At 68.0% G+C, this 57,671-nt stretch carries 48 protein-coding genes (1 of these 48 running past the window's edge); 28 read left to right on the top strand and 20 right to left on the bottom strand.

Going from position 1 to position 57,671, the window contains the following annotated elements:
* The 5 genes from DID96_RS20725 to grpE all read right to left on the bottom strand — a co-directional run.
* Nucleotides 1-125, bottom strand: the 5' portion of a protein-coding gene (locus DID96_RS20725; RefSeq protein ID WP_124601138.1) for a chorismate-binding protein. Its footprint begins 1,765 nt before the window's first position; only the first 125 of its 1,890 coding nucleotides appear in the window; it begins with the start codon at nucleotides 123-125; its stop codon lies beyond the left edge, outside the window.
* A 4-nt stretch (nucleotides 126-129) separates the two neighbouring features.
* Nucleotides 130-1,263, bottom strand: coding sequence for a molecular chaperone DnaJ (gene dnaJ / locus DID96_RS20720; protein ID WP_124601137.1), 1,134 nt, complete (start codon nucleotides 1,261-1,263; stop codon nucleotides 130-132).
* A gap of 254 nt (nucleotides 1,264-1,517) precedes the next feature.
* Nucleotides 1,518-3,467, bottom strand: a complete 1,950-nt coding sequence (gene dnaK / locus DID96_RS20715) for a molecular chaperone DnaK (protein ID WP_124601136.1) — start codon at nucleotides 3,465-3,467, stop codon at nucleotides 1,518-1,520.
* 146 nt (nucleotides 3,468-3,613) lie between these two features.
* Complete coding sequence (locus DID96_RS20710) at nucleotides 3,614-4,015, bottom strand: thioredoxin family protein (RefSeq protein WP_124601135.1); 402 nt, start codon at nucleotides 4,013-4,015, stop codon at nucleotides 3,614-3,616.
* 10 nt (nucleotides 4,016-4,025) lie between these two features.
* Complete coding sequence (gene grpE / locus DID96_RS20705; protein WP_124601134.1) at nucleotides 4,026-4,571, bottom strand: nucleotide exchange factor GrpE; 546 nt, start codon at nucleotides 4,569-4,571, stop codon at nucleotides 4,026-4,028.
* 353 nt (nucleotides 4,572-4,924) lie between these two features.
* Here grpE and DID96_RS38380 point away from each other — a divergent pair, with 353 nt between their 5' ends.
* The gene (locus DID96_RS38380) at nucleotides 4,925-5,086 is read left to right on the top strand and encodes a hypothetical protein (protein ID WP_185732313.1); all 162 of its coding nucleotides are present in this window, start codon (nucleotides 4,925-4,927) and stop codon (nucleotides 5,084-5,086) included.
* Here DID96_RS38380 and DID96_RS20695 read toward each other — a convergent pair.
* The 3 genes from DID96_RS20695 to hrcA form a co-directional block, all read right to left on the bottom strand.
* Complete coding sequence (locus DID96_RS20695) at nucleotides 5,058-5,465, bottom strand: RNA-binding S4 domain-containing protein (protein ID WP_124601132.1); 408 nt, start codon at nucleotides 5,463-5,465, stop codon at nucleotides 5,058-5,060. The genes DID96_RS38380 and DID96_RS20695 overlap by 29 nt on opposite strands.
* A gap of 4 nt (nucleotides 5,466-5,469) precedes the next feature.
* Nucleotides 5,470-6,534 (bottom strand): ferrochelatase, encoded by a 1,065-nt coding sequence (hemH, locus tag DID96_RS20690; protein ID WP_124601131.1) that lies wholly within the window; start codon nucleotides 6,532-6,534, stop codon nucleotides 5,470-5,472.
* 155 nt (nucleotides 6,535-6,689) lie between these two features.
* Entirely contained in the window at nucleotides 6,690-7,712 is a 1,023-nt protein-coding gene (gene hrcA / locus DID96_RS20685; protein WP_124601130.1) for a heat-inducible transcriptional repressor HrcA, read from the bottom strand.
* 127 nt (nucleotides 7,713-7,839) lie between these two features.
* On the opposite strand from hrcA, the gene DID96_RS20680 reads away from it, so the two are divergent.
* Nucleotides 7,840-8,748, top strand: a complete 909-nt coding sequence (locus DID96_RS20680) for an NAD kinase (protein WP_124601129.1) — start codon at nucleotides 7,840-7,842, stop codon at nucleotides 8,746-8,748.
* Between the two features lie 19 nt (nucleotides 8,749-8,767).
* Nucleotides 8,768-10,417: a DNA repair protein RecN gene (gene recN, locus DID96_RS20675; protein ID WP_124601128.1), complete on the top strand. Its 1,650-nt coding sequence runs from the start codon at nucleotides 8,768-8,770 to the stop codon at nucleotides 10,415-10,417.
* A 138-nt stretch (nucleotides 10,418-10,555) separates the two neighbouring features.
* On the opposite strand, the gene glnE is transcribed toward recN, so the two are convergent.
* Nucleotides 10,556-13,360 carry a bifunctional [glutamate--ammonia ligase]-adenylyl-L-tyrosine phosphorylase/[glutamate--ammonia-ligase] adenylyltransferase gene (glnE, locus tag DID96_RS20670; RefSeq protein WP_124601127.1) on the bottom strand — a complete coding sequence of 935 codons (2,805 nt, stop codon included), beginning with the start codon at nucleotides 13,358-13,360 and terminating at the stop codon, nucleotides 10,556-10,558.
* 124 nt (nucleotides 13,361-13,484) lie between these two features.
* Between glnE and DID96_RS20665 the strand changes: the two genes are divergently transcribed.
* From DID96_RS20665 to DID96_RS20635, 7 genes are all read left to right on the top strand, one after another.
* Entirely contained in the window at nucleotides 13,485-17,684 is a 4,200-nt protein-coding gene (locus DID96_RS20665; RefSeq protein WP_124601126.1) for a YhdP family protein, read from the top strand.
* 43 nt (nucleotides 17,685-17,727) lie between these two features.
* The gene (locus DID96_RS20660) at nucleotides 17,728-18,555 is read left to right on the top strand and encodes a carbon-nitrogen hydrolase family protein (RefSeq protein WP_124601125.1); all 828 of its coding nucleotides are present in this window, start codon (nucleotides 17,728-17,730) and stop codon (nucleotides 18,553-18,555) included.
* A gap of 111 nt (nucleotides 18,556-18,666) precedes the next feature.
* Nucleotides 18,667-20,133 (top strand): metalloprotease TldD, encoded by a 1,467-nt coding sequence (gene tldD / locus DID96_RS20655; protein ID WP_124601124.1) that lies wholly within the window; start codon nucleotides 18,667-18,669, stop codon nucleotides 20,131-20,133.
* Between the two features lie 205 nt (nucleotides 20,134-20,338).
* Complete coding sequence (locus tag DID96_RS38995; protein ID WP_260463964.1) at nucleotides 20,339-20,464, top strand: hypothetical protein; 126 nt, start codon at nucleotides 20,339-20,341, stop codon at nucleotides 20,462-20,464.
* Between the two features lie 32 nt (nucleotides 20,465-20,496).
* Complete coding sequence (gene aroG / locus DID96_RS20645) at nucleotides 20,497-21,570, top strand: 3-deoxy-7-phosphoheptulonate synthase AroG (protein ID WP_124601123.1); 1,074 nt, start codon at nucleotides 20,497-20,499, stop codon at nucleotides 21,568-21,570.
* A gap of 124 nt (nucleotides 21,571-21,694) precedes the next feature.
* Nucleotides 21,695-21,964 carry a type II toxin-antitoxin system Phd/YefM family antitoxin gene (locus DID96_RS20640; protein WP_124601122.1) on the top strand — a complete coding sequence of 90 codons (270 nt, stop codon included), beginning with the start codon at nucleotides 21,695-21,697 and terminating at the stop codon, nucleotides 21,962-21,964.
* Nucleotides 21,961-22,350 carry a type II toxin-antitoxin system VapC family toxin gene (locus tag DID96_RS20635; protein ID WP_124601121.1) on the top strand — a complete coding sequence of 130 codons (390 nt, stop codon included), beginning with the start codon at nucleotides 21,961-21,963 and terminating at the stop codon, nucleotides 22,348-22,350. The genes DID96_RS20640 and DID96_RS20635 overlap by 4 nt, the downstream gene beginning before the upstream one ends.
* Before the next feature lie 139 nt (nucleotides 22,351-22,489).
* On the opposite strand, the gene hmpA is transcribed toward DID96_RS20635, so the two are convergent.
* Entirely contained in the window at nucleotides 22,490-23,698 is a 1,209-nt protein-coding gene (gene hmpA, locus DID96_RS20630; RefSeq protein ID WP_124601120.1) for an NO-inducible flavohemoprotein, read from the bottom strand.
* A 130-nt stretch (nucleotides 23,699-23,828) separates the two neighbouring features.
* Entirely contained in the window at nucleotides 23,829-24,380 is a 552-nt protein-coding gene (locus DID96_RS20625) for a cob(I)yrinic acid a,c-diamide adenosyltransferase (RefSeq protein ID WP_124601119.1), read from the bottom strand.
* A 263-nt stretch (nucleotides 24,381-24,643) separates the two neighbouring features.
* Between DID96_RS20625 and DID96_RS20620 the strand changes: the two genes are divergently transcribed.
* The 6 genes from DID96_RS20620 (at nucleotide 24,644) to proC (ending at nucleotide 31,834) form a co-directional block, all read left to right on the top strand.
* Nucleotides 24,644-26,080, top strand: a complete 1,437-nt coding sequence (locus DID96_RS20620) for an FAD-binding oxidoreductase (protein ID WP_124601118.1) — start codon at nucleotides 24,644-24,646, stop codon at nucleotides 26,078-26,080.
* Between the two features lie 86 nt (nucleotides 26,081-26,166).
* Nucleotides 26,167-27,657 carry an FAD-linked oxidase C-terminal domain-containing protein gene (locus DID96_RS20615; protein ID WP_124601117.1) on the top strand — a complete coding sequence of 497 codons (1,491 nt, stop codon included), beginning with the start codon at nucleotides 26,167-26,169 and terminating at the stop codon, nucleotides 27,655-27,657.
* A 160-nt stretch (nucleotides 27,658-27,817) separates the two neighbouring features.
* The gene (gene glcE, locus DID96_RS20610; RefSeq protein ID WP_124601116.1) at nucleotides 27,818-28,906 is read left to right on the top strand and encodes a glycolate oxidase subunit GlcE; all 1,089 of its coding nucleotides are present in this window, start codon (nucleotides 27,818-27,820) and stop codon (nucleotides 28,904-28,906) included.
* Between the two features lie 7 nt (nucleotides 28,907-28,913).
* Complete coding sequence (glcF, locus tag DID96_RS20605) at nucleotides 28,914-30,140, top strand: glycolate oxidase subunit GlcF (protein ID WP_124601115.1); 1,227 nt, start codon at nucleotides 28,914-28,916, stop codon at nucleotides 30,138-30,140.
* A 160-nt stretch (nucleotides 30,141-30,300) separates the two neighbouring features.
* The gene (locus tag DID96_RS20600; RefSeq protein WP_124601114.1) at nucleotides 30,301-30,999 is read left to right on the top strand and encodes a YggS family pyridoxal phosphate-dependent enzyme; all 699 of its coding nucleotides are present in this window, start codon (nucleotides 30,301-30,303) and stop codon (nucleotides 30,997-30,999) included.
* Between the two features lie 22 nt (nucleotides 31,000-31,021).
* Nucleotides 31,022-31,834, top strand: a complete 813-nt coding sequence (gene proC, locus DID96_RS20595) for a pyrroline-5-carboxylate reductase (RefSeq protein WP_124601113.1) — start codon at nucleotides 31,022-31,024, stop codon at nucleotides 31,832-31,834.
* Between the two features lie 7 nt (nucleotides 31,835-31,841).
* Here the strand turns inward: proC and ubiA are convergent, their stop codons facing one another.
* The 5 genes from ubiA to recG form a co-directional block, all read right to left on the bottom strand.
* Entirely contained in the window at nucleotides 31,842-32,705 is an 864-nt protein-coding gene (gene ubiA / locus DID96_RS20590; RefSeq protein WP_124601112.1) for a 4-hydroxybenzoate octaprenyltransferase, read from the bottom strand.
* 86 nt (nucleotides 32,706-32,791) lie between these two features.
* Nucleotides 32,792-32,956, bottom strand: coding sequence for a hypothetical protein (locus DID96_RS38375; RefSeq protein ID WP_185732312.1), 165 nt, complete (start codon nucleotides 32,954-32,956; stop codon nucleotides 32,792-32,794).
* Nucleotides 32,957-33,057: 101 nt separating this feature from the next.
* The gene (katG, locus tag DID96_RS20585; RefSeq protein WP_124601111.1) at nucleotides 33,058-35,244 is read right to left on the bottom strand and encodes a catalase/peroxidase HPI; all 2,187 of its coding nucleotides are present in this window, start codon (nucleotides 35,242-35,244) and stop codon (nucleotides 33,058-33,060) included.
* Nucleotides 35,245-35,865: 621 nt separating this feature from the next.
* Nucleotides 35,866-36,825, bottom strand: a complete 960-nt coding sequence (locus DID96_RS20580) for a LysR substrate-binding domain-containing protein (RefSeq protein ID WP_124601110.1) — start codon at nucleotides 36,823-36,825, stop codon at nucleotides 35,866-35,868.
* Between the two features lie 147 nt (nucleotides 36,826-36,972).
* Complete coding sequence (gene recG / locus DID96_RS20575) at nucleotides 36,973-39,375, bottom strand: ATP-dependent DNA helicase RecG (RefSeq protein WP_124601109.1); 2,403 nt, start codon at nucleotides 39,373-39,375, stop codon at nucleotides 36,973-36,975.
* Between the two features lie 161 nt (nucleotides 39,376-39,536).
* Between recG and queA the strand changes: the two genes are divergently transcribed.
* The 5 genes from queA (at nucleotide 39,537) to secF (ending at nucleotide 45,636) form a co-directional block, all read left to right on the top strand.
* On the top strand, nucleotides 39,537-40,595 hold the full coding sequence (gene queA / locus DID96_RS20570) for a tRNA preQ1(34) S-adenosylmethionine ribosyltransferase-isomerase QueA (protein WP_124601108.1): 1,059 nt from the start codon (nucleotides 39,537-39,539) through the stop codon (nucleotides 40,593-40,595).
* A 176-nt stretch (nucleotides 40,596-40,771) separates the two neighbouring features.
* A complete protein-coding gene (gene tgt / locus DID96_RS20565) occupies nucleotides 40,772-41,974 on the top strand; it encodes a tRNA guanosine(34) transglycosylase Tgt (RefSeq protein ID WP_124601107.1) in 1,203 nt (400 codons plus the stop codon).
* 246 nt (nucleotides 41,975-42,220) lie between these two features.
* Nucleotides 42,221-42,547 carry a preprotein translocase subunit YajC gene (gene yajC, locus DID96_RS20560; RefSeq protein ID WP_124601106.1) on the top strand — a complete coding sequence of 109 codons (327 nt, stop codon included), beginning with the start codon at nucleotides 42,221-42,223 and terminating at the stop codon, nucleotides 42,545-42,547.
* A gap of 106 nt (nucleotides 42,548-42,653) precedes the next feature.
* Nucleotides 42,654-44,669: a protein translocase subunit SecD gene (gene secD / locus DID96_RS20555; protein ID WP_124601105.1), complete on the top strand. Its 2,016-nt coding sequence runs from the start codon at nucleotides 42,654-42,656 to the stop codon at nucleotides 44,667-44,669.
* Nucleotides 44,670-44,685: 16 nt separating this feature from the next.
* Complete coding sequence (secF, locus tag DID96_RS20550; protein ID WP_124601104.1) at nucleotides 44,686-45,636, top strand: protein translocase subunit SecF; 951 nt, start codon at nucleotides 44,686-44,688, stop codon at nucleotides 45,634-45,636.
* A 266-nt stretch (nucleotides 45,637-45,902) separates the two neighbouring features.
* On the opposite strand, the gene DID96_RS20545 is transcribed toward secF, so the two are convergent.
* From DID96_RS20545 to DID96_RS20535, 3 genes are all read right to left on the bottom strand, one after another.
* A complete protein-coding gene (locus DID96_RS20545; protein WP_124601103.1) occupies nucleotides 45,903-46,496 on the bottom strand; it encodes a YceI family protein in 594 nt (197 codons plus the stop codon).
* 63 nt (nucleotides 46,497-46,559) lie between these two features.
* Entirely contained in the window at nucleotides 46,560-47,129 is a 570-nt protein-coding gene (locus DID96_RS20540; protein ID WP_124601102.1) for a YceI family protein, read from the bottom strand.
* A gap of 8 nt (nucleotides 47,130-47,137) precedes the next feature.
* Nucleotides 47,138-47,698, bottom strand: coding sequence for a cytochrome b (locus DID96_RS20535; RefSeq protein ID WP_124601101.1), 561 nt, complete (start codon nucleotides 47,696-47,698; stop codon nucleotides 47,138-47,140).
* 256 nt (nucleotides 47,699-47,954) lie between these two features.
* Between DID96_RS20535 and DID96_RS20530 the strand changes: the two genes are divergently transcribed.
* The 7 genes from DID96_RS20530 (at nucleotide 47,955) to DID96_RS20500 (ending at nucleotide 56,919) form a co-directional block, all read left to right on the top strand.
* Nucleotides 47,955-49,247, top strand: a complete 1,293-nt coding sequence (locus tag DID96_RS20530; RefSeq protein ID WP_124601100.1) for a paraquat-inducible protein A — start codon at nucleotides 47,955-47,957, stop codon at nucleotides 49,245-49,247.
* Nucleotides 49,240-50,880 (top strand): intermembrane transport protein PqiB, encoded by a 1,641-nt coding sequence (locus DID96_RS20525; protein ID WP_124601099.1) that lies wholly within the window; start codon nucleotides 49,240-49,242, stop codon nucleotides 50,878-50,880. Before DID96_RS20530 ends, DID96_RS20525 begins: the two co-directional genes overlap by 8 nt.
* Entirely contained in the window at nucleotides 50,877-51,602 is a 726-nt protein-coding gene (locus DID96_RS20520; RefSeq protein ID WP_124601098.1) for a membrane integrity-associated transporter subunit PqiC, read from the top strand. Before DID96_RS20525 ends, DID96_RS20520 begins: the two co-directional genes overlap by 4 nt.
* A 354-nt stretch (nucleotides 51,603-51,956) precedes the next feature.
* Nucleotides 51,957-54,080 carry a site-specific recombinase gene (locus DID96_RS20515; RefSeq protein WP_124601097.1) on the top strand — a complete coding sequence of 708 codons (2,124 nt, stop codon included), beginning with the start codon at nucleotides 51,957-51,959 and terminating at the stop codon, nucleotides 54,078-54,080.
* A 44-nt stretch (nucleotides 54,081-54,124) separates the two neighbouring features.
* On the top strand, nucleotides 54,125-55,423 hold the full coding sequence (locus DID96_RS20510; protein ID WP_124601096.1) for a class I SAM-dependent RNA methyltransferase: 1,299 nt from the start codon (nucleotides 54,125-54,127) through the stop codon (nucleotides 55,421-55,423).
* 322 nt (nucleotides 55,424-55,745) lie between these two features.
* Entirely contained in the window at nucleotides 55,746-56,141 is a 396-nt protein-coding gene (locus tag DID96_RS20505) for a VOC family protein (RefSeq protein WP_124601095.1), read from the top strand.
* Between the two features lie 91 nt (nucleotides 56,142-56,232).
* Nucleotides 56,233-56,919 carry a YafY family protein gene (locus DID96_RS20500; protein WP_124601094.1) on the top strand — a complete coding sequence of 229 codons (687 nt, stop codon included), beginning with the start codon at nucleotides 56,233-56,235 and terminating at the stop codon, nucleotides 56,917-56,919.
* A 42-nt stretch (nucleotides 56,920-56,961) separates the two neighbouring features.
* Here DID96_RS20500 and DID96_RS20495 read toward each other — a convergent pair.
* Nucleotides 56,962-57,671 (bottom strand): NAD(P)(+) transhydrogenase (Re/Si-specific) subunit beta (locus tag DID96_RS20495; protein WP_148094509.1); only part of this gene is annotated, 710 nt, incomplete at its 5' end.

Genomic DNA, 57,671 nt, shown 5'->3' with positions numbered 1-57,671 from the left:
TGCGCGGGATCGGCGCACACCCGCTCGCGCACGAAACCCGTATACAAGCGACTCGACCGCGCGGTCGCGGTCGAGTCGCAATCGTCCAAGAGCGCGAACGGCGCGCTCTCGCTGCCTTCAGCCATGCCGTTACTCGAAGAAGCTCTTCACCCGGTCGAACCAGCTCTTGCTCTGCGGGCTGTGACGCGCGCCGCCTTCTGCCAGCGACTTCTCGAACTGCTTGAGCAGGTCGCGCTGAGGGTCGGTCAGCTTCACCGGCGTCTCGACCTGCACGTGCACGTACAGATCGCCGGCGATGCTCGCGCGCAGGCCCTTGATGCCCTTGCCGCGCAGGCGGAACGTCTTGCCCGACTGCGTGCCTTCCGGCACCGGGAAGGTCGCGCGGCCGGCCAGCGTCGGTACCTCGATCTCGCCGCCGAGCGCGGCGGTCGTGAACGGGATCGGCATCTGGCAATGCAGGTCGTCGCCGTCGCGCTCGAACACCGCGTGCGGCTTGATGTGGATCTCGACGTACAGGTCGCCCGGCGGCCCGCCGTTGATGCCCGGCTCGCCGTTGCCGGCCGAACGGATCCGCATGCCGTCGTCGATCCCGGCCGGGATCTTCACTTCGAGCGTCTTGGTTTCCTTCACCTTGCCCGACCCGTGGCAGTGCGCGCACGGCTCGGGAATGTAGGTGCCGCTGCCGTGACACTTCGGGCAGGTCTGCTGGATGCTGAAGAAGCCCTGCGACATCCGCACCGTGCCCTGGCCGTGACAGGTCGGGCAGGTCTCGGGCTTGGTGCCCGGCTTCGCGCCCGAACCGTGGCAGATCTCGCACGACACCCAGCTCGGCACGCGAATCTGCGTGTCGTAGCCGTGCGCGGCCTGCTCGAGCGTGATTTCCATGCTGTAACGCAGGTCCGCGCCGCGATACACCTGCGGACCGCCCCGGCCGCCGCGGCCACCCGCCGCCGCCTGGCCGAAGATGTCGCCGAAGATGTCGCCGAACGCATCGGCAAAACCGCCGAAGCCCTGTGCACCCGCACCGCCCATGTTCGGATCGACGCCCGCGTGGCCGTACTGGTCGTACGCCGCGCGCTTCTGGCCGTCCGACAGCATTTCGTAGGCTTCCTTCGCCTCCTTGAAATGCTCTTCCGCATCCTTGTTGTCCGGATTGCGGTCAGGGTGATACTTCATCGCAAGCTTGCGATATGCCTTCTTGATTTCGTCGTCGCTCGCGTTCTTCGCGACGCCCAGAACCTCGTAGTAATCCCGTTTCGCCATATCGATTCACTGCCGTCACGCCTGATGCACGCAACGGCTCCTTTCGCCTGCAGTAAAGTCTCGCGACTCGTCTGGCGTTGCGGCGCGCCGTCCGGGGACGGCGTGCGCAGCGCCCGCCAAAAAACAAATGTGCCCGGAGGGCCGCGAAGCCCGCCAGGCGTAGAGTCGATCCGGCCATCCGGAAGGAAAGACAGACCGCTTCAGCCGTGCCGCGCGCGGCTCGCGCGCGGCGTGCGGTGCTGTTGCAACCCGGCTCAGTCCTTCTTCACTTCCTTGAACTCGGCGTCGACGACGTCGTCCGCAGCCTGCTGCGCACCGGCGTGGGCCGCGCCTTCCGCTGCGCCCGCCGCACCGGCCGCGCCGGCCTGCTGGGCCTGCATGTCCGCGTACATCTTCTCGCCGAGCTTCTGCGAGGCCGTCGCCACGGCTTCGACCTTCGCATCGATCGCGGCCTTGTCGCTCGCGGTGCTCTTCAGGACTTCCTCGAGCTCCTTCAGCGCGGCCTCGATCTTCTCCTTCTCGCCCGCGTCCAGCTTGTCGCCATACTCGGTCAGCGCCTTCTTCGTGCTGTGCACGAGCGCGTCGCCCTGGTTGCGCGAATCGGCCAGCTCACGCAGCTTGTGGTCTTCCGCCGCGTTCGCTTCCGCGTCCTTGATCATCTGGTCGATTTCCGACTCGGACAGGCCCGAGTTGGCCTTGATCGTGATCTTGTTTTCCTTGCCGGTCGCCTTGTCCTTCGCGCCGACGTGCAGGATGCCGTTCGCGTCGATGTCGAAGGTCACTTCGATCTGCGGCACGCCGCGCGGTGCCGGCGGGATGCCTTCCAGGTTGAACTCGCCGAGCAGCTTGTTGCCGGCCGCCATTTCGCGCTCGCCCTGGAACACCTTGATCGTCACGGCGCCCTGGTTGTCGTCCGCGGTCGAGTACACCTGCGCGTGCTTCGTCGGGATCGTCGTGTTCTTGTTGATCATCTTCGTCATCACGCCGCCGAGCGTCTCGATGCCGAGCGACAGCGGGGTCACGTCGAGCAGCAGCACGTCCTTGCGGTCGCCCGACAGCACCTGGCCCTGGATCGCCGCGCCGACTGCGACGGCTTCGTCCGGGTTCACGTCACGGCGCGGATCCTTGCCGAAGAATTCCTTCACCTTCTCCAGCACCTTCGGCATGCGCGTCTGGCCGCCGACCAGGATCACGTCGTCGATGTCCGACACCTTGACGCCCGCATCCTTGATCGCGATACGGCACGGCTCGATCGTGCGCTCGACCAGATCCTCGACCAGCGCTTCCAGCTTCGCGCGGGTGATCTTCAGGTTCAGGTGCTTCGGACCCGATGCGTCGGCCGTGATGTACGGCAGGTTGATTTCGGTCTGCTGGCTCGACGACAGCTCGATCTTCGCCTTTTCAGCGGCTTCCTTCAGGCGCTGCAGCGCGAGCACGTCCTTCGACAGGTCGACGCCCTGCTCCTTCTTGAACTCGCCGATGATGTAATCGATGATGCGCTGGTCGAAGTCCTCGCCGCCGAGGAACGTGTCGCCGTTGGTCGACAGCACTTCGAACTGCATTTCGCCGTCGACGTCCGCGATCTCGATGATCGACACGTCGAACGTGCCGCCGCCGAGGTCATACACGGCGATCTTGCGGTCGCCCTTCTCGGCCTTGTCGAGGCCGAACGCGAGCGCGGCTGCGGTCGGCTCGTTGATGATCCGCTTGACTTCGAGGCCCGCGATGCGGCCCGCATCCTTGGTTGCCTGACGCTGGCTGTCGTTGAAGTAGGCCGGCACCGTGATCACGGCTTCCGTGACCGGCTCGCCGAGGTAGTCTTCGGCCGTCTTCTTCATCTTGCGCAGCACTTCGGCCGACACTTGCGGCGGCGCGAGCTTCTCGCCGTGCGCTTGAACCCATGCGTCGCCGTTGTCCGCCTTGATGATCGAGTACGGCATCAGGCCGATGTCCTTCTGCACTTCCTTCTCTTCGAAGCGGCGGCCGATCAGGCGCTTGACCGCGAACAGCGTGTTCTTCGGGTTCGTCACCGACTGACGCTTGGCGGGCGCGCCAACGAGCACTTCGTTGTCGTCCATGTAGGCAATGATCGACGGCGTCGTACGGGCGCCTTCCGAGTTCTCGATGACCTTGACCTGGTTGCCTTCCATGATCGCGACGCACGAGTTCGTGGTGCCGAGGTCAATACCGATGATCTTTCCCATTTTTCCTAATCTCCAGAAATCCTTGATTGCTGCGCGAAACCCGCCATTTTGCGGCCGTTTCGCGCGCCGAATTCAACTCTGTTCCCGAAATGCGTCCGGCCGCACCGTTTTCAAGACCCGACAAGCGATGCGGCTATTAAATTTTTTCAATCGACCGCCGGGTCGCCGATCGCCACGATCTTCGCCCGCGCGGCCGCCACGGCCGCCTGGAACTGCGCGAGGCCGTGCCAGCCGGTCGCCCGGCCAAGCCGCTTGCCGCGATGGAAGAAGAACCATGTCGGCACGCCGTGCAGCCCGAAGCGGCGCCCCAGCGCGTGGTGTTCATACACGTTGATATGGAACCACTTCAGCTCGAGCGCGCGGATCGCATCCGGCTGGGCGAGCATCGCCTTCTTCGCCATTTCGCAGTTAAAGCAGTCGACGCCCCAGAAGAACACGACGGCGAGCGCGTCGCCCGCGCTCGCGAGACCGGCGTCGAACGTGTCGGCCGACAGCGCCTGCATGCCGAACGCGTCAAATGCGGCCGGATCGACGCCGGCGACGGCCATTGCAGCGGCCTTACTTCGGTTGCGCGACCGTCACGAGCGCCGGACGCAGCACGCGGTCGGCAATCGTGTAGCCCTTCTGCAGCACGGCGACCACCGTGTTCGGTTCCTGGTCGGCCGGCACCATCGAGATCGCCTGGTGCTGATGCGGATCGAATTTCTCGCCGACCGGGTTGATCGCGACGACGCGGCCCTTCTCGAGCGCGTTCGTCAGCTGGCGCAGCGTCAGCTCGACGCCTTCGCGCACCTTCGCGAGATCGCCGGAGGTGTCGCCGACCGCCGCCTCAAGGCTGTCCAGCACCGGCAGCAGATGCTCGGCGAAGCTTTCGATCGCGAACTTGTGCGCCTTTGCGACGTCGTCCTGCGCACGGCGGCGCACGTTCTCGGTTTCGGCCTTCGCCCGCAGGAAGCTTTCCTGCAGCTCGGCGACCTTGGCTTGAGCCTCGGCGAGCGCCGCTTCGGCGGCGACGGCTGCCGGCGCGGCGCCTTGCGCTGCCTGCGTCTCGCTACCGTTGTCTTCGGCCGATTGGGTAGCCGGGTTCTCTTGCGTGTTTTCCATGTCGCTGAAAGTCGATTAGAGGTTGAAGCCAAATCGGCAACCGTCGGACGAAAGCCCGGCGGCACCGCTCATTCGTGGTGCAGATAGGAGCGAAAACAGCATTTTCAAGAGGGTTATTCGCGTGGATTCGCCATCGCCGCGAAACAACCGCGCCGCCTGCCGGTGCACCGCCCGCACGCCCCGCCAATCGGGCGAAACGGCCTGTAACAACGCTTACCTGGCAAGTACTGGCTGGCCTCCGGGGGCTGCACTACACTGCATCTCAGGCGTCGGTGAAGCTCGTTTACCCTGAACTGTCCGCCGCCTGACATCCACCTGGCGCCGTTTTCACCCGTCTTCTCGAGGGGAGTACCGTGAAACTGACCTTTGCCATATCGGTGGTCGCGCTGGTACTCATTGCCGGCACCACCACCATCTGCCTGTCCGGGGCGGTCACCGACCGCACGACCGAATACGGAAGCGTGCAGGCGACGCTTGACCAGATGTTCAGTCCCCACCAGAAAATCTGTCGATGATGCGGCGGTCGCGTTTCGTCGGCCGGCCGTGCAGTTCGGCAGCCGGCTCGCGGTACGTCCGGCGCCGCTCCTGCTCGGCGAGCCGCGCGGCCCGGCTGGTTTCCGTCTCCACATAAAGGGTCTGCGCGACGCTCGCCGGCCCGCGCACGTCGCATACGCCCAGCACGGCAATGTGCCAGACGATGCCCTCGATCGCAATCTCGACCTCGTCGCCGACCCGCACTTCCTTGGCCGGCTTCACCGGCGCGCCGCCGATCCGGACCCGGCCCTTTTCGACCGCGTCGGCCGCGAGCGAGCGCGTCTTGAAGAACCGTGCGGCCCACAGCCACTTGTCGATGCGCAGCTTCGCGCCCGGTTCGGTGGAAATCCTGTAATTCATCGCTTCAGCCTACCGTTTCCGGCTGCGCCGCCTTGACCGGCCAGCCCTGCAGATTTTCCGCGACGATCTCGCCCAGCGCGCCGATCCATGCATGCGCGCCGTTCAGGCACGGAATGCGATGGAACGCCTTGCCGCCGCCGGCGATGAATTCGTCGCGCACCTCCATCCCGATTTCCTCGATCGTCTCGAGACAGTCGGCCGTAAAGCCCGGACAGAACACGTCCGCGCGCCGCACGCCGGCCTCGCCGAGCTCGCGCAGCGTCGGCGCGGTGTACGGCTGCAGCCATTCGGCCTTGCCGAAACGCGACTGGAAGGTCACGCGGCACTCGATCGTCGACAGCCCGAGTGCCGTCATCAGGAGCGCGGCCGTCTGCTGGCACTGATCGTGATAGGGATCGCCGAGGTCGAGCGTGCGCTTCGGCACGCCGTGGAAGCTCAGCACGAGCTTGTCGCCGGCCGCGAAATCGGGCCGGCCATGCTGCGCCCAATACTGGCGCACCTGCTCGGCGAGCGCGTGGATATACGCCGGATGGTCCGCGTAATGGCGCACCGTGCGGATTTCCGGCTGGTTGCGCATGCGCGCGAGCGCGTCGAAGGCGGCGTCGAACGCCGTCGCGGTCGTCGATGCCGAGTATTGCGGATACATCGGCATCAGCAGCACCCGCTCGACGCCCGCGCGCTTCAACTGCGTGAGCACCTGCGGGAGGTTCGGGCTGCCGTAGCGCATCGCGTAGTCGACGAGCACGTGATAGCTGTTCGACGCGAGCAGGTGCCGCACGCCTTCGACCTGGCGCTCGGTGTGCACGCGCAGCGGCGAGCCCTCGGGCATCCAGACGGCCGCGTACTTTTTCGCGGACGCGCGGCCGCGCAGCGGCAGGATGAGCGTGCGCAGCAGAACCTGCCAGATCGCCTGCGGGATTTCGACGACGCGGGGATCGGACAGGAATTCGGCGAGATAGCGCCGGACCGCGCGCGGCGTCGGTGCGTCAGGCGTGCCGAGATTGATCAGCAGCACCGCGATGCGATGGGCGGCCGCGACGCTCGATGGCGGCTCAAGATCGAAGCGCATAAAAAGTACGTGCTCGGGGCACGGAACCGGACGGCTTTCAATTATAGCGGGCCGTCTTGAACGGGGTGACTGGCCGTTCGGCCGATTGCGGCGCGCGGCGCGCCGCGGCACGATGGTGGGACGGGCCTTTGCCGCTTAAGGCTGGTCAAGGCTGGTTATTGCTGGCTGAGCGTGAGCGACAGCAGCCGCGCGGTGATGTCGACGATCGGGATCACCCGGTTGTACGCCATGCGGGTCGGACCGATCACGCCAAGCGTGCCGACAATCTTGCCGTTCACCTCGTAAGGCGCGGTGACGACGCTCATTTCCTCGATCGGCACGAGCGTCGATTCGCCGCCGATGAAGATCTGCACGCCCTGGGCGTGGCTCGACACGTCGAGCAATTGCAGGAGGCCGGTCTTGTGGTCGAACACGTCGAACAGCTTGCGCAGCCGCGCCATGTCGGACGACAGGTCCGCGACCTCGAGCAGGTTGCGCTCCCCGGAGATCAGCACGGTGTCTTCGGTGTCCGGCACCTCGGTGCTCGCGGTCACGGCCGCGTGCATCAGCGCGGTCATGTCGCCGCGCAGCTGGTCGATCTCGTCGCGCAGGCGGCGGCGCACCTCGTCGAACGACAGTCCGGCGAAATGCGCGTTGATGTAGTTCGATGCCTCGGTCAGCTGCGACGGCGAATAGTCGCGCGGGGTCGCGAGCATCCGGTTCTGCACGTCACCCTCGGGGGTGACGATGATCAGCAGGATGCGCTTGTCAGACAGGCGCATGAACTCGATCTGCTTGAACACGTGGCTGCGGCGCGGCGTCAGCACGACGCCGGCGAACTGCGACAGGTTCGACAGCACGCTCGCCGCGGCCGCGACCACCCTCTGCTGAGGCTCGCCGGCCTGCAGCGTGGTCTGCACCTGGCGGGTGACCGCGTCGGCGTCGATCGGCGCGTCGACCGTCAGCATCGTGTCGACGAACAGCCGATAGCCGCGCGGCGTCGGCACGCGGCCAGCCGACGTGTGCGGGCTCGAGACGAGGCCGAGCTCCTCCAGGTCGGACATCACGTTGCGGATCGTCGCCGGGCTCAGCTCGAGCCCGGAATAACGGGACAACGTGCGCGATCCGACCGGCTGACCGTCGGCGATATACCGTTCGATCAGGGTTTTCAGGAGGGTTCGTGCGCGAGGATCTAGCATGGTGGAAAATTTTAGCGCAACCGCGCGACTGCGGCGAGTGGCCGCGCCGGCCAAGCAAACGGGCCGGACGCGGCGCCCGCGGCCGCAAACGGTTCTTTTCGTCAACGAGCTATGGTGTAATGCCGCCATGAAAACCGGTAATCAGTTCCATACTGTCGCGCTCGTCGGCCGGAGCAACACGCCCGGCATCGCCGAGCCGCTCGCGACGCTGGCCGCCTGTATCGCGAAGCAGGGTTTCGAGGTCGTATTCGAAGCCGACACTGCGCGCGAGATCGGCATCGCCGGCTACCCGGCGCTCACCCCGGCCGAAATCGGGGCACGCGCCGATGTGGCGGTCGTGCTCGGCGGCGACGGCACGATGCTCGGCATCGGCCGGCAGCTCGCGCCGTACAAGACGCCGCTGATCGGGATCAACCACGGGCGGCTCGGCTTCATCACGGATATCGCGGCGGCCGACATGCAGGCGCGCGTCCCCGTGATGCTGGCCGGCAAGTTCGAACGCGAGGAACGGTCGCTGCTCGAGGCGCGGATCGTCCGCGACGGCGAGCCGATCTACCACGCGCTCGCGTTCAACGACGTCGTCGTGAACCGCAGCGGCGTCTCCGGGATGGTCGAGCTGCGCGCGTCGGTCGACGGCCGGTTCATGTACAACCAGCGCTCGGACGGCCTGATCGTCGCGACGCCGACCGGCTCGACCGCGTATGCGCTGTCGTCGGCGGGGCCGATCCTGCACCCGCAGCTCCAGGGCATCGTGCTCGTGCCGATCGCGCCGCACGCGCTGTCGAACCGGCCGATCGTGCTGCCGGACGACACGAAGATTGCGATCCAGATCGTCAGCGGCCGCGACGTCAACGTGAACTTCGACATGCAGTCGTTCACCGCGCTCGAGCTGAACGACACGATCGAGGTGCGCCGCTCGAAGCACACGGTGCCGTTCCTGCACCCGATCGGCTACAGCTATTACGCGACGCTGCGCAAGAAGCTGCACTGGAACGAACACGCATCGACCGAAGAAGACGACGACACGGCGTCCTGACGCACAACCGCCCGATACCATGCTCCGCCACCTCTCGATCCGCGACTTCGTCATCGTCGCCGCGCTCGACCTCGAATTCGACAGCGGCTTTACCGTCTTTTCCGGCGAAACCGGCGCCGGCAAATCGATCCTGATCGACGCGCTCGCGCTGGCCCTCGGCGAGCGCGCCGACGCGAGCGTCGTGCGCGCCGGCTGCAGCCGCGCCGACATCACCGCCGAATTCACGCCGCACGACCGCGTCGCGCGCTGGCTCGACGAGCACGCGTTCGACACTGAAGACGTCGTGATGCTGCGGCGCGTCATCGACGCGAACGGCCGTTCGCGCGCATTCATCAACGGCACGAGCGCGACGCTCGCGCAGCTGCGCGAGGTCGGCGAGATGCTCGTCGACATCCACGGCCAGCACGCGCACCAGTTGCTGATGCGGCCGGACGCGCAGCGTGAGCTGTTCGACACGCACGCGGGGCTCGTCGCCGATGCCGCGAACGTCGCGCGCGCATGGCGCGTGTGGCGCGACGCAACCCAGGCGATCGACGCGGCGAAGGCGCACGAGCGCGAGCTGCAGCTCGAACGCGAGAAACTCGCGTGGCAGCTCGCCGAGCTCGACAAGCTCGCGCCGCAGCCCGGCGAGTGGGACGAGGTCAGCAACGAACACAAGCGCCTGTCGCATTCGGCGAACCTGATCGATGGCGTGCGGGGCGCGCTCAACGCGCTGTCCGAAGCCGACGACGCGATGCTCGCGCAGCTCGGCGCGATCGTGTCGAAGCTGCGCAGCCTCGCCGACTACGATCCGGCGCTCGGCGATGCGCTCGCGTCGCTCGAGCCGGCCGAAATCCAGTTGCAGGAAGCCGTCTATTCGCTGTCGCACTACGCGCAGCGTCTCGACCTCGACCCGGACCGCCTCGCGCAGGTCGAAACGCGTCTCGACGCGCTGCATTCGACCGCCCGCAAGTTCCGCCTGCCGCCCGATACGCTGCACGAAGAGCACGCGGCGCGGCGCGCGCAGCTGGCCGCGCTCGATGCGGCCGCCGACCTCGGCGCACTGGAAGCCGCGCAGGCCAAGGCCTGGGACGCGTATGTCACCGACGCGAAGCGCCTGTCGAAGGCCCGCACGCAGGCCGCCAAGGCGCTCGGCACGGCCGTCACGGCCGGCATGCAGGAGCTGTCGATGGCGGGCGGCAGCTTCGACGTCGCGCTCGTCCCGCTCGCCGACGGCGGCCCGCACGGGCTCGAGCAGGTCGAGTTCCGCGTCGCCGGTCACCCGGGCGTGCCGCTGCGGCCGCTCGCGAAGGTCGCGTCGGGCGGCGAGCTCGCGCGGATCAGCCTCGCGCTCGCGGTCATTGCGAGCGCCGCGAGCCCGACGCCGACGCTGATCTTCGACGAAGTCGATACGGGAATCGGCGGCGGCGTTGCCGAGGTGGTCGGCCGCCTGCTGCATCAGCTCGGCCGCGACCGGCAGGTGCTGTGCGTGACCCATCTGCCGCAGGTTGCGGCGCGCGGCGACCAGCACTACCAGGTCGCCAAGGGGGCGGACCACAACGGCGGCACCGTGTCGACGGTCGTCCCGCTCGACAAGGTGAGCCGCATCGAGGAAGTCGCGCGAATGCTCGGCGGCCTCGAGATCACCGCGACGACGCGCAAGCACGCGAAGGAAATGCTGGCGGCCTGACCGGCCGCCGCGGCGCAAGCGGCCGGTGTTTCGGGCGTCGGCTACCGACGTCGACCACGGGCGGTGGCACGAGCGTCCGCCACGGACGGTGGCTCCGGGCATAGCCCTGCCCGACTCCCGTCCCGATTCCGCCCGCGTTCAAACGCCCGTTTCAACCGCCCCGAACACCCGCTCCCAAAGCGCCGTCACCGCCGCCCGCTCGTCGGCGACGAGCGCCGGATCGACCCGCGCCTTCTCCATCCCGTCGAGCCGCAGCTTGTGCTGCAGCTTCCGGTACGTGCGATACGCGGCGCCGACGCGTTCGGCTTCCGCCTCGCTCATCAACCCGAAGCGCGCGACCTCGCGCAGCAGCGCGATGTTGCCCGTATTTCGGATCAGCTCCGGATCGCGCGACGCGTGCAGCAGCACCCAGAACTGGACGATGAACTCGATGTCCACCATCCCGCCCCGGTCGTGCTTCAGGTCGAACAGCTCGGTGTGGTTCGGATGGCCGGCAAACACCTTGTCGCGCATGCCGACGATTTCCGTCGCGAGCACGGCTGCGTCGCGCGGCGTCGTCAGCACCTGCTGGCGGATTGTCTCGAACGCCGCGCCGATCTGCGCGTCGCCCGCGCTGTAGCGCGCCCGCGTCAGCGCCTGGTGCTCCCAGACCCACGCTGTGTTCGCGGCATCGCCCTCGCGCAGCTGGTAGCGGCGGAACGCGTCGAGATCGGTGACGAGCAGCCCGGCTTCGCCGTTCGGCCGCAGCCGCAGGTCGATGTCGAACAGCGCGCCGGCGCCGGTGGCGGTCGTCAGCCACGTGATCAGCCGGCGGGTGAAGGTCGTGTAGACGTCCGCCGCACGGTCGTCCGGGTCGTCGTACAGGAAGATCAGGTCGAGATCCGACGCGTAGCCAAGCTCCTTGCCGCCCAGCTTGCCGTAGGCGATCACCGCGAATTTCGGCACGTCGCAGTGGCGTTTCGCGAGCTGCGACCAGACGACCTCGATCGTCACGTCGAGCACTGCGTCGGCGAGCTCCGACAGCCGGTCGCTGACGTGCTCGACCGACAGTTGCCCCGCGAGGTCGATCAGCAGGATGCGGAACACCTCCGCGTGCTGCGCGTGGCGCAGCAGGTCCATCTGCTGCTCGGGGCCGTCGGCCGCGGCGAGGCGCGCGCGCAGCGCGTGCTTGAACGCCGGCCAGTCGAACGGGCTCGCGATCGCCTCGTCGTCGAGCAGCTCGTCGAGCAGCTGCGGATGCCGGATCAGGTAGCCGCCGCCCCAGCGCGTTGCGCCGAGCACCGACAGCACGCGGTCGAGCGCGGCCGGATATTCGGTCAAGAGCGCGAGGTAGACGCCGCGCCGGCTGACCGTCTCGAGCAGATCGAAGAGCCGCACGATCGTGTCGTCGCGATGCGCGGCGTCGATCCGCGGCGCCGCCTCGAGCGCGCGCTGCGCGACGGTGTCGAAGCGCTGCCGGCTCTTTTCCGGCAGGCCCGTGTAGCGCGACGACTGCCAGACCGCGCGCAACCGCGCGAGCACGGCCTCCGGATCGCGAAAACCGAGGCTGTCCAGGCGGGCCGTCAGCGCGTCGTCCGCGCCGTCGTCGGCGAGCGCGCCGCTCCAGATCCACGCGGCCGCGCTGTCCTCCGCCGCGCCGCAACCTTGCCCGCCGTTGACCTTGTCCGCGAAGATCTGGTCGAACTGCGCTTCGACGTACGTGCGATGACCGTCGAGCACCGTCATCAGCGCCGCGTAGTCGGCAAAGCCGAGCGATGCCGCAAGCGCCGCGCGCTCACCGGCGTCGACCGGCATCGCGTGCGTCTGCGCGTCGTTGCGGTATTGCAGCCGGTGCTCGAGCGTGCGCAGGAAATTGTAAGCATCGGTCAGCCGCGCCTCTACGTCGTCGCCGATCAGCCCGCGCGCGTGCGCATGGCGCAGCACCGCGAGCGTCGGCCGCACGCGGAACCCGGCGTCCTGTCCGCCGCGGATCAGCTGGAATACCTGCGCGCTGAACTCGATCTCGCGGATCCCGCCACGCCCGAGCTTGATGTCGTCGGCCTTGTCCGGCCGCATCGACGCGCGGCGCGCGGCCTCCTGGCGGATCTGCTGATGCAGCGAACGGATCGCGCCGATCACGCCGAAATCGAGATAACGCCGGTAGACGAACGGCTTGACGATCGCGTCGAGCTGCGTCTCGAGCCGCTGCGCGGCGTCGCTCTGCCCTTCGGACACGAGCCGGCCCTTGATCCACGCGTAGCGCTCCCACTCGCGCCCCTGCACGTAGAAGTATTCCTCTAGCATCCCGAGGCTGCAGACGAGCGGCCCGGAATCCCCGTTCGGGCGCAGCCGCATGTCGACGCGGAACACGTAGCCGTCGGCCGTCACTTCCGACAGCACGCCGATCAGGCGCCGGCCGAGCCGCGTGAAGTATTCCTGCGTCGACAGCGCCGCGCGGGCGCCGCCCGCCGTCTCGCCGTCATCCTCGTAGACGAAGATCAGGTCGATGTCGGACGACACGTTCAGCTCGCGCCCGCCGAGCTTGCCCATCCCGACCACGCCGAGCACGACGCGCTGGCCATCGGCGCCGCGCGGCTCGCCGTACAGCGCCTCGAGCTCGGCCGACAACAGCGCGAGCGCGCGCTGCACGGCGACCTCGGCGAGATCGGTCATCGCGCCCGTGACCTCGGCGACGTCGGCAAGCCCGCGCAGATCGCGCTCGGCGACCGCGCCGATCACCTCGGCGCGCAGTTGCCGGAGCGCTTTCCTGAACTGGTCTTCGGTCGGCGCCGCGACGCCCGCGGGCAGCGCGAGCAGTTCGGTGAGCCGCGCGTCGAGCTGCGCGCGGGCGAGCGGCGCGGCCGCCCACGCGGCGATCTGCCCTGCGAGCGTGGGGCGCGCGGCGACCGCGCGTGCGACGTAATGGGAATAGGACGTGCTGATCAGGGCTGAAGCGTCGGTCATCGGGAAGCGGGCCTTGCAGAAGGGTCTGTCCGTGCCGCACCGCCGCAACGGCCGCCGGCACGAACCCGTGTGATACATTTCAACGTCAGTTCGCAAAACTACCATATCGCCGCCCGTCCGCAGCATGTCCGACAGTCAGGAATCCGCCGTAGCACTGCCCGATGCGGGACCTCCGAAGCACGATCATCCGGTTCTGCGCCGCGTGTTCAAGGTGACGCTGGCGGTCGGGCTCGGTACCTACTTCGTCGCGTCGGGCGCGTTCCTCGGGCTGCGCTATGTGCTGCTGCCCCGCATCGACGACTTCCGGCCGAAAATCGAGCAGTTCGTGTCCGCGAAGCTGCATGCGCAGCTTTCGATCGGCAAGCTTTCCCCGCACTGGTCCGGCATGCAGCCTGGCGTCGAAGTCGCCAGGCTGACGATCCGCGGCCGCGACGGCCAGGTCGCGCTGTCGGTGCCGCACGCGACGGCCGCGCTGTCGTGGATGTCGCTGCTGCGCCTGTCGCCCGCGCTGTCGAGCCTGATCGTCGACCAGCCGGACCTCGTCGTCGAGCGCAGCGCGGACGGCGCGCTCTTCATCGCCGGCGTCGGCGTGCCGACCACCCACGGCGGCAACGACACGTTCAGCACCTGGCTCCTCAAGCAGGAGGCGATCGTGCTGCGCGGCGGCACGCTGCGCTGGCGCGACGCGCAGCACGACGCGCCGGAACTCGCGCTGTCCGGGATCCGGCTCGCGGTGCTCAACCACGGCCGCGTCCACAAGGCGGCGCTGCAGGCGCCCGCGAACGGCACGCTGCTGCGCGGCCCGCTCGATTTCCGCGCGCGCTTCACTCACAAGGCGCTCGCACCGATCGGCAAGCCGGCGAACTGGACCGGCGACGCGTACCTGTCGACCGGCCCCGTCGACCTGCCGACGCTCGCGCGCTACATGAACATGCCGCTCACGGTGCACGCGGGCCAGATCGACAACGCGATCTGGGCGACCTTCCGGGACGGCCGGCTGCGCTCCGCGGGGGGCGCGCTGCAGGGCGCGGACGTCGCGCTGCGCGTGCGGCCGACGCAGCCGCGGCTCGACGTGCCGATCGCGCGCTTCGGCTGGGACATGACGATGGACCCCGGCCACGACTACACGCTGCATCTGTCGCGCTTTCACGCGGAGCTGGGCCAGCCGCCGCTGCCGGACGGCACGCCGCTCGCCCGCTCGCTCGGCATGGCGACGCTCACCGCGCGCTACCGGGTACCGTCCGCGAGCCAGGGGCAGCTGATCAGCGTGGCCGGCGACCGCGTCGATCTCGGCATCCTCAGCGAATTCATCCGCGGGCTGCCGCTGCCGGCCCACCTGCGCAACGAACTCGTGCGGGTCGACCCGCGCGGGATGGTGTCGAACTATCACATCGAGGTCGAGCGCGCGAAGCCCGCGAAGGCCGAGCTCGCCGAAGAAGAGAAGCGCACCGGCGCCGCGCCGGTCGTCCGCTACCGCTTCGCCGGCGACCTGCAGGGCATCAGTTTCGCCGCGCAGGAGCCGCCGCCCGGGCTGTCTGCGCATGGCCATCCGCGCGCCGGCTGGCCCGGGATCGAAAACCTGTGGGGCCGCGTCGACGCGAACGAGACGGGCGGCGTCGCGCATTTCGACATGGTCAACGCCGCGGTCACGGTGCCCGGCGAGTTCGACGAGCCGCGCCTCACGTTCGACCGGCTGCGCGGCAACGCGAAATGGGTCATCACGCCGGCGCCGGGCGACAAGCACGCGCGCGTCGACGTGACGGTGCCCGACCTGCTCGTGTCGAACCCGGACGCCGAGATCGCGGTGTCGGGCAGCTATACGAACCCCGGCCACGGCCGCGGCTCGCTCGACCTGCGTGCCGACTTCGCGCGCGCGGCGGTCGCCCGCATCCCGCGCTACCTGCCGACCGGCATGGCCGAGCACCTGCGCCAGTATCTCGGCCATGCGCTGCAGGCCGGGCAGGTCACGAAAGGCGCATCGATCGTCGCGCGCGGCCCGCTCGAGACCTTCCCGTACGAGCACAACCCGAGCGGCGGCGTGTTCCATATCGTCGCGCCGTTCACGGGCGGACAGTTCGAGCCGACGCCGTACCCGCCACGCAAGCTCGCGAACGGCACGCCGAGCGTGTGGCCGGCGCTCTCGGGCATCGACGGCGTGTTCGAGCTCGAACAGAACAAGCTGCGCTTCGATATCGACCGCGCGCACTACAAGCGCGTCGCGCTGAACAAGGTGAGCGGCCGGATCGCGGATCTCGGCCACCCGGCCGAGTCGCCGCTGATCATCGAAGGGCACGCGCAAGGTCCGCTCGCCGACCTGATCGACTACGCGGACAACAGCTCGCTCGGCATGATCAGCGGGCACGTCGGCGAGAAGATCGACGCGCAGGGGCCGGCCGCGCTCGCGCTCAAGCTGACGATCCCGCAGCACGTCGCGCATCCGCATACGCACGTCGAGGGCGCGCTCGCGTTCGGCGGCAACACGCTGTCGACCGACGGCGTGCCGCCGCTGTCCGCGCTGCGCGGCGACGTGCGTTTCACCGAAGCGGGCGCGTCGCTGAACAATCTGTCCGGGCGCTTCCTCGGCGGCCCCGTGCACGCGAGCGGCGACCTGAAATCGCACGGCCCGTATGCGGTCGACGTCGACGGCAGGCTCGCGCTCGACGCCGCGCGCGGCCTGAACCTGCACGGCCCGGCCGCGGCGCTGCTCGAGCACGTGGTCGGCGACGCACCGTACCGGGTCGCCGTGCGTGGCACGCCGGGCCATCTGCCGAACCTCACGGCCAGTTCCGACCTGACGGGCGTCGCGCTGAACTTCCCGGCACCGTTCGCGAAACCCGCGGGCACGCCGATGCCGTTCAGCTTCACGCTGCAGCCGGCGCCGCAGGCAGACGGCCGGCGCCTCGAACATGCGAACCTGACGCTCGGCCCCATTACCGCGACCTACCTGCTCGACGCGACCCGCGGCCAGCCGCTGCGCGCGGTGCGTGGCGCGATGGGCATCCACCGGATGCCCGACGTGCCGCAGGACGGCGTGAGCGCGGCGGTCGACGCCGACGAGCTGGATGCCGACGCGTGGCTCGCGCTCGCCCGGACGCTGCGCCCCGCGCAGCGCGCGCCGGAACCGCAGCCGGGCGCCGAGCGCGTCGATCTCGCGAGCTTCATCCCGAAGCGCTTCGCATTTCATTTCGGCACGCTGAAGCTGCTCAATCGCAACTGGGAAAACGTGATCGTCGGCGCGTCGCATGTCGACGAGCTATGGCAGGCGAACATCGCGTCGAACCAGGTGTCGGGCTACCTGTCGTGGGCGCCGGGCGGCGGCTACAACGGCGCGGGCGTGCTGAACGCGCGGCTCGCGAAGCTCGTGATTCCGCAGAGTGCCGAGCACGACCTGGTCGGCCGCGCGATGAACCTGCAGGCGCCGGCCGACCACCCGATGCCGTCGATCGACCTGGTCGTCGACGAGGTCGTCGCGCGCGGCCACGACATCGGCCGCCTCGTCGTCAACGCGCGCAACCTCGAAGAGGACGGCGCGCCCGTGTGGCAGCTCGACAAGCTGGAGCTGTCGAACCCGGCCGCAAAGCTCACGGCGACCGGGAACTGGCGCACGTCGCGCCACGCACTCGCCCGCGGCGTCGACGAGGCCGACGCACCGCGCCGCACCGTATTCGACTTCAAGCTCGACATCGGCGATGCCGGCGCGCTGCTGGACCGCGTCGGCCTGCCGCGCACCGTCGGGGACGGCCACGGCACGCTGACCGGCAGGGTCGGCTGGCGCGGCGGCCCGACCGCGCTCGACTACCCGTCCCTCAATGGGCATCTCGCGCTCGACCTCGAGCACGGCGAGATCCTGAAGGTCGACCCGGGCGCGGCGAAGCTGCTCGGGGTGCTGAGCCTGCAGAGCCTTGCGCGCTTCCTGACGCTCAACTTCCGCGACGTAATCGGCAAGGGGCTGCCGTTCGAGAAGATCTCGGGCACCGGCAAGATCACCAACGGCATCGGGCACATCGACGATTTCGAGATGACGACGTCGCCGGCGAAGGTCACGCTGAACGGCACGGTCGATCTCGGTGCGGAAACGCAGGACCTGCACGCGCACGTCGCGCCGAAGATCGGCGCGGGCACGGCGGCGATCGCGGCGGCGATCATCAACCCGCTGCTCGGCGTCGGCGTGCTGGCTGCGAACTACGCGCTGTCGGAGACGCTGTCGCACGCGTTCGCGATGAACTATGCGATCACCGGGTCGTGGGCGCATCCCCACATCGAGCGGGTGCGGGGCGATCAGGGTAAGATGAATCACGACGCGGCCGGCGCGGCAAGTCGCTGAACCGCGCGGGCCGCACCCCATTTATGACGCTACCGATTTCGCGATGACCGACCACACCCTTTCCGCCAGCCCCGTCCGGGTTGCCGCGCTGCAGATGGTGAGCACGCCGGACGTTTCGCGCAATCTCGCCGAGGCCCGCCGCCTGATCGCGGAAGCGGCCGGCGAAGGCGCACAGCTCGTACTGCTGCCCGAGTACTTCTGCTTCATGGGCCATAAGGACACCGACAAGCTCGCGCTTGCCGAGACCTACCGCGACGGCCCGATTCAGCAGTTCCTCGCCGACGCGGCGAGCCGCCACGGGATCTGGGTGATCGGCGGCACGCTGCCGCTGAAGGCCCCCGAAGCGAACCGCGTGCTGAACACGACGCTCGTGTTCGATCCGTCCGGCCGCGAGGCAGCCCGCTACGACAAGATCCACCTGTTCAACTTCGAGAAAGGCGACGAATCGTTCGACGAGGCACGCACGATCCGCCCGGGCGACACGGTCGTCGCGTTCGACGCACCGTTCGGCCGGGTCGGGCTGTCGGTCTGTTACGATCTCCGCTTTCCGGAGCTGTACCGCAAGCTGGGCGACTGCGCGCTCGTCGTCGTCCCGTCCGCGTTTACCTACACCACCGGCCGTGCACACTGGGAAACGCTGCTGCGCGCGCGGGCGGTCGAGAACCAATGCTACGTGCTCGCGGCCGCGCAGGGCGGCAAGCACGAGAACGGCCGGCGCACCTGGGGCCACAGCATGCTGGTCGACCCATGGGGCGAGATCGTCCGGGTGCGTGACGAAGGCGCGAGCGTCGTGATCGGCACGCTCGACCCGCAACGCATCGCCGACGTGCGCCAGAGCCTGCCTGCGTGGCGGCATCGCGTGCTCGGCTGACGTCCGCCCTCACCGGCCTGCCCCCCTTGAAACCCCGGCCTGCACGAACCATCTGCCCCTGTATACAGCCGACAAGCACCCGACAACTTTTTGAGAAACCCCGATACCCGCATGAACATCATCGAACCCGGCATCCGCAACCTGGCGCTGGCGAAGGACATCCTGCTCACGCCCTACGGCCTCGACGAGAGCCTCCTGACGCGCACGATCGCCGACATCTTCACGCATCGCGTCGACTACGCGGACCTGTACTTCCAGGCGACCCGCAGCGAAGCGTGGAGCCTCGAGGAAGGCATCGTCAAATCGGGCAGTTTCAGCATCGACCAGGGCGTCGGCGTGCGCGCGGTCGCGGGCGACCGCACCGCGTTCGCGTATTCCGACGACCTGTCGCCCGAAGCGATCGCGCAGGCGGCCGCGGCCACCAAGGCGATCGCCGCCGCGGGCGGCGGGCGCCAGAAGGTGAAGGCGGCCACGTCGCTGAAGGGCATCTCGGGCCGCGACCTGTACCTGCCGTCCGATCCGCTCACGTCGCTCGACGCGACGGCCAAGGTCAAGCTGCTCGAGCGCATCGAGCAGATGGCGCGCAGCCGCGATCCGCGCATCACGCAGGTGATGGCGGGCCTCGCCGGCGAATACGACGTCGTGCTCGTCGCGCGCAGCGACGGCGCGCTCGCGGCGGACATCCGCCCGCTCGTGCGCGTGTCGGTGACGGTGATCGCCGAGCAGAACGGCCGCCGCGAGATCGGCACCGGCGGCGGCGGCGGCCGCTTCGACTACGGCTATTTCACCGACGACATCCTGTCGCGCTACGTCGACGACGCGGTGCACGCGGCGCTCGTGAACCTCGACGCGCGTCCGGCGCCGGCCGGCGCGATGACGGTCGTGCTCGGGCCGGGCTGGCCGGGCGTGCTGCTGCACGAGGCGATCGGCCATGGTCTCGAGGGCGATTTCAACCGCAAGGGTTCGTCGGCGTTCGCGGGCCGCATCGGCGAGCAGGTCGCCGCGAAGGGCGTGACCGTCGTCGACGACGGCACGCTGCCGAACCGCCGCGGGTCGCTCAACATCGACGACGAAGGCAACCCGACGCAGTGCACGACGCTGATCGAGGACGGCATCCTGAAGGGCTACATCCAGGACACGCTGAACGCGCGGCTGATGAAGATGCCCGTCACCGGCAACGCGCGGCGCGAGTCGTACGCGGCGCTGCCGATGCCGCGCATGACCAACACGTACATGCTGAACGGCGACAAGGATCCGCAGGAAATCATCGCGTCGGTGAAGAACGGCCTGTACGCGGTGAACTTCGGCGGCGGCCAGGTCGACATCACGAACGGCAAGTTCGTGTTCTCGGCGTCCGAGGCGTACATGATCGAGAACGGCAAGGTCACCTACCCCGTCAAGGGCGCGACGCTGATCGGCAGCGGCCCGGAATCGCTGAAGTACGTGAGCATGATCGGCAACGACATGTCGCTCGACACCGGTGTCGGCGTGTGCGGCAAGGAAGGCCAGAGCGTGCCGGTCGGCGTCGGCCAGCCGACCCTGCGGATCGACAGGATGACGGTCGGCGGTACGGCATAACCGCATCGCGGCGCAAACAATCCGCGCATTTTGCGAAAAACGCGCGGATTGTCCGCATTTTCGGGGAGACCCGATTGCCAGCCGCGCGGCGAGCAGGTATAAATTCCGAATCAATTTTTTTTGACGACCCGATTCCCGTCATGTCCGCCAAGTTTTACTTTTACTTTTTTTGGTATCTCAGACCGCTGGCGGATCGAGAGGGTTGATGGCGCGTAAAGCGCAACCGAAATTCCCGAAAAAAACCGCCGGCGAACCCGGCGGTTTTTTTTCGCCCTTCGCCCCCAGTACGACTGAATTGCCTGAATTGATGAATTTGCCGCACGCGCACTGACCGAACGGCTAGCCCTATCAAGGAGAAACAGCATGCCCCCGCACAATACCGACGACGTCCGCATTCGTGAGCTCAAGGAGCTGACGCCGCCCGCCCACCTGATCCGCGAATTCGCGTGTTCCGAAGCCGCGTCCGAGTTGATCTACAACTCGCGGCAGTCGATGCACCGGATCCTGCACGGGATGGACGACCGGCTGATCGTCGTGATCGGGCCGTGCTCGATCCACGACACGAAGGCGGCGCTCGAGTACGCGGGGCGGCTGGTGAAGGAACGCGAGCGCTTCGCGAACGAACTCGAAATCGTGATGCGCGTGTACTTCGAGAAGCCGCGCACGACGGTCGGCTGGAAGGGGCTCATCAACGATCCGCACCTCGACAACAGCTTCAAGATCAACGAGGGCCTGCGCACCGCGCGCGAATTGCTGCTGCAGATCAACGAGATGGGCCTGCCGGCGGGGACCGAATACCTCGACATGATCAGCCCGCAGTACCTCGCGGACCTGATCTCGTGGGGCGCGATCGGCGCGCGCACGACCGAGTCGCAGGTGCACCGCGAGCTCGCGTCGGGGCTGTCGTGCCCGGTCGGCTTCAAGAACGGCACTGACGGCAACGTGAAGATCGCGGTCGACGCGATCAAGGCCGCGTCGCAGCCACACCATTTCCTGTCGGTGACGAAGGGCGGCCACTCGGCGATCGTGTCGACGGCCGGCAACGAGGACTGCCACGTGATCCTGCGCGGCGGCAAAACGCCGAACTACGACGCCGAAAGCGTGAACGCCGCGTGCACTGACATCGGCAAGGCCGGCCTCGCCGCGCGCCTGATGATCGACGCGAGCCACGCGAACAGCTCGAAGAAGCACGAGAACCAGATCCCCGTGTGCGCGGACATCGGCCGCCAGATCGCGGCGGGCGACGAGCGCATCGTCGGCGTGATGGTCGAATCGCACCTCGTCGAAGGCCGCCAGGACCTGAAGGAAGGCTGCCCGCTGACCTACGGCCAGAGCATCACCGATGCGTGCATCAACTGGGAAGACAGCGTGAAGGTGCTCGAGGGGCTTGCGGAGTCGGTCAAGGCCCGTCGCGTCGCGCGCGGCAGCGGCAACTGACGGGAGCAAGCGGGCGGGGCTCGACGGGCTCCCGCCTTGCGGCGAGGCGGCCACGGATGCCGCCCGCGACAAGCGCTCGAGTCTGCTAAACTAGCTAACATAGCTTAGCTAAGCGAGAAATTCGATGCCTATCGTCAACATGCACGATGCCAAGTCACGGCTTTCCGGCCTTGTCGAAGCACTCGAACTCGGGCGGGAATCCGAGGTCGTGATTGCCCGCAATGGCCACCCGGTCGCCCGAATCGTTCCCTATGTGGCGCCGAAGCGAATTGGCGCAGCCCGCCAGTTGCTGGCCGGGCTGCATATTCCGGCAACGGTCGACGCGTTCAATGCGGGCGACGACTCGATCGCCGCCGACTTCGACGCAAGCGGCGAGCAGGGGCTCGAGCCGTGAAGCTGCTGCTCGATACGCATATCGCGCTATGGGCCGCCGAAGGGGCCCCGCAACTTTCATCGACGGCCGCCGAGCTGATCGAGAACCCGGACAACACGCTGTACGTCAGCGCGGCGTCCATCTGGGAAATCGCGATCAAGTACCGCAAGGGCAATCTGCTCGTTCATCCGCGTGACGCACGGTCGGCGTTCCGACTTGCCGGTTTCGCAGAGTTGTCGATCAGCAGCGATCACGTCGAAGCGGTCGCGACATTACCCGACTTCCCCGACCATGCCGATCCGTTCGATCGCGTGATGGTCGCGCAGGCACTGTATGAAGGCATGCCGCTCGTCAGCGCCGATCCAAAGGTGTGGCGTTACCATGCGACGCTGATGCTGCGCGCGTGACATTGCGGAAAAACGCAATACGGCGGTAGCCGTTCCGTGCAGGCCAGCGGCATGCGCCGTCGCGCGCGGCCATGCCACACAACGAAAAGCCCGGCTCGCGCCGGGCTTTCGTGTTTCTCGGAAATCGAGCGTCAGCGCGTCACTCGAGCGCGCCCGAACCGAAGATCTCGGTGTTCACGCGCTCCGGCGCGACGCCCAGCGCGACGAGCGCGTCGCGTTGCGCCTTCATGAACGCGATCGGGCCGCAGATGTAATAGTCGGCGTCCGGCACCAGCGCATATTGCTTCACGCGCTCCGGCGTGAGCCGCCCTTCGAGATCGTGGTCGACACCCGCGCGGTCGTTCGGGCCGACCAGTTCGTACAGCACCGTGCGCTTGACGTTCGCGTGCTCGCGCACCGTATCGTTCAGCCAGTCGCGGAACGCGTGCACCGCGCCCGAGCGGCACGCGTGGATGAAACGCACGTCGCGCTTGCTGCCTTCCGCGATCAGCGTCGACGCCATCGACATCATCGGCGTGATGCCGACGCCGCCCGAGATCAGCACGACCGGCGTATCCGCATCGCGCTTCAGCGTGAACTCGCCCATCGGCGCGGTCACCTCGACGACCGAGCCCTCCTCGACGCCGTCGTGCATCAGCGTCGACACCTTGCCGGCCGGGATCGCCTCCGCCTTGCCGGCCTCGCGCTTCACCGAGATGCGCAGCCACTTGCCGTGCGGCGCATCGGACAGGCTGTACTGGCGCGGCTGGTCGACGCCCAGGTCGCCGACGAAGCGCTTCACCGTCACGTACTGGCCCGGCTCGAACTTCGGCGCTGCGCCGCCGTCCCCAGGCGTCAGGTAGAACGACGTGATCTCGTCGCTCTCGCGCACCTTGCGCGCGACCTTGAACGGCCGGAAGCCGCTCCACGCCGCACCCGCGTACAGATCCGCCTCGGCGCCGATCAGGATCTGCGCGAGCTGCCCGTAGGCGACGCGCCACGCTTCGAGCGTTTCCGCATCGACCGCGTCGCCGAGCACTTCGACGATCGACGCGAGCAGGTTCTCGCCGACGATCGGGTAATGCTCCGGACGGATGTTCATGCTCGCGTGCTTGTTCGCGATGTGCGACACCGCCCCGCCGAGCGCACCGAGATTGTCGATGTTCGCCGCATATGCGTAGACCGCCTTCGCGAGCGTTTCCGGCTGGCTGCCGGTCTTCTGGTGCGTCTGGTTGAACAGGTTCTTCAGTTCCGGATGCCGCGCGAACATGCGCTGATAGAAGTGCTGCGTGATCGTCGCGCCATGCACGGCGAGGACAGGGGCGGTGGCCTTCACACGGGCCATCTGGTCGGCGGTAATGTGGGTCATGCTCGTTCTCCGTTAAACATGCCCACACAATACATCTTTAAAATCCGGCGCCCCCCCGGGCAAATTGTCGCAGTGCGGAAAAGGGGCTGGACAGGATGACGGCCGGCGCAGGCGCCCGGCCGCCCGCGCGTCACCGCGGGCGATCGCGTTCCCACAGCACGTCCGAGCCGCCGTCCGCGCGGTTCAGCACCCGCGCCAGCACGAACAGCAGATCCGACAGCCGGTTCACGTAACGGCGCGGCGTCTCGTGCAGCGGCTCGCTGCGACCGAGCGCGACGATCGCGCGTTCGGCGCGCCGGCACACGGTGCGGCACACATGCGCGAGCGCCGCTGCGCGCGAGCCGCCCGGCAGGATGAACTCCTTCAGCGGCGACAGCGTCGCGTTGTAGTCGGCGAGCCACTGGTCGAGACGCGCGAGATGCGTGTCGTCGAGCACCGTGTGGCCGGGGATGCACAGCTCGCCGCCGAGGTCGAACAGGTCGTGCTGGATCGTCACGAGCGCCGCACGCACGTCGTCGGGCAACGGCTCGGCGAGCAGCACGCCAAGGTTCGAATTCAGTTCGTCGACGTCGCCGATCGCGGCGATCCGCACGTCGTCCTTGCCGATGCGCCGCCCGTCGCCCAGACCGGTGGTGCCGTCATCGCCCGTGCGGGTGGCGATCTTGCTCAAGCGGTTGCCCATGCGAAGTCCTCTGTTGCGCGGCCGCGGCGCGGCCCCGGTTGCGTTGGTTCCGACCTAGGTACCGACTTGGGTACCAAGTCAGCTACCAGGTTGGATACCGATTATCGCAGCCCGCCGCGCGGCTCGCAGCGGGTGTTCCAGCGTAGAATGAACCCAAACCGCCACAAACCGCCACGCAGCGGTGCCTGCCGGACAAGCTGTCGAACTTTGCATGGAATCGGCGCCGATGCCGACGCGCCCGCGCCGATCGAGAGGAGACTCGTGTGAATCACCCCGCCCCGCCGGCTGCATCGGCCGCCTCGGCTCAACCCGCCGTATCGCGCCGCCCGCTGCCCCCCGCCTTCCTCGATGCGCTGCGTGCCGCCTTCGGCGAGCGCGTGTCGACGGCCGACGCGGTGCGCGCGCACCACGGCCGTGACGAATCGCCGTTCGACCCGCAACTGCCCGACGCGGTCGTGTTTGCGCACAGCGTCGACGACGTCCGGCAGGTCGTGTCGCTGTGCGCACTCTACAGCGTGCCGCTGATTCCATATGGCGCGGGTTCGTCGCTCGAAGGCCATCTGCTCGCGGTGCGCGGCGGCGTGTCGCTCGACCTGTCCGAAATGAACCGCGTGCTGTCGATCAACGCGGAAGACCTGACCGTCACGGTCGAGCCCGGCATCACGCGCAAGGCGCTCAACGAAGCGCTGCGCGACACGGGCCTGTTCTTCCCGATCGACCCCGGCGCCGACGCGAGCATCGGCGGCATGACTGCGACCCGCGCGTCCGGCACCAACGCCGTGCGCTACGGGACGATGCGCGAGAACGTGCTCGGCCTGACCGCGGTGCTCGCCGACGGCCGCGTCGTGAAGACGGGCTCGCGCGCGCGCAAGTCGTCGGCCGGCTACGACCTCACGCGCCTGTTCGTCGGCTCCGAGGGCACGCTCGGCGTGATCACCGAGATCACGCTGCGCCTGCATCCGCTGCCGGAAGCCGTGTCGGCCGCGATCTGCACGTTCCCGTCGATGGGCGACGCGGTGCGCACCGTGATCGAGACGATCCAGATCGGCGTGCCGATCGCGCGCGTCGAATTCGTCGACTCGCTCGCGATCCGCTCGATCAACCGCCACTCGAACCTGACGCTCGCCGAGGCGCCGACGCTGTTCTTCGAATTCCACGGCACCGAGGCCGGTGTGAAGGAACAGGCGGAGCTGGTGGAAGCGCTCGCCGGCCAGAACCAGGGCCAGGGCTTCGAATGGGCGACCCGGCCGGAAGACCGCAGCCGGCTCTGGGCCGCGCGCCACAACGCGTACTTCGCGATGCTGCAGCTGAAGCCCGGCTGCCGCGCGGTGACGACCGATGTCTGCGTGCCGATCTCGCAGCTGGCCGCGTGCGTCGAGGAAACCGAGGCCGACCTGCGCGCGTCGTCGCTCCCGTGCCCGATCGTCGGCCATGTCGGCGACGGCAACTTCCACGTCGCGATCCTGATCGATCCCGACAAGCCCGACGAGATCGACGAAGCGGAACGCATCAACGACCGGATCGTCGAGCGCGCGCTGCGCATGGGCGGCACCTGCACGGGCGAGCACGGCGTCGGCCTGCACAAGATGCGCTTCCTGCCGAAGGAGCACGGCGACAACGCAATCGACACGATGCGCGCGATCAAGCTCGCGCTCGATCCGCGCAACCTGATGAATCCCGGCAAGATTTTCACGTGCTGACGCGGCGCGACGACGCCGCGCCAATCGCTTTGCATGGGGCGGGAGCAAGCGCCAGAGCGCGCAGTCCCGCCGACACTGGAGAACCGATGAACGCCCCCGAACTGTCGGCCGAGATGCGCGCGCAGCGCCAGCGGGAAGTCGTGCAGGCGCTGATGGCCGTGCTGCCGACGCATTGCCTGCTGTATCGCGACGAAGACACCGCGCCGTACGAATGCGACGGCCTGTCCGCGTACCGCCGCCTGCCGCTCGCGGTCGCGCTGCCCGAGACCGAATCGCAGGTGCAGCGCATCGTGCAGATCTGCCGGCGGATGGAGGTGCCGATCGTGCCGCGCGGCGCGGGCACGAGCCTGTCGGGCGGCGCGCTGCCGATCTCGCTCGGCGTCGTGCTGTCGCTCGCGCGTTTCACGCGCATCGTCGAGGTCGACCCGTACGCGCGCACGGCGACCGTGCAGCCCGGCGTGCGCAATCTCGCGATCTCCGAGGCCGCGGCGCCATACGGCCTGTACTACGCGCCCGATCCGTCGTCGCAGATCGCGTGCACGATCGGCGGCAACGTCGCCGAGAACTCCGGCGGCGTGCACTGCCTGAAGTACGGGCTGACCGTGCACAACGTGATGCGCGTGCGCGCGGTGACGATCGACGGCGAGATCGTCGAATTCGGCTCGCTCGCGCTCGACGCGCCGGGCCTCGACCTGCTCGCGGTGACGATCGGCAGCGAAGGCATGTTCGCGATCGTGACCGAAGTCACGGTGAAGCTGATCCCGAAGCCGCAGGCCGCGCAGCTCGTGATGGCGAGCTTCGACGATGTCGTCAAGGGTGGCGAGGCGGTCGCGGCGATCATCGCGTCGGGCATCATCCCCGCCGGCCTCGAGATGATGGACAAGCCGGCGACGCAGGCCGTCGAGTCGTTCACGCATGCGGGCTACGATCTCGACGCGAAGGCGATCCTGCTGTGCGAATCCGACGGCACGCCGGAAGAAGTCGCCGAGGAGATCGCGCGGATGACGGCGGTGCTGCGCGAGCACGGCGCGACGCGCATCAAGGTGTCGCGCAACGAGAGCGAGCGGCTGCGCTACTGGTCGGGCCGCAAGAACGCGTTTCCGGCCGCCGGACGGATTTCCCCCGACTATTACTGCATGGACGGCACCGTGCCGCGCCGCGCGGTCGGGCCGCTCCTCGCTCGCATCGAGCAGATGGAGACGCGCTACGGGCTGCGCTGCATCAACGTGTTCCATGCGGGCGATGGCAACATGCATCCGCTGATCCTCTACAACGCGAACGATCCGGACGAGCTTCACCGCGCGGAGCTGTTCGGCGCGGAGATCCTCGAGTGCTGCGTCGAATTCGGCGGCACCGTGACGGGCGAGCACGGCGTCGGCATCGAGAAGCTCAATTCGATGTGCGTACAGTTCTCGCCGCAGGAGCGCGACGCGTTCTTCGCGGTCAAGCGCGCGTTCGATCCGCCCGCGCTGCTCAATCCCGACAAGGGCATTCCGACGCGTGCACGCTGCGCCGAATACGGCCGCCAGCACGTGCGCGGCGGGCTCCTGCCGCACCCCGACCTCCCCCGCTTCTGAGCGCGCGCCGGCGTCCCGGCGCTGCACCGCCCGCGCGGCCTCCGGGCCGGCGCGGCGGTGCCGCGTTCCACCGGTGAATCGGGCTTAGGGATAGTCGCGATGTGCATTCGCATCACCCCGGTACAATCGACCGGACAACAAGACGAGGCAGCAACCGATCATGGAAGAGGACGATATCGTCGCCGAATGGGCGGAGCGCATCCGCGCCGCCAGTGCCGACGGCCGGCCGCTGCGGATCCGCGGCGGCGGTACCAAGGACTGGTATGGCCAGGCGCTCGAGGGCGCGATCCTCGACACGCGTGCGTTTCACGGCATCGTGTCGTACGACCCGGCCGAACTCGTGGTGACTGTCCGCGCGGGCACGCCGCTCGCCCAGCTTGAAGCCGTCCTCGGCGAACGCGGCCAGATGCTGCCGTTCGAGCCGCCGCATTTCGGCCGCATGGCCACCGTCGGCGGCTGCATCGCGGCCGGCCTCGCGGGCCCGCGGCGCGCGACCTGCGGCGCGCCGCGCGATTTCGTGCTCGGTGTCGCGCTGATGAACGGCCGCGGCGAGGTGCTGCGGTTCGGCGGCCAGGTCGTGAAGAACGTCGCCGGCTATGACGTAGCGCGGCTGATGGCCGGCTCGCTCGGCACGCTCGGGCTGATGCTCGAGCTGTCGATCAAGGTGCTGCCGGTACCCGTCGCCGAAGTCACGCTGAAGTTCGAGATGAGCGCGACCGATGCGGTGCGCAAGCTCAACGAATGGGGCGGCCACCCGCTGCCCGTCAGCGCGAGCGCATGGCGCAACGGCACCCTCGTGCTGCGCCTGTCGGGCGCCGAGGCCAGCGTGAAGTCCGCGAAGACCGTGCTCGGCGGCGAAGTCGTCGACGCGGTCGAGGCCGAGCGCTTCTGGGCCGGCCTGCGCGAGCAGACCGATTCGTTCTTCAGCGGCATTCCGCCGGGCTTTGCGCTGTGGCGGCTGTCGCTGCCGTCGATCACCGAGCCGATGCACCTGCCAGGCACCCAGCTGATGGAATGGGGTGGCGCGCAGCGCTGGTGGATCAGCGACGCCGACGCGCAAACCGTCCGCATGAGCGCGAAGCAGGCTGGCGGTCACGCGACGCTGTTCCGTGCGGGCGAATCGTACGACCGCAGCGCCGGCGTGTTCACGCCGCTGCCCGCGCCGCTGATGAAAATCCACCGTGGGCTGAAGGCGGCGTTCGATCCGGCGCGCATCTTCAACCGCGGCCGGCTTTACCCCGAACTCTGAGGGCTCGATGCAAACGAACCTCGCCGATTTCATCCGCAATACGCCCGACGGCGACGAAGCCGACGCGATCCTGCGCAAATGCGTGCATTGCGGATTCTGCACCGCGACGTGCCCGACCTATCAGCTGCTCGGCGACGAACTCGACGGCCCGCGCGGCCGGATCTACCTGATCAAGCAGATGGTCGAAGGCGCGCCCGTCACGCGCAGCACGCAGCAGCATCTCGACCGCTGCCTCACCTGCCGCAGCTGCGAGACGACCTGCCCGTCGGGCGTCCAGTACGGCCGCCTCGTCGAGATCGGCCGCAAGCACGTCGAACAACAGGTGCGGCGCCCGCTGTCGCAGCGCGTCGTGCGCCGCGTGCTCGCGAGCTTCGTGCCGAACGCCGCGCTGTTTTCGCCGGTAATGCGGCTCGGCCAGCATGTGCGGCCGCTGCTGCCGAAGCGCCTGCGCGACAAGGTGCCGCCGCGCACGCGCCTGCTCGAATGGCCGCACCGCACCCATCCGCGCAAGATGCTGATGCTCGCCGGCTGCGTGCAGCCGTCGATGCTGCCGAACATCAACATCGCGACCGCGCGCGTGCTCGATGCGCTCGGCGTCGAGACCGTCGTCGCGCCCGAGGCCGGCTGCTGCGGCGCGATCCGGCTGCACCTGAACTACCACGACGAAGCGCTCGACGACGCGCGCCGCAACATCGACGCGTGGTGGCCGTATATCGAGCAAGGCGCCGAGGCGATCGTGATGAACGCGTCCGGCTGCGGCGCGACGGTGCTCGAGTACGCGCACCTGCTGCGCGACGACCCGGCCTATGCGGAGAAGGCGCAGCGCATCGTCGCGCTGACGCGCGACGTGTCCGACGTGCTGCTCGCGTTCGAGGCCGAGCTCGCGTCGCTCGCGCGGCGCCGCGCGATCCACACCGTCGCGTATCACCCGCCGTGCACGCTGCAGCACGGCCAGCAATCGCGCGGCAAGGTCGAACGGCTGCTCGAGACGCTCGGCATCGACGTGCGCCTGCCCGCCGACAGCCACCTGTGCTGCGGCTCGGCCGGCACCTATTCGCTGACGCAACCGTCGCTGTCGTACAAGCTGCGCAAGCAGAAGCTCGCGAAGCTGCAGGCGCTCGAGCCGCAGATGATCGTCTCCGCGAACGTCGGCTGCATCGCGCACCTGCAAAGCGGCACGCAGATCCCGGTCGCGCACTGGATCCAGCTGGTCGAGCACCTCGTGTACGGCTAGATGCGCTGGAAGGGTTTGTCGCCTGCGAGGGCTCGCGCGGCCCCGTGCGCCGCGTCCGTATAATGCGATGCGATGCGAGGCGCCGCGCGTCAGCGGCGCGCCCGCGTTTTTGTGTCCGCGCTTTTGTGCCCGCGCTTTTGTGTCCGCTTTCGTGCCCGTCATGTCCGATCTTGCCGTTCGCCTGGAATCCGTTCATCGCCGCATCGCCGACGCCGCACGCGCGGCCGGCCGCGACCCTGCCACCGTCACGCTGCTCGCCGTCTCGAAGACGTTCCCCGCCGACGCCGTGCGCGCCGCGCATGCGGCCGGCCAGCGCGCGTTCGGCGAAAACTACGTGCAGGAGTCGATCGACAAGATCGACACGCTCGCCGATCTGCGTGCGGACCTCGAGTGGCATTTCATCGGTCCGCTGCAATCGAACAAGACGCGCCCGGTCGCCGAACGCTACGACTGGGTGCATTCGGTCGACCGGCTGAAGATCGCGCAGCGGCTCGCCGAGCAGCGGCCCGCGCACCTGCCGCCGCTCAACGTGTGCGTTCAGGTGAACATCAGCGGCGAGGCGTCGAAGAGCGGCATTGCGCCTGACGAGGTCGCCGCGATCGCGCGCGAGATCGCCACGCTGCCGGCGCTGCGGCTGCGCGGGCTGATGGCGATCCCGGAGCCCGCGGACACCCCCGACGCGCAGCGTGCGCCGCACCGCGCGCTACGCACGCTGTTCGACGCGCTGCGCGCGGACGGCCTGCCGCTCGACACGCTGTCGATGGGCATGTCCGCCGACCTCGAGGCGGCCGTGCTCGAAGGCGCGACGATCGTCCGGGTCGGCACCGCGATCTTCGGCGCGCGCGACTATTCCCATTGATCCACTCCCTGATCCCGACATCATGAAAATTGCATTCATCGGCGGCGGCAACATGGCCGCGGCATTGATCGGCGGCCTCGTCAAGCGCGGCACCGCCGCGGACGGCCTGTACGCGATCGACGTCAACGAAGACGTCCGCAAGCGCGCCGAGGCACAGTTCGGCATCCGCACCGGTGCGGCGATCGACGCTACGCTCGCCGGCTACGACGCAATCGTGCTCGCCGTGAAGCCGCAGGTGCTGAAGGATGTCGCCGAGGCGCTCGCGCCGCATCTGAAGTCGCAGCTCGTGATCAGCATCGCGGCGGGCATCCGCGGTACGGACCTCGCGCGCTGGCTCGGCGGCTACGCGCGCGTCGTGCGCACGATGCCGAACACGCCGGCGCTGGTCGGCATGGGCGTGACGGGCCTCGCCGCGCTGCCGGGTGTCGATGCGGCGGGCCGCGAACTCGCGTCGGGCGTGCTCGGCGCGGTCGGCGAGATCGTGTGGTTCGACGACGAGTCGCAGCTCGACGCGGTCACCGCGATCTCGGGCAGCGGCCCCGCGTATGTGTTCTATTTCATCGAAGCGCTGCAGGAAGCGGCGCGCCGCCTCGGCATGAACGACGAGCAGGGCCGCGCGCTTGCAGTCGCGACGTTCACCGGCGCCGCGCAGCTCGCCGCACAATCCGGCGAGCCGGCCAGCGTGCTGCGCGAGCGCGTGACGTCGAAGGGCGGCACGACGGCGGCGGCGCTCGCGTCGTTCGACGCGCAGGGCGTGAAGGAAGCGATCGTGCAAGGCGCGCTCGCGGCCGAGGCGCGAGCGAAGGAAATGGGCGACGAGCTCGGCCGCGCGTAAGCGCAGTTCAGAGGCCGGACACCGCGTAATGCGCGGCGATTCCGACGAACAGCACGCCGCCGAGCCAGTTGTTGTGCCTGAACGCGGCGAAGCACGGCATCCGCTCGCGGCCCTTGATCAGCGTGTAGTGATACAGCGCGCAGCCGGCTGCCGCCGCCCACCCCGCCCAGTACACGAGACCGAAGCCGAGCTTCAGCCCGATCCACACATAGATGCCGAGCGTCACCGCGTAACACGCCATCACCGCCGCGACGTCGAAGCGGCCGAACGTGAGCGCGGACGTGCGGATGCCGATCCTGATGTCGTCGTCGCGGTCGACCATCGCATATTCGGTGTCGTACGCGACCGACCAGAACACGTTCGCGATCAGCATGATCCACGCGAGCATCGGCACCGTGTCCTGCACGGCCGCAAACGCCATCGGAATGCCGAAACCGAATGCGATGCCCAGATACGCCTGCGGAATCGCAAAGAAGCGCTTCATGAACGGATAGGTGCCCGCGACGATCACCGCGACGACCGACAGCTCTTTCGTCAGCGTATTGAGCGGCAGGATCAGCAGGAACGCGACCAGCGTCAGCCCGACCGCGATCGCGATCGCCTCCCATGCCTGGATCTTGCCGGACGTCAGCGGACGGTCGGCGGTACGTTTCACGTGGCGGTCGAAATCGCGGTCCGCGTAATCGTTGATCGCACAGCCGGCCGAGCGCATCAGCAGCGTGCCGAGCGCGAAGATCACGATCAGCGTCCAGCTCGGATGGCCGTTCGACGCGATCCACAGCGCGTTGAGCGTCGGCCACAGCAGCAGCAGGCTGCCGATCGGCTTGTCCATCCGGACGAGCCGCAGATACAGGGGAAAGCGGGCGAGCATGGTGAAGCACCGGGAAGATAACCCCGGCATTTTAGAGCCGAGCGGTGTCTCGCGTCATGTCGGCGCGAAGCCTGCACGGCTCGCGCTCAAACGCCGGCGGCAGCAGCCAGACCATGCATGGCTTGCGCGATCAGCACGGCCGCGCCGCTGCCCGTGATCGCAAAACCGGCGATATGCCGCAGCGCGGCGGCGGGCGCGCGCTTCACGGGTGTCGCGAACGCGCTGCGCATGTCGAGGATCATCTGCGTCATGATCGTCACTCCTTCAAGCAAAACGAATCGTCCAGATGAAACGGCCGGTCGCACGACCGGCCGTTCCCTGCTGCCTGACCTTCAGCAGCGACTTGCCGGGATCACGCGAGATCGTAGCGGTCGAGGTTCATCACCTTGTTCCAGGCCGCCACGAAGTCGTGCACGAACTTCTGCTGCGCGTCCGCGCTGCCGTAGACTTCGGCCAGCGCGCGCAGCTGCGCGTGCGAGCCGAACACCAGATCGACGCGCGTGCCGGTCCATTTGACATCGCCCGTCGCGCGATCGCGCCCTTCGTACACGTCGTTCGCGGCCGACGCCGGCTTCCACTCCGTGCCCATGTCGAGCAGGTTCACGAAGAAGTCGTTGGTCAGCGCTTGCGGCCGATCCGTGAACACGCCGTGCGGCGTCTGCCCGACGTTCGCGCCCAGCACGCGCAGGCCGCCCACGAGCGCCGTCATTTCCGGCGCGGTCAGCGTCAGCAGTTGCGCCTTGTCGACCAGCAGCGCTTCGGCCGGCACCGTGTACTTGCCCTTCAGGTAGTTGCGGAAACCGTCCGCGACCGGTTCGAGCACGGCCATCGCGTCGATGTCGGTCTGCTCCTGCGACGCGTCCGTGCGGCCCGGCGCGAACGGCACCGTCACCGCATGGCCCGCGTTCTTCGCGGCCTGCTCGACGCCAGCCGCACCGGCCAGCACGATCAGGTCGGCGAGCGACACTTTCTTGCCGCCCGTCTGCGCGTCGTTGAACGCCTTCCGGATGCTCTCGAGCTTCTCCAGCACCGTCGCGAGCTGCGCCGGCTGGTTCACGTCCCAGTCCTTCTGCGGCGCGAGACGGACACGCGCACCGTTCGCGCCACCGCGCTTGTCCGAACCACGGAACGTCGACGCCGACGCCCATGCGGCCGACACGAGCTGCGACACGGACAGGCCCGATGCGATGATCTGCGCCTTCAGCGCGGCCACATCCGCGTCGTCGATCAGCTTGTGGTCGACAGCCGGCACCGGGTCCTGCCACAGCAGTTCCTCGGCCGGCACTTCCGTGCCGAGATAGCGTGCGCGCGGGCCCATGTCGCGGTGCGTCAGCTTGAACCACGCACGCGCGAACGCGTCGGCGAACTCGTCCGGGTTCTCGTAGAAGCGGCGCGAGATCTTTTCGTACGCCGGATCGAAGCGCAGCGACAGGTCCGTGGTCAGCATCGTCGGCAGGTGCTTCTTCGACGCATCGTGCGCGTCCGGGATCACGGCCTGGGCGCCCTTCGCAACCCACTGGTGCGCACCGGCCGGGCTCTTCGTCAGCTCCCATTCGTAGCCGAACAGGTTCTCGAAGAAGTTGTTGCTCCACTGCGTCGGCGTCGTCGTCCACGTGACCTCGAGGCCGCTCGTGATCGCGTCGCCGCCCTTGCCCGTGCGATAGCTGCTCTTCCAGCCGAGGCCCTGCGCCTCGAGCGGCGCCGCTTCCGGCTCGGGACCGACGTCCGACGCGGGACCGGCGCCGTGCGTCTTGCCGAACGTGTGGCCGCCCGCGATCAGCGCGACCGTTTCCTCGTCGTTCATCGCCATGCGGGCGAACGTCTCGCGGATGTCACGCGCGGCAGCGACCGGGTCGGGGTTGCCGTCCGGACCTTCCGGGTTCACGTAGATCAGGCCCATCTGCACGGCGGCGAGCGGGTTTTCGAGGACGCGATCGCCCGAGTAGCGGCTGTTCGCGCCGCCGCTCAGTTCCAGCCAGATCTTCTCCGCGCCCCAGTACACGTCGTCCGGTTCCCAGGTGTCCGGACGGCCGCCCGCGTAGCCGAAGGTCTTGAAGCCCATCGATTCGAGCGCGACGTTGCCGGCGAGGATCATCAGGTCGGCCCACGAGATGTTGCGGCCGTATTTCTGCTTGATCGGCCACAGCAGGCGGCGCGCCTTGTCGAGGTTGCCGTTGTCGGGCCAGCTGTTGAGCGGCGCGAAGCGCTGCTGGCCGCCGCCGGCGCCGCCGCGGCCGTCAGCGGTGCGGTACGTGCCGGCGCTGTGCCACGCCATGCGGATGAACAGGCCGCCATAGTGACCGAAGTCGGCCGGCCACCAGTCCTGCGACGTGGTCATCAGCGCGTGGAGATCTTTCTTCACCGCCGCCAGGTCGAGTGTCTTGAACGCTTCGGCGTAGTTGAAATCCGTGTCCATCGGATCGGACAGGGACGAATGCCGGTGGAGCATGTTGAGGTTCAGCTGATTGGGCCACCAGTCCCGGTTCGACGTGCCGCTGCCTGCGGTCTGATGGAACGGGCACTTCGTTTCGGTCGACATGCGTCTTCTCCTAGTTTCGTTTGCATCCAGCGGCGCGGCCTGGAAACCGGACACCCTGGCGGATGGTCACTGCGGGGTAAAGGCGGGAGCATCGCTCCCATCGTGCTACGTTGTCGGATCGGGGGTTCAATGCGCCGCGTCAACCGGCTTCGCCCGGCGTGGCACGAAGCGGCGGCGGATAGCCGCTACGCCGGTGGCGCGCAAGTGTTTCGTGTTCTCGGACATAGGGAATCCTCATGGCGGAACGGCGAACGTATCGGAGAACATCGGGGGAACGAAGGATCGGCATCCGGCGGCTCAGCCGCCATACACACGATCCGCCAGGTACGCGAACGCGATCGGCCGCAGGCTCCTGATCGCAGCCCGGGCACGATTTACGACCTTCCCGCGCGGCGGGACGTTCCGCTGCGCGTGCTGCCATACCGAACGCATCATGACACCCTCCTTTGACGCTTGCATTGAACGTGCAGACCGCCGTGACGGCGGGGCATCGATCCATGCAGAGGATTCTATATATAGCTATTGATTATTTGAATTTGATAAATCCCATCTATGCGATAGGCAAAAATAAACGGGGTCGCACGACCCCGTTCATCTGCTGCGTCCATCGGCCGCGCCGAGTCAATTCATCGTCGCCGGCATGTCGAGCTTCGCGACGCCCGGCAGGTCGCACCCGGAGATTGCGTCGCTGATCGCATCGATCGCGGGCATCCGCGTGAAGCTCTTGCGCCACACGAGCACGACGCGGCGGTCCGGCACCGGGTCGTTGAACGGCACGTACGACAGCAGCTCGGCATCGGGGCCGTTCGCGCGCGGCCCGACCTCGGTGACCGACATCCGCGGCAGCACGGTGATGCCGACGCCGCTCGCGACCATGTGGCGGATCGTCTCGAGCGACGAGCCCTCGAAGGTCTTCTGGATCCCGTCGGCCGTCTGCGAGAAGCGCATCAGTTCCGGGCACACGCCGAGCACGTGATCGCGGAAGCAGTGGCCGTTGCCGAGCAGCAGCATCGTCTCCTGCTTCAGGTCCTCCGCGTCGATCTGGTGGCGCTTTTCCCACGGATGGCCGGCCGGCAGCGCGACGACGAACGGCTCGTCGTACAGCGGCCGCACCATCAGGCCCGTCTCGGGGAACGGAAGCGCCATGATCGCCGCATCGATCTCGCCCTGCTTCAGCAACTCGAGCAGCTTGAGCGTGTAGTTCTCCTGCAGCATCAGCGGCATCTGCGGAACCCGCTGGATCATCTGCTTGACGAGCGTCGGCAGCAGGTAGGGCCCGATCGTGTAGATCACGCCGAGGCGGAACGGGCCGACGAGCGGATCCTTGCCCTGCTTCGCGATCTCCTTGATCGCGAAGGTCTGCTCGAGCACGCGCTGCGCTTGCGTGACGATCTGGTCGCCGATTGGCGTGACGCTCACTTCGCTCGCGCCGCGCTCGAAGATCTGTACGTTGAGTTCGTCTTCCAGCTTCTTGATCGCCACCGACAGCGTCGGCTGGCTCACGAAGCATGCTTCGGCCGCGCGGCCGAAATGCCGTTCGCGCGCGACCGCGACGATGTATTTCAATTCAGTCAGCGTCATTGTGGGTCAATCAAATAGATACAGGCGATAGGTTTAATTTATACACCCTGTGACGCCGGTTCGCCAAGTTTCTCCGCATCATCGTGCGCAATTCCGCGCTTTTGAATCCGGCCCTCAATCTGCGCTCAATCTGCCCTTTATTGGTCGTCACGCCTTCAGGTACTGCTCGCGCGCGCCGAGCCAGCGCGCGAGATGCTGCGTGACGACGTCCGGATAGCCGGCAATCAGCCGCGCGGCCGCTTCGCGGGCCGGCTCGATCAGCCAGCCGTCGGTTTCGAGGTTCGCGAAGCGCAGCATCGCGGCACCCGACTGGCGCGCGCCGAGGAATTCGCCGGGGCCGCGGATCTCGAGGTCGCGCCGCGCGATCTCGAAGCCGTCGGTGGTCTCGCGCATCGTCTTCAGCCGTGCACGGCCGGCGAGCGACAGCGGCCCGCTGTACAGCAGCACGCATACCGACGCCGCGGTGCCGCGCCCCACCCGGCCGCGCAGCTGGTGCAGCTGCGCGAGGCCGAAGCGCTCCGCGTGGTCGATCACCATCAGCGACGCGTTCGGCACGTCGACGCCGACTTCGATCACGGTCGTCGCGACCAGCAGCTGCACGTCGTTGCGCGTGAACGCGTCCATCACCGTGGCCTTGTCGGCCGGCGACAGGCGCCCGTGCACGAGCCCGACCTGCAGCTCGGGCAGCGCAGCGACGAGCGTCTCGTAGGTCTCGACGGCCGTCTGCAGCTGCAGCGTCTCGCTTTCCTCGATCAGCGGGCAGACCCAGTACACCTGGCGGCCGGTCAGCGCGGCCTCGCGCACGCGCGCGATCACCTCGTCGCGCCGCGCGTCGCCGACGACGCGCGTCAGCACCGGCGTGCGGCCCGGTGGCAATTCGTCGATCGTCGACACCTCGAGATCCGCGTAATAGGTCATCGCGAGCGTGCGCGGGATCGGCGTCGCGGACATCATCAGCTGGTGCGGCTGGAACCCGTGCGCGCCGTCCGCCGCGTTGGCCGCCTTCGCGCGCAGCGCGAGGCGCTGCTCGACGCCGAATCGGTGCTGCTCGTCGACGATCACGAGGCCGAGCCGCGCGAATTCGACCGCGTCCTGGATGATCGCGTGCGTGCCGATCACGAGCTGCGCGGTGCCGAGCGCGGCCGCTTCGATCGCCGCGCGCTTCTCCTTCGCCTTCAGGCTGCCGGCGAGCCACGCGACCGACACGCCGAGCGGCTCGAGCCAGCCGCGCAGCTTGCGCGCGTGCTGTTCGGCGAGGATCTCGGTCGGCGCCATCAGCGCGGCCTGGTAGCCGGCGTCGATCGCCTGCGCGGCCGCGAGCGCCGCGACGACGGTCTTGCCGCTGCCGACATCGCCCTGCAGCAGCCGCTGCATCGGATGCGCCAATGTCAGATCCTGCGCGATCTCGTCGACGACGCGCGCCTGCGCGCCCGTCAGCGTGAACGGCAGCGCCGCGTAGAGGCGCGTCGTCAGCGCGTCGGCATCGCTCGCCGTGCGGCGCGGCATCGCGGGCGCGGCGCGCGTGCGGCGCTCCTCGTGCGCGCGCTTCAGCGACAGCTGCTGCGCGAGCAGCTCGTCGAACTTGATGCGCGTCCATGCGGGATGCGAGCCGTCCATCAGCGCGGCTTCGTCCGAGTCGACGCCCGGGTGATGCAGGATCCGCACGGCGTCCGCGAGCGGCGGCACGCCGAGCGGTTTCAGGTACGTGCGGTCGATCTCCGGCGGCAGCAGTTCCGGCAGCGGCGTGCGCTCGACCGCGTTCTCGATCGCCTTGCGCAGGTACGCCTGCGACACGCCGGCCGTGCTCGGATAGACGGGCGTGAGCACCTGCGGCAGCGGCGCGTCGGCTTCGACGACGCGTACCGCGGGATGCACCATCTCCATCCCGAAGAAGCCGCCGCGCACGTCGCCGCGCACGCGCAGCCGCTGGCCGACGGCCATCTGCTTGACCTGCGAGCCGTAGAAATTCAGGAAGCGCAGCACGAGCTGCTCGCCGTCGTCGTCCTGGATTTTCACGACGAGCTGGCGGCGCGGCCGGTACGCGACCTCGTTGTCGAACACGACACCTTCCGTCTGCGCGATGCCGCCCGGCAGCAGCTCGCCGATCGGCGTGAGCGTGGTTTCGTCCTCGTAGCGCATCGGCAGATGCAGCACGAGATCGATCGAGCGCGTCAGGCCGAGCTTCGCGAGCTTGTCGGCGGTTTTCACGGGCTTGTCGGCCGCGGCCTTCTTGCGCTTCGGCGCGGCCGGCTCAGGCGCGGCCGGCTTGGGTGCGGCTGGATCAGGTGCGGCCGGACCGGAAGCGGAAGACCCTGCGGCGTCCTGCCCGTCGCCGGCCGGTTCGTCCGGACCGGCGCCGGATGCGTGTGCGTCGAACGCGGCCGCCGGCTGCGCGAGCCGGCCGTCGGCGCCGCGGCGCGGCCCGGCGCGGCGCGGCGCCGCGCGCACGGCAGGCGCGGCAGGCGCGGCAGCGTCCGCGTCGAACGGATCGGCGGAATCGGCGGAATCTGCAACGGCGGCGGCGGCAGAACGGCGTGGTGACACGGGCATCGGATCGTCAGGGTGCTTCGCAAGTACAATAGCGGCTTTCACGTCGTCCAAACGAGCGACGCCGGCCAAGCCGCGCACCCCGCCATCATAGCGGCTCGCGCGCCCCAATTACGCGTTTCCGCCTGCCGGCGGCGCACGCCGGCCGCTTCGAACCAGCCCGCATGTTCACGCTTTCCGATTTCGATTTCAATCTGCCACCCGAGCTGATCGCGCAAACCGCGCTGCCCGACCGCACCGCGAGCCGCCTGCTCGAGGTCGACAATTCGGTCGAGCCGGCCCGTCTCGTCGATCGCCGCTTTACCGAACTGCCGTCGTGCATCGCGGCCGGCGACCTGCTCGTGTTCAACGACACCAAGGTGCTGAAAGCGCGCTTCTTCGGCCACAAGGCGAGCGGCGGCAAGATCGAGGTGCTGATCGAGCGCGTGACGGGCACGCACACCGCGCTCGCGCAGATCCGCGCGAGCAAGTCGCCGGGCCCCGGCACGACGCTGACGCTTGCCGACGCGTTCGACGTGACGGTCGGCGAGCGCGTCGAGCCGTTCTTCACGCTGCATTTCCCCGCGCCGTGCCTGGCGCTGATCGAGCAGTACGGCCGCCTGCCGCTGCCGCCGTATATCGAGCACGATCCGGACGCGACCGACGAAACCCGCTACCAGACCGTCTATGCAAGCAACCCGGGCGCGGTCGCCGCGCCGACGGCTGGCCTCCACTTCGATGCGCCGATGCTCGCGAAGCTCGACGCGATGGGCGTCGAACGTGCGACGCTGACGCTGCATGTCGGCGCCGGCACGTTCCAGCCGGTACGCGTCGAGAACATCGCCGAGCACAAGATGCACAGCGAGTGGTACGAACTGCCGCAGTCACTCGTCGACAAGATCGCCGCGACCCGCGCGCGCGGCGGCAACGTGATCGCGGTCGGCACGACGTCGATGCGCGCGCTCGAGGCTGCGGCGCGCGACGCCGACGCCGCGGGCCGGCCGCTCGCCGCGACGCAGGCCGAGACCGACATCTTCATCACGCCCGGCTACGCGTTTCGCGTGGTCGACCGTCTGGTGACGAACTTCCACCTGCCGAAGTCGACGCTGCTGATGCTGGTATCCGCGTTCGCGGGTGTCGACACGATCCGCGCCGCTTACCGGCACGCGATCGACGCGCGCTACCGCTTCTTCAGCTACGGCGATGCGATGCTGCTCACGCGGCGTGAAGCGCCGGGCGCGTAAGCACCGCACGCACTGTCTGCACGCATCATTTGAGGCTGCGTGCGGTTGCACGCCGCTGCCGCCTGCCCGCCGCGCACGCTACGATAGCGCGCAACCGATTTTTTACCGCCGCCGGCATCCCGGCGGCGTTTTCAACATGCGCCGGACTGTTTTCCGGTGGCAAGGAGAACAATACGATGACCGAAGGCCCCTCCCACGCTCACGCTACGCACGATCACGACGCGCACGAACACATCCGCCCGCACAACGGCCTGAAGTTCGACTTGCTGACGACCGACGGCCACGCGCGGCGCGGCCGCGTGACGCTCAACCACGGCGTCGTCGAGACGCCGATCTTCATGCCGGTCGGCACCTACGGCACCGTGAAGGCGATCCAGCCGCGCGAGCTGCATGAAATCAAGGCTCAGATCATCCTCGGCAACACGTTCCATCTGTGGCTGCGCCCGGGCCTCGACACGATTGACGCGCACGGCGGCCTGCACGGCTTCATGGGCTGGAACAAGCCGATCCTGACCGATTCGGGCGGCTTCCAGGTGTTCTCGCTCGGCGACCTGCGCAAGATCACCGAGGACGGCGTCACGTTCGCATCGCCGATCAACGGCGACAAGCTGTTCCTGTCGCCGGAAGTGTCGATGCAGATCCAGAAGGTGCTGAACTCGGACGTCGTGATGCAGTTCGACGAGTGCACGCCGTACGCGACCAACGGCGTGCCGACCACGCACAAGGAAGCGGCCGACTCGATGCGGATGTCGCTGCGCTGGGCGAAGCGCTCGCTCGACGAGTTCAACCGGCTCGGCAACCCGAACGCGCTGTTCGGGATCGTCCAGGGCGGGATGTTCGAGGATCTGCGCGACGAATCGCTCGCGGGCCTCGCCGAGCTGGATTTCCACGGCCTCGCGATCGGCGGGCTGTCGGTCGGCGAGCCGAAGGAAGACATGATGCGCGTGCTGCGGCACGTCGGCCCGAAGCTGCCCGCGCACAAGCCGCACTACCTGATGGGCGTCGGCACGCCGGAGGACCTCGTCGACGGCGTCGCGAACGGCATCGACATGTTCGACTGCGTGATGCCGACCCGCAATGCACGCAACGGCTGGCTGTTCACGCGCTTCGGCGACGTGAAGATCCGCAACGCGACGCACAAGCATTCGCTGAAGCCGCTCGACCCGAGCTGCGGGTGCTACACGTGCCAGAACTTCTCGCGCGGCTACCTGCACCACCTGCACCGGGTCGGCGAGATCCTCGGCGCGCAGCTCAACACGATCCACAACCTGCACTACTACCTGCAGCTGATGAGCGAGATCCGCGAAGCGATCGAGACGCACACGTTCGACGCGTTCCGCCAGCGCTTCGCAGAGGACCGCGCGAGAGGGGTCGACTGACGGGCGGGCGGCGCCGCGCGCGATGTGCCGGCGCCGTGCGTCCGATCAGACAAGTACTAAAAAGGCACTGACAGGTATCGGTTAGAACCGTCAAACATTACAATTGCCTTTCTTTCGCAAACGACGACGGCCCCTATCCCGCATTAACAGCTTGATCCCAAAGCGCATTTTGCGGCGCCGTCGCGCTTGGGGCCGGTGGTAGAATAACCGGCTTAATTTTCGATCTTCCCTTACGGAGAGACCAACGTGCCGTTCATTTCCAATGCCTTCGCGCAAGGTGCCGCGGGTGGCGCCGAATCGAGCCTGATGAGCTTCCTGCCGCTCATCCTGATGTTTGGCGTGCTGTACTTCATCATGATCCGTCCGCAGATGAAGCGGCAGAAGGAGCACCGCAACATGCTCTCCGCCATGGCCAAGGGCGACGAAGTCGTCACGAGCGGCGGCGTCGTCGGCAAGGTGACGAAGGTCTCGGAAGCCTACATCGGCGTCGAGATCGCCGAAGGCACCGAAATCACCGTGCAGAAGGCCGCTGTGACGACCATTCTGCCGAAGGGCACGATCAAGTCGCTGTAAGCCCTTCCCCGAGCGTCCGGCCTTCCGCGCCGCGCCCGCCCGAGAAGCGGGCCGCCACGGCGCCGGACGCGATGCTTTCCAGCCAACTACCCCGTTCGGCCCCCTCATGAATCGTTACCCACTCTGGAAATATGTCGTGATGGTCGTGGCGCTCGCCATCGGCTTTCTGTACACATTGCCCAATTTCTTCGGCGAAGCGCCGGCGGTGCAGGTGTCGAGCGGCAAGGCCACGGTCAAGCTCGACTCGGCGACGCTCAGCCAGGTCGATGCCGCGCTCGCAGCCGCTCAGATCACGCCGGACGACGTCACCTTCGAGAACACGGCCGCCAACGCGAACATCCGCGTGCGCGTGAAGGACACCGATACGCAGCTGCGCGTGAAGGACCTGCTGCAGAAGACGCTGAACGCCGATCCGAACGATCCGCAGTACATCGTCGCACTGAACCTGCAGAGCGCGTCGCCGCGCTGGCTGACCGCGCTGCGCGCACTGCCGATGTATCTCGGCCTCGACCTGCGTGGCGGCGTGCACTTCCTGCTGCAGGTCGACATGACGGGCGCGCTGACGAAGAAGCTCGATTCCGACGCGTCCGATACGCGCACGCTGCTGCGCGACAAGAACATTCGCGACGGCGGCGTGAGCCGCGTCGACCAGTCCGTCGTCGTCAACTTCAGCGATTCGCAGGCCGCCGACGATGCGCGCCAGCTGCTCACGTCGTCGGTCACCGAGCTGCAATGGGCGACCCGCCCCGGCGGCGGCGGCGTGCAGGTGGTCGGCACGTTCACGCCGGCCGTGCAAAAGGCCGTCGAAGACGCCGCGCTCAAGCAGAACCTGACGACGCTCCACAACCGGGTCAACGAACTCGGCGTGTCGGAGCCGATCCTGCAGCAGCAGGGCAGCGACCGCATCGTCGTCGAACTGCCGGGCGTGCAGGACACCGCGAAGGCGAAGGACATCATCGGCCGCACCGCGACGCTGGAAGCGCGCCTCGCCGACCCGCTCAACACGCACCCGAATCCGAACGATCCGGTGCCGCCGGGCGAGGAGCTGTTCACGCAGGGCAACCAGGCGCCCGTGCTGCTGAAGAAGGACGTGATCTTCACCGGCGACCGCATCATCGACGCATCGGCCGGCTTCGACGAGCATCAGCGTCCGTCGGTCAACCTCCGCCTCGACTCGGCGGGCGGCCGTTCGGTGCGCGCGGTGTCGCGCGAGAACATCGGCAAGCCGATGGCGATGGTGCTGTTCGAGAAGGGCAAGGGCGAAGTGCTGACGGTCGCGACGATCCAGTCGGAACTCGGCGACCGCTTCCAGATCACGGGCCAGCCGACCCCGCAGGCCGCGGCCGACCTCGCGCTGCTGCTGCGCGCCGGCTCGCTCGCCGCACCGATGGACATCATCGAGGAACGCACGATCGGCCCGAGCCTCGGCGCCGACAACATCAAGATGGGTATCCACTCGGTGATCTGGGGCTTCTGCGCGATCGCCGTGTTCATGATTGCGTACTACATGCTGTTCGGTGCGATCTCGGTGATCGGCCTGTCGGTGAACCTGCTGCTGCTCGTCGCGGTGCTGTCGCTGATGCAGGCGACGCTGACCCTGCCGGGCATCGCCGCAATCGCGCTCGCGCTGGGTATGGCGATCGACTCGAACGTGCTGATCAACGAGCGCGTCCGTGAAGAACTGCGCGCCGGCCAGCCGCCGCAGCTCGCGATCCAGTCGGGCTACGCGCACGCGTGGGCGACGATTCTCGACTCGAACGTCACGACGCTGATCGCCGGCCTCGCGCTGCTCGCATTCGGCTCGGGCCCCGTGCGCGCGTTCGCGATCGTGCACTGTATCGGCATCCTGACGTCGATGTTCTCCGCGGTGTTCTTCTCGCGCGGGCTCGTCAACCTCTGGTACGGCGGCCGCAAGAAGCTGAAGTCGCTCGCGATCGGCCAGGTGTGGAAGCCGGAAGGCGCGACCGCCGGCGCCCCGTCGTTCACCGCCGCGGACGAATCGACCGACACCGCGCGCGCCGCGAAGCTCGCCGCCCCCGCGAACGCCAACGCGCCGCGCACCGGCAAGCCGCAGTTGCGCAACCGCGCGGCGTCGCAGAAGAAACCGGGCTCGACCCGTTAAGGACCCGGAGACGACCATGGAATTTTTCCGTATCCGTAAAGACATCCCGTTCATGCGGCACGCGTTGGTCTTCAACGTGATCTCGCTGGTAACGTTCCTTGCCGCCGTGTTCTTCCTGTTCCATCGCGGGCTGCACCTGTCCGTCGAGTTCACGGGCGGCACGGTGATCGAAGTGCAGTATCAGCAGGCTGCGCAGCTCGAGCCCGTGCGGACGACGCTCGGCCAGCTCGGCTACGCCGACGCGCAGGTGCAGAACTTCGGCACGTCGCGCAACGTGCTGATCCGCCTGCAGCTCAAGCAGGGCCTCACGTCCGCGCAGCAGAGCGACCAGGTGATGACCGCGCTGAAGGCGCAAAGCCCGGACGTGACGCTGCAGCGCGTCGAGTTCGTCGGCCCGCAGGTCGGCCGGGAGCTCGCGACCGACGGCCTGCTCGCGCTCGCGTGCGTCGTGATCGGCATCGTGATCTACCTGTCGTTCCGCTTCGAATGGAAGTACGCGGTCGCCGGCATCATCGCGAACCTGCACGACGTCGTGATCATTCTCGGCTTCTTCGCGTTCTTCCAGTGGGAGTTCTCGCTCGCGGTGCTCGCGGCAATTCTGGCGGTGCTCGGCTACTCGGTGAACGAGTCGGTCGTCATCTTCGACCGGATCCGCGAGACGTTCCGCCGCGAACGCAAGATGACCGTGCAGGAAGTGATCAACCATGCGATCACGACCACGATGTCGCGCACGATCATCACGCACACGTCGACCGAAATGATGGTGCTGTCGATGTTCTTCTTCGGCGGCCCGACGCTGCACTACTTCGCGCTCGCGCTGACGGTCGGCATCCTGTTCGGCATCTACTCGTCGGTGTTCGTCGCGGGCTCGCTCGCGATGTGGCTCGGCATCAAGCGCGAAGACCTGATCAAGGAAAAGAAGCTCGCGCATGATCCGGACGATCCGAACGCGGGCGCGCAGGTGTAAGCGCGTCGCTGCTTCGGCACACTGCTTCGGCAAACGGAAAAGGCCGGTTCTCGCGAACCGGCCTTTTTGTTTTTCCTGACCCGTCCTGAAACAGGTTGACACTTTTTCGCCGAGACGAAGAGATACCAAGTGGAGCAAGGGATCAAGCGTACGCAGCAGGCCCGGCAGCGCGGCGCGCCGGGCAATAAAAAACCGCCGCGTCCCGACGGGAAACGCGGCGGTTGCTCGCGTGGCGGCTCACGCCGCCCGGCGCGATCGGGGCCGGCTTACTGCTTGGCCGCGTCCTGCTTGACCGCTTCGGCCGTGATCAGCAGCTTGGTCGCCATCTTGAAGCCGTACGCCTTGCCGTAATCGACGCCGAAATCGCCACGATCGAATTCGCCGACCGCGTCGACACCGCACACTTCACGCTTGAGCATCGGGTGCGGCATGCACTTGAACGAGTCGATCTTCAGCGTCAGCGGCTTCGTCACGCCATGCAGCGTCAGGTTGCCGACGACTTCGGTCGGCTTGTCGCCGTCGAACTTGATCGTGCCCTTGTAAGTCGCTTCCGGATACTTCGTCGCATTGAAGAACTCGGCCGACTGCAGGTGCTCGTCGAGCTTCGTGTTGCCGGTGCTGACCGACGCGATGTCGGTCGTCACTTCGACCGTGCCAGTCTTCGCCGCGCGATCGAGCGTCACCTTGCCCTGCGACTTGTCGAACTTGCCGCGCCACACCGACAGGCCGCCGAAGTGGTCGGCCTCGAAGCTCGGGTACGTGTGGCTCGGGTCGAACTGGTACGTCGCCACGTCGGCGAATGCCGGGAACGACAGCGAAGCGGCAAGCGCACCGGCCGCGATCATCAGATGCTTGTTCAATTCATTCTCCTTGGAACGTCGCCGTGCTCATGCGCGGCGCCGGGTTACACGACATTGCCGCGCTTATTTCGCGGACACGATATGAAACTTGATCTGCACTTCGTCCGCGACGACCGACGTATCCTTCCACTCGCCGGTGCCGACGTTGAACGCCGAGCGCTTGATCGGCAGCACGCCGTCGAAGGTCTGCGTCGCGCCGTTCTGCGTGATCGTCACGGGCACCGTGACGGTCTCGGCCTTGCCCTTGATCGTCAGCTTGCCGGTCACGTTGTACTTGCTGCCGCCCGCGGGCGCGATCGCCGACGACACGAAGGTCGCCTGCGGAAAGGCTTTCGCATCGAACCAGTCCTTGCCGGCAACCTGGTCGTTGTACATCTTGTCGCCAAGGTCGTAGCTCGCGATGTCGATCGACACCTGCGCGCTGCCCTGCGTGGCCTTCGCCGGATCGAACCTGATCTGCGCGGCGAACTTCTTGAACACGCCCTCGGTCGGCACGTTCATCTGCTTCGACACGGCAGACACCTTGCTCTTCGCCAGATCGACGTCGGCGTGCGCCGCGCCCGACGCGGCAAGCGACACCGCGGCGAACGCGGCGAACGCGGCCAGCATGGAGCGGGAGAAAGACACTTTCATGGGATCCTTCATTTGGCAAAGGGGAGCATCCGCGACAGCAGGCCGTCACGGTCCAACAACTGATGCTTGATTGCCGCGAGCATGTGCATCGCGACGAGCGCAAGCAGAATGTAATTCAAGGACACATGGAGCGTCTTGAAGGTTTCCTTCAGCACCGGATCGGGATCGATCAGGCGCGGCAGCGGCACGATGCCGAGGTACACGACCGGGATGTTCGACGCCGAGCTGTACAGGTAGCCGGTGATCGGGATCACGAGCATCAGCGCATACAGCAGCCAATGCACGCCATGCGAGCCGATGCGCTGCCAGGCCGGCATGCCGTCCGGCAGCGACGGCGGCACGTGGGTCGCGCGCCACAGCACGCGGATCACGGCGAGCGCGAACGCCGTCACGCCGATCCACTTGTGCCACGAGAAATACTTGAGCTTCGTCGGCGTGAAGCCGGGGATGTCGGTCATCACCCAGCCGAGCGCGAAGCCGCAAACGATCAGCAGCGCAATCAGCCAGTGCAGCGCGATCGCCGTCTGCGTGTAACGTGCCGGCGTGGCCAGCAGCGGTTTCGATGCCATGGAGTCCTCAGTTCAGCAAAGTGCAGCGCGGCTCCGATTCGTCCGACGCATGCCAAGGGCGCCATGCTACCGCAACCTTTCGACGCGCGCGGGTTCCGACGACGGACGTGCCAGCCGGCTGCCAGCTTCGCGCCACGTTACCGATCTGTCACACGGCGCCGCGCTCTTGACACCGCGGAAAAGCCGTTTTGGTAAGATTGGCGCGGGTTCCGGCCCCGTCGACGCGCCCTCCCGCTGTCGCGCAACCGCTTTCTCCATGCAACGAAACGACCTGATTGCCTGCCACGAGTGCGACGCACTGTTGCACAAACCGCGCCTTGGCGGTCACGACAGTGCGCACTGCCCGCGCTGCAACGCGCTGCTCTACCGCAGCGCGTCGGCCCAGCTCGACCGGATCTGCGCGCTCGCGCTTGCAGCGCTGATCACGTTCGTGATCGCGCAGGCGTTCCCGATCCTCGAAATGGACGTGAACGGCAATCGCGTGCAGACGACGCTGATCGGCGCGATCGATTCGCTGTGGCACCAGGACATGGCGCTCGTCGCGGTGATGGTGTTCTGCTCGACCGTGCTGTTCCCGCTCATCGAGATGGCCGCGCTGCTGTACCTGCTGTTTCCGATGCGGCGCGGCGTGATCCCGCCCGGATTCAATCTCGTGCTGCGCGCGGTTCAGCTCGTGCGCCCGTGGGGAATGATCGAGGTGTTCATGCTCGGCATTCTCGTGACCATCGTCAAGATGGTCACGCTCGCGCACGTCGTGCCGGAAGCCGCGCTGTTCGCGTTCGCCGCACTGACGCTGATGATCGCGGTCGTCCTGATGTTCGATCCCGGCATGCTGTGGGACATCGCCGACGACCTGCGCGCCGGCCGCGCGCCTTCGCGCGGCCGCGACGCCGCCTCCCTGCCGCAGGCCCCCCCGCCGATGACGACGCCGACGGCCGACCGCGAGGGCCTCGCCAGCTGCCACACGTGCGGGCTCGTGCAGCCGCTCTCCGACGCGTACGCGCATTGCACGCGCTGCGGCGCGGCGCTCCATTTCCGTGTGCCGAACAGCCTCGCACGCACCTGGGCGCTGCTGATCGCCGCGGCGATCCTCTACATCCCGGCGAACCTGCTGCCGATCATGCGCACGTCGTCGATCGTCGGCTCGCAGGAAGACACGATCATGAGCGGCGTCGTGCTGTTCTGGGTATCGGGCGACTGGCCGCTCGCCGTCGTCGTGTTCGTCGCGAGCATCCTCGTGCCGATGCTGAAGCTTTGCGTGCTGCTGATCCTCGTGATCAGCGCGCAGCGCCGCTCGCCGTGGCGGCCGATGCAGCGCACGCGCCTGTTCCGGCTCGTCGAGCATATCGGCCGCTGGTCGATGCTCGACATCTTCGTCGTGACGCTCACCGTCGCGCTCGTCCACTTCCGTTCGCTCGCCATCATCACGGCCGGCCCCGGCGCGATCGCGTTCGGCTCGGTCGTGATCCTCACGATGCTCGCGTCGATGCAGTTCGATCCCCGCCTGATCTGGGATCCCGTCGAAACTTCTGGGAAACACCATGAATAGTCCGCACGACCCGCAGGGGGCCGGCCATCCGTCTCCCCCCGACGGTCCCCGCCCGCCCGATCCCGTGATCTCGTCGAAAAGCGGCTGGCTGCCGTCGCTCGTCTGGCTCGTGCCGCTGATCGCCGCGCTGATCGGCATCGGCCTCGTGATCAAGTCCGTGCGCGAGCGCGGCCCGGAGATCACGATCAGCTTCCACAGCGCCGAAGGCCTCGAACCCGGCAAGACCCAGGTCAAGTACAAGGACGTCGAGATCGGCATGGTCAAGACGATCACGCTGTCGAAGGACCTGGCGCGCGTGCTCGTCGACGTGCAGCTCAAAAAGGAATCCGAGGACTTCGCGGTCAAGGGCTCGCGCTTCTGGGTCGTGCGGCCGCGCATCGGCGCGACCGGCGTGTCGGGGCTCGGCACGCTGCTGTCGGGCGCTTACATCGGCGTCGACGCCGGCCGCTCGTCCGAAGGCGAGACCGACTTCACGGGCCTCGAGACGCCGCCCCCCGTCACCGGCGACCAGAAGGGCACGCAGTACGTGCTGCGCGGCGATTCGCTCGGCTCGGTCGACATCGGCTCGCCCGTCTACTACCGGCGCGTGCAGGTCGGCCAGGTGGTCGGCTTCGCGCTCGACAAGGACGGCACGGGCGTGACCTTCAACGTGTTCGTCAACGCGCCGTACGACCAGTACGTCGGCATCAACTCGCGCTGGTGGCAGGCGAGCGGCGTCGACCTGCGGCTCGACTCGAGCGGCCTCAAGCTGAACACGCAGTCGCTCGCGACCGTGATCCTCGGCGGCATCGCGTTCCAGGCGCCGCCGAACCAGACCAGCGGCGCAAACGCGCCGAACAACACGACGTTCCGCCTCGCGTCCGACGAGACCGACGCGATGCGCGACCCGGACGGCCAGCCGCTGCCGGTCGTGATGAACTTCAACCAGTCGCTGCGCGGGCTCTCGGTCGGCGCGACGGTCGACTTCCGCGGCATCGTGCTCGGCGAGGTCACGAAGATCGGCATCGAGTTCGAACCGAAGACGAAGACGTTCACGATGCCGGTGACGATGAACATCTATCCGGAACGCCTCGGCCCGCGCTTCCGCGAAACGATCGCGAGCAAGGGCGAACCGGCCCGCCGCCTGATCGTCGAGCGCCTCGTCCAGCACGGGCTGCGCGGCCAGCTGCGCACCGGCAACCTGCTGACGAGCCAGCTGTACGTCGCGCTCGACTTCTTCCCGAAGGCGCCTGTCGTGAAGATCGATCCGGCACGCCAGCCGCTCGAGCTGCCGACCGTGGCGAACTCGCTCGACGAGCTGCAGGTGCAGGTCGCCGACATCGCGAAGAAGCTCGACAAGGTGCCGTTCGACCAGATCGGCTCGAACCTGAACAGCGCGCTCGCGAACGCCGACAGGCTGTTCAAGCAGCTCGACACGCAGGTCGCGCCCGAGGCGCGCGACACGCTGTCGGCCGCGAAGCAGACCTTCTCGACCGCGGAAGCGACGCTGCAGCAGGATTCGCCGCTGCAGTCCGACGTGCGCGGCGCGCTGAAGGAGCTCACGCGCACGCTGCAGTCGCTGAACGCGCTCGCCGACTATCTCGAGCGTCACCCCGAATCGCTGCTCAAGGGCAAGCCAGGAGATCAACCATGACGACACGCGTGAACGCACTTGCATGCGGCGCGGCGCTGGCCGCCGCGCTGGCGCTCGCCGCGTGCAGCTCGCCGCCCGCGCGGTTCTACACGCTGAGCCCCGCCAACGCGGCGCTCGCGACGCGCACCGCGCCCGCCAACCCGCCGTTCCTGATCGAGGTGCCGTCCGTCGGCGTGCCCGAGCAGGTCGCGAAGAACCAGCTCGTCGTGCAGAAGAGCGCCGCGCAGGTCGACGTGCTCGAGCAGGAGCGCTGGGCGTCGCCGCCCGCCGACGAGATCCGCCGCGCGCTGTCCGACGATCTCGCCGCGCAGCTCGGCACGATCGACGTCGCGAACTCCGCGACGCCCGCCGGCGTGCCCGTCTACCGCGTGAGCGTCAATGTGCAGCGTTTCGAGTCGTGGCCGGCCAAGCGCGCGGCGATCGATGCGGTGTGGAGCGTACGCGCGGTCGGCACGCCGTCGGTGATGACTTGCCGCACGAGCATCGCCGAACCCGTCGGCGACGGCTACGACGCGCTCGTCGCCGGCCACCGCCGCGCGCTCGACGCGATCGCCGCGCAGGCAGCGGCCGGCGTGCGCGCGATGGCGGCGCGGCGCGGCGCAGCGGCCGCGACGACGTCCGGCGGAAAGACCGCCGCCGCGCCGCTCGTCCCGTGCCCCGCGAACGCAACGGCCGGCGACGCGGCCGGCCCGACCGGCGCGACCGGCAAGCCGGGGACGTAACCGGCAGCGGCGGCGGCGCGCGGACCGCCACGGCCCGAACTTGCATTGTTTGTCAAAATCCGCCGGAACCGCCGACTGGCCTTCCGGTCGGCTTGCGTTTTTGCGTCCGATTGACGATCCTACGCACGTTCAGGCCTGCACCGGCCGGCACCCGCGCCCGCACGCATCACCCGCGCCGCCGGCAAGCCACCTCGCAACCCGCGCGCGCCCGTGACGTCGCGCCAGCCGCATCGAACGGGCCGCACCGTGCCGCCGTGCCCGGCCAGCCTCACCGGCATTCCAGGCGCCGCCCTCCCGGCTGGCGCTTCGCCGCATCCGAAACCTGCCCGTCCCGGGCTTTCGCTATTCCGTTTTATGTTTCGTTCCCTGACGACCCTGATCAAGAAGTGGCGCGCGTCGCGCAGTGCGAGCCACCAGCTCGACGCGCTGCTCGCGCATGCGGACGCCGACGCGTCATACGCCGAGCGCAGCGAATGGCTGATCGAGCTCGCGCACTGGCTGCGCCGCAGCGGCGCGATGCAGTCCGCGCAGGACGCCGCGGCCGAGCGCGACGACGACGTCCGCACGTATCCCGCACACGCGCGGCTGCGCTACCTGTTCCACGTGCTGGACCGCAATCCCGCGTGGAAATCGCACGCCGCGCGGATTCTGCGCAGCATCCTGCGCGAGTGCGACGGGATCTCGCTGCTGTGCGACGCCGGCATGCCCGTCCACTCGGGCTTCTTCGGCGCGCTGTTCGAGCGACTCGACGCGTCGCTGATCCCGCCCGCACCGAACCGCCGCGAGCTCACCGCGCTGTTCACGCTGATGTTCCCGGCGCCGGAGGACGCACAGTGGATCGACGCGCTGCCCGACGATCTGCTCGCGCGCATCGCCGCGCTGTTCTCGTTCGACGTGACCGACGACGAGCGCCACGAGCCCGGCTCGTTCTCGCGCGACCTGCTGGCCGCGCTGCACAACCTGACCTGCCAGATCAGCTCGACCGGCCTGTCGCAGACGGTGCGCAGCCGCCTGTCCGACGACGATGCGCACCAGCCGCTCGAGTCGCAGCCGTTCTACCGGCTGACGCGCGCGATGCTCGCCGTCGAGACCGCGCATGCGGCGGTCGAGGACGGCGGCGATCCGAGCAAGCTGCTGCACGAGGTCAACTACCTGCGCTCGCTGCTCGACGAATGCCATGTGGCGGTCGACGACGTGTTCTCGCATCTTTACCGCAACGGCGTGTCGGTCGACATCGTGTTCCAGGTCGAGCGGATGCGGATGCGCATCCAGCGCGCGGAAATGCTGCTCAACGCGTGGATGGCGCGCGACGACCTGCGCGGGATCGCGCACCTGAGCGCCGCGCTCGTCGACGCGAACCAGAACAGCCAGAGCGTGTCGCACCTCGTGCGCAGCAATTTCTCGCTGTTCGCGCGCAAGCTCGTCGAGACCAACGCGGACACCGGCGAGCACTACATCACGCGCGGCCGCGCCGAGTACCTGAAGATGCTGCGGATGGCCGCGGGCGGCGGGCTCGTCACCGTCGTGACGGTCTGCGCGAAGTTCGCGATCACCGGCGCGCACCTGCAGTCGATGCTCGAAGGGCTGCTCGCCGGCGTCAACTACGCGGCGAGCTTCATGCTGATGCACTTCCTGCATTTCACGCTCGCGACCAAACAGCCGGCGATGACCGCGCCGACGCTCGCGCGCGAGCTCGACGGCACCACGCACGACGACGGCGTGAAGCAGTTTGTCGCGTCGGTGATCGCGCTGATCCGCACGCAGGCCGCGGCAATCGCCGGCAACGTGCTGGTCGTGCTGCCGGTGTGCTTCCTCGTGCAGATGTTCGCGAGCGGCGTGCTGCACGCGAACCTGATCTCGCCGCAAAAGGCGCATGCGACGCTGCAGTCGTTCTCGCTGCTCGGCCCGACGCCGCTGTACGCGGCGCTCACGGGTGTGCTGCTGTGGTCGTCGAGCCTGATCGCCGGCTGGGCCGACAACTGGTTCGTGCTGCATCGCGTCGGCGACGCGCTCACGTACAACCGCCGGCTGCGCCTCACGCTCGGCGCGGCCGGCGCGGCGAAGCTCGCGCATTTCTGCCGGTCGAACGTCGCCGGCGTGGTCGCCAACGTCGGCCTCGGCCTGATGCTCGGCCTCGTGCCCGCGATCGTCAGCGTGTTCCTGTTCTCGTTCGAGGTGCGGCACGTGACGCTGTCCGCGGGGTCGATCGGCATCGCGCTCGGCGTGCTCGGCAAGGAAACGCTGCACACGCCCGAGCTGTGGTGGGCCGCGGCGGGCGTGCTCAGCATGGCGATCCTCAACGTGCTGGTGAGCTTCGCGCTCGCGTTCACGATGGCCGTACGCTCGCGCAGCCTGCGGCCGACCAAGGTGCGCGCGCTGGTCGCCGCGATCGGCCGCGCGGTCGCCGCGAATCCGGTCGTGCTCGTCTGGCCGGCCGACGACCGGAAGGCCCGCGCGAGCCAGCCCGGGTCGCACTGACAGGCGCGTACAATAGTGGACTTTTGTCCGTCCTCACCCGTCTTATGTCCTCGCCCACCCTGTTCGAATTCTTCGCTCCCTGCCCGCGCGGCCTCGAAGCGGCGCTCGCCGCCGAGCTGGCCGAGATCGCCGGCCGCCACCTGGACGGCGCGCCGTTCGCCGCGGGCGCGCAGGTGCCGGGCGGCGTCCATTTCCGGGGCGGCTGGGCCGCCGGCATGGCCGCAAACCTGCATTCGCGGATCGCCAGCCGCATCCTGCTGAAGATTGCGCACCGCCCGTACCGCAACGAGCAGGACGTGTACGCGCTCGCGCTCGAGCAGCCGTGGGAGCGCTGGTTCGCGGCGACGCAGACGCTGCGCGTCGACATCACCGCAATCAAGTCGCCGCTGAAGAGCCTCGAGTTCGCGACGCTGCGCGTGAAGGATGCGATCTGCGACCGGCTGCGCGACAAGACCGGCGCGCGCCCGAGCATCGACACCGGTGCGCCCGACGTGCGCGTGTTCGCGTTCCTGACCGCCACCGACTGCACGCTGTACCTCGACACGTCCGGCGAGCCGCTGTTCAAGCGCGGCTGGCGCCTCGACAAGGGCGCGGCGCCGCTGCGCGAGAACCTCGCGGCCGGCATCCTGCGCCTGACCGGCTGGACGCCCGGCACGCCGCTGTACGACCCGATGTGCGGCAGCGGCACGTTCCTCGCGGAAGCCGCGCAGATCGTGCTCGGCGTGGCGCCAGGCGTCGAGCGGCGCTTCGGTTTCGAGAAGCTCAAGCAGTACGACATCACCGCGTGGCAGGGCCTGAAGGTCGCGGCGCTGGACGCGAAACGCGCGGCGCGCGGCAAGCGCGACGATCTCGCGGTCTACGGCAGCGACATTTCGGGCGACATGCTCGACAAGGCGCGCACGAACCTCGAGCGGGCGGGCGTGCCGTCGGTGTGGCTCAAGCAGGTCGACGCGCGCGTGGTGGCGCCGCCGTGCGACGCGCCGGGGATCATCGTCGCGAACCCGCCGTACGGCGAGCGGATCGAGGTGCGCGGCCGCAGCGCGCGCGGCGAGGTGCGCGAGACCGGCCGCAACCGCGGCAACGACGACGCGTTCCGCCGCACGCACACCGATGCGCCCGATGCCGAATTCTTCAACTCGTTCGGCGATGCGCTGAAGCAGCGCTTCACGGGCTGGCAGGCATTCCTGCTGACGTCCGACCGTTCGCTGCCGGGCCAGCTCCGGCTGCGCGAGTCGGCGAAGACGCCGCTCTTCAACGGCGCGCTCGAATGCCGGCTGTTCCGCTTCGACCTGATCGCGGGCAGCGTGAAGGCGCGCCCGGCCGCGCCGGACGGCGACGCGTAAGCATCACGCGTTCGCGGCCACGCGAACGCGCACGCACCGGGCGGCGCCTGCCGTCGCCCGCCGCCGCAAATTCCCCCTCCCTCTCCGAACCGGACGCGAGATCGTCGCCCGTGACTGCTCGTCGTCCTGACGTCCCCGGCGCACACCCGGCCGATCCGCGCATTTGCCGACATCGCTCGCCCCTGACACATCCCGACGGCTGCATGTCATGACTGACGAAGCTACTGACAGCACGCTGTCAGCAGCCCTCGATCACACTGCATTCCCGGCGCAATGCAACGCCGGTTTCCCAGACGAAATCAAACGAAACAAGGAGCAGGTCATGACGTCCGCCATCCAGGAACAACGCGCAATCGCATGGTTCGACATTCCGTCCCTCGATTTCGACCGCGCGATCCGCTTTTACGAAACCGTGCTGCAGACGACGCTGCAGCGCGAAGTGATCGGCGGCGTGCCGATGGCGATGTTCGACCACGAGGCGTCGGGCACCGGCGGCAGCATCGTCTACGACCCGCAGCAGATGAAGCCGAGCGCGACCGGCGTGCTCGTCTACCTGAACGCGGGCGAATCGGTCGTCGCGGCGCTCGAGCGCGCGAAGCGCGCGGGCGGGATCGTGCAGGGCTCGGTCGTCGAGCTGCCGAACAACTACGGTTACATCGGGTACCTGATCGATACCGAAGGCAACCGCGTCGGCCTGCACGCTCGGAAATGCCACTGAGCCGGTCTGAGATGCAGCGGGTGCAGCGGGTGCAGCGGGTGCAGCGCTATCATCGCGGGATCGCCGCCTTCGACGGAATCGAGGACCAGAAATGACGCGCCGTGCCGACCGCCTGTTCCAGATCGCCGAACTGCTGCGCGGCCGGCGCCTGACGACCGCGCAGCAACTGGCGGACTGGCTGTCGGTGTCGCCGCGCACCGTGTACCGCGACGTGCGCGACCTGCAGTTGTCGGGCGTGCCGATCGAAGGCGAGGCCGGGATCGGCTACCGGCTGAACCGCCATGCGAGCCTGCCGCCGCTCACGTTCACTGCCGAGGAGCTCGCGGCGCTCGCCGCGGGCGCGCGGATGCTCGAGACCTGGGGCGGCGCGCGCTTCGCGGGCGGCGCACGTTCGGCGCTCGCGAAGATCGCGTCGGCGATGCCGGCCGACAAGCGCACCGCGCTCGACCGCCTGCCGGTGTTCGCGCCGTCGTTCCACATCGACGAGGCGTTCTCTGCGAAGGTCGACGCGATCCACCAGGCGGTGGACACGCGGCACATCGTCAGCTTCGCGTATCGCGACCGCCTCGGCGCACACACGCAGCGCCGCGTGTGGCCGCTCGGGCTCGTGTACTGGGGCGGGCGCTGGACGATCGGCGCGTGGTGCGAGCTGCGCGACGACTTTCGCACCTTCGACATCGCGCGGATGGGCGACATCACCGTGCACGAGCAGTTTCCCGACATGGAAGGGCGCCGGATCGCGGACTACATGCGGATTGCGGAAGCGCCGATGCGCTGACGCGCCCGGGCGGCGGCACGCCGCGACACAGTGACGAGCGCGTCAGTCGACCGACTTCACCATGTCCTCGATGACTTTCTTCGCATCGCCGAAGACCATCATCGTCTTGTCCATGTAGAACAGGTCGTTGTCGAGCCCCGCATAACCCGCCGCCATCGAGCGCTTGTTCACGATCACGGTGCGCGCCTTGTACGCCTCGATGATCGGCATCCCCGCGATCGGCGATTTCGGATCGTTCTTCGCGGCCGGGTTCACCACGTCGTTCGCGCCGAGCACCAGCACCACGTCGACCTGCCCGAACTCGCCGTTGATGTCTTCCATCTCGTACACGATCTCGTACGGCACTTCCGCTTCCGCGAGCAGCACGTTCATGTGCCCCGGCATCCGCCCGGCGACCGGGTGGATCGCGTACTTCACGTCGATCCCCTTCTCGACCAGCTTGTCGGTCAGCTCCTTCAGCGCGTGCTGCGCGCGCGCCACCGCCAGGCCGTAGCCCGGCACGATCACGACCGTCTCCGCGTTGCCGAGCATGAACGACGCATCTTCCGCCGAGCCCGACTTCACCGGGCGCTGCTCCTGCGCACCCGCCGGCCCGCCGGCCGACGCGTCGCCGCCGAAGCCGCCGAGGATCACGTTGAAGAACGAGCGGTTCATCGCGTGGCACATGATGTACGACAGGATCGCACCCGACGAGCCGACCAGCGAACCCGCGATGATCAGCATCGCGTTGTTCAGCGAGAAGCCGATGCCCG

The organism is Burkholderia sp. Bp8963, assembly GCF_003854275.1.
GTDB lineage: Bacteria > Pseudomonadota > Gammaproteobacteria > Burkholderiales > Burkholderiaceae > Burkholderia.
Note: the sequence above shows the minus strand (reverse complement) of the source record. Positions and strands in the feature narration are given on the sequence as shown.

Excerpts from the sequence above, each read along its gene's own strand:
- dnaJ (WP_124601137.1), bottom strand. The coding sequence starts at position 1,263 with ATGGCGAAACGGGATTACTACGAGGTTCTGGGCGTCGCGAAGAACGCG.
- dnaK (WP_124601136.1), bottom strand. The coding sequence starts at position 3,467 with ATGGGAAAGATCATCGGTATTGACCTCGGCACCACGAACTCGTGCGTC.
- DID96_RS20710 (WP_124601135.1), bottom strand. The coding sequence starts at position 4,015 with ATGGCCGTCGCCGGCGTCGATCCGGCCGCATTTGACGCGTTCGGCATG.
- grpE (WP_124601134.1), bottom strand. The coding sequence starts at position 4,571 with ATGGAAAACACGCAAGAGAACCCGGCTACCCAATCGGCCGAAGACAAC.
- DID96_RS20695 (WP_124601132.1), bottom strand. The coding sequence starts at position 5,465 with ATGAATTACAGGATTTCCACCGAACCGGGCGCGAAGCTGCGCATCGAC.
- hemH (WP_124601131.1), bottom strand. The coding sequence starts at position 6,534 with ATGCGCTTCGATCTTGAGCCGCCATCGAGCGTCGCGGCCGCCCATCGC.
- hrcA (WP_124601130.1), bottom strand. The coding sequence starts at position 7,712 with ATGCTAGATCCTCGCGCACGAACCCTCCTGAAAACCCTGATCGAACGG.
- DID96_RS20680 (WP_124601129.1), top strand. The coding sequence starts at position 7,840 with ATGAAAACCGGTAATCAGTTCCATACTGTCGCGCTCGTCGGCCGGAGC.
- recN (WP_124601128.1), top strand. The coding sequence starts at position 8,768 with ATGCTCCGCCACCTCTCGATCCGCGACTTCGTCATCGTCGCCGCGCTC.
- glnE (WP_124601127.1), bottom strand. The coding sequence starts at position 13,360 with ATGACCGACGCTTCAGCCCTGATCAGCACGTCCTATTCCCATTACGTC.
- DID96_RS20665 (WP_124601126.1), top strand. The coding sequence starts at position 13,485 with ATGTCCGACAGTCAGGAATCCGCCGTAGCACTGCCCGATGCGGGACCT.
- DID96_RS20660 (WP_124601125.1), top strand. The coding sequence starts at position 17,728 with ATGACCGACCACACCCTTTCCGCCAGCCCCGTCCGGGTTGCCGCGCTG.
- tldD (WP_124601124.1), top strand. The coding sequence starts at position 18,667 with ATGAACATCATCGAACCCGGCATCCGCAACCTGGCGCTGGCGAAGGAC.
- DID96_RS38995 (WP_260463964.1), top strand. The coding sequence starts at position 20,339 with ATGGCGCGTAAAGCGCAACCGAAATTCCCGAAAAAAACCGCCGGCGAA.
- aroG (WP_124601123.1), top strand. The coding sequence starts at position 20,497 with ATGCCCCCGCACAATACCGACGACGTCCGCATTCGTGAGCTCAAGGAG.
- DID96_RS20640 (WP_124601122.1), top strand. The coding sequence starts at position 21,695 with ATGCCTATCGTCAACATGCACGATGCCAAGTCACGGCTTTCCGGCCTT.
- hmpA (WP_124601120.1), bottom strand. The coding sequence starts at position 23,698 with ATGACCCACATTACCGCCGACCAGATGGCCCGTGTGAAGGCCACCGCC.
- DID96_RS20625 (WP_124601119.1), bottom strand. The coding sequence starts at position 24,380 with ATGGGCAACCGCTTGAGCAAGATCGCCACCCGCACGGGCGATGACGGC.
- DID96_RS20615 (WP_124601117.1), top strand. The coding sequence starts at position 26,167 with ATGAACGCCCCCGAACTGTCGGCCGAGATGCGCGCGCAGCGCCAGCGG.
- glcE (WP_124601116.1), top strand. The coding sequence starts at position 27,818 with ATGGAAGAGGACGATATCGTCGCCGAATGGGCGGAGCGCATCCGCGCC.
- glcF (WP_124601115.1), top strand. The coding sequence starts at position 28,914 with ATGCAAACGAACCTCGCCGATTTCATCCGCAATACGCCCGACGGCGAC.
- DID96_RS20600 (WP_124601114.1), top strand. The coding sequence starts at position 30,301 with ATGTCCGATCTTGCCGTTCGCCTGGAATCCGTTCATCGCCGCATCGCC.
- proC (WP_124601113.1), top strand. The coding sequence starts at position 31,022 with ATGAAAATTGCATTCATCGGCGGCGGCAACATGGCCGCGGCATTGATC.
- ubiA (WP_124601112.1), bottom strand. The coding sequence starts at position 32,705 with ATGCTCGCCCGCTTTCCCCTGTATCTGCGGCTCGTCCGGATGGACAAG.
- DID96_RS38375 (WP_185732312.1), bottom strand. The coding sequence starts at position 32,956 with ATGACGCAGATGATCCTCGACATGCGCAGCGCGTTCGCGACACCCGTG.
- katG (WP_124601111.1), bottom strand. The coding sequence starts at position 35,244 with ATGTCGACCGAAACGAAGTGCCCGTTCCATCAGACCGCAGGCAGCGGC.
- DID96_RS20580 (WP_124601110.1), bottom strand. The coding sequence starts at position 36,825 with ATGACGCTGACTGAATTGAAATACATCGTCGCGGTCGCGCGCGAACGG.
- recG (WP_124601109.1), bottom strand. The coding sequence starts at position 39,375 with ATGCCCGTGTCACCACGCCGTTCTGCCGCCGCCGCCGTTGCAGATTCC.
- queA (WP_124601108.1), top strand. The coding sequence starts at position 39,537 with ATGTTCACGCTTTCCGATTTCGATTTCAATCTGCCACCCGAGCTGATC.
- tgt (WP_124601107.1), top strand. The coding sequence starts at position 40,772 with ATGACCGAAGGCCCCTCCCACGCTCACGCTACGCACGATCACGACGCG.
- secD (WP_124601105.1), top strand. The coding sequence starts at position 42,654 with ATGAATCGTTACCCACTCTGGAAATATGTCGTGATGGTCGTGGCGCTC.
- secF (WP_124601104.1), top strand. The coding sequence starts at position 44,686 with ATGGAATTTTTCCGTATCCGTAAAGACATCCCGTTCATGCGGCACGCG.
- DID96_RS20540 (WP_124601102.1), bottom strand. The coding sequence starts at position 47,129 with ATGAAAGTGTCTTTCTCCCGCTCCATGCTGGCCGCGTTCGCCGCGTTC.
- DID96_RS20535 (WP_124601101.1), bottom strand. The coding sequence starts at position 47,698 with ATGGCATCGAAACCGCTGCTGGCCACGCCGGCACGTTACACGCAGACG.
- DID96_RS20530 (WP_124601100.1), top strand. The coding sequence starts at position 47,955 with ATGCAACGAAACGACCTGATTGCCTGCCACGAGTGCGACGCACTGTTG.
- DID96_RS20525 (WP_124601099.1), top strand. The coding sequence starts at position 49,240 with ATGAATAGTCCGCACGACCCGCAGGGGGCCGGCCATCCGTCTCCCCCC.
- DID96_RS20520 (WP_124601098.1), top strand. The coding sequence starts at position 50,877 with ATGACGACACGCGTGAACGCACTTGCATGCGGCGCGGCGCTGGCCGCC.
- DID96_RS20515 (WP_124601097.1), top strand. The coding sequence starts at position 51,957 with ATGTTTCGTTCCCTGACGACCCTGATCAAGAAGTGGCGCGCGTCGCGC.
- DID96_RS20510 (WP_124601096.1), top strand. The coding sequence starts at position 54,125 with ATGTCCTCGCCCACCCTGTTCGAATTCTTCGCTCCCTGCCCGCGCGGC.
- DID96_RS20505 (WP_124601095.1), top strand. The coding sequence starts at position 55,746 with ATGACGTCCGCCATCCAGGAACAACGCGCAATCGCATGGTTCGACATT.
- DID96_RS20500 (WP_124601094.1), top strand. The coding sequence starts at position 56,233 with ATGACGCGCCGTGCCGACCGCCTGTTCCAGATCGCCGAACTGCTGCGC.